The sequence below is a fragment of the Halomarina oriensis genome (genome assembly GCF_009791395.1).
GTDB lineage: Archaea > Halobacteriota > Halobacteria > Halobacteriales > Haloarculaceae > Halomarina > Halomarina oriensis.
This window is the reverse complement of sequence record NZ_WSZK01000015.1, coordinates 499,969-553,642: the sequence shown is the minus strand read 5'-3', so window position 1 is coordinate 553,642 and position 53,674 is coordinate 499,969. Positions and strand designations below refer to the sequence as shown.

Here is a 53,674-nt window from a genome sequence, read left to right as displayed (position 1 = left end):
GCCCGCGTGCTCGCCACCGTCACGCGGTCGACGCCCGACCGAGACCGCACCACGGCGGACCTACCGGGCCGAGCGCGCCACGGAATTTAAGCCGGTCGTCGCCCTAACACGACTGTGAGTACCCGCACGAGTGCGCTCGACGCGGTCGTGTTCGGCGTCGACGTCCAGAGCGGCGATGTCCGGGGTGACGCCCCCCAGTACGCCGTCGTCGCGTTCGACGTTCGCGGAGTCCGAGGGACGCCGCGAGCCAGCCAGAACTCGAAGCGTTCTGGCGACGGGGAGCACCTCGACCGCGACGTGGTCTCCCATCGGAAGCTCCGTCGACTCATCGACCGCGAACGACCGGCCATCGTGGCGACGGACAACGTGTACGAACTCGCGGCCGACAAGGACGCGCTCGTCCACCTCCTGCGTTCGTTGCCCCCCGAGACGAAGCTGGTCCAGGTGACCGGCGCGAACCGCCCGGAACCGCTCTCGCGGGTCGCGGCCCGCCACGGCGTCCCCTACGGCAAGAAGCCGATGAAGGAAGCGGAGGCCTCCGCGCGTCTCGCCGCGGCCAACGTCGGCTACGAGGTGACGGCGTTCTCCGACACGACGTCGGTGAAGGTCGCTCGGGGCCGCTCGACCGGCAAGGGCGGGTGGAGCGAGGACCGCTACACGCGCCGCATCCACGGCCACGTCAAGAACAAGGCCCGCGACGTCGAACGGGCGCTCGACGAGGCCGGACTGGACTACGAGGTCGACCGCGTCGAGAAGTACGGCGGCCTCTCCCGCGCGGTGTTCGAGGTCGACGCCCGCCCACAGGACCTCCCCGTCTCCCGGTCGCGGGCCGGGGACGTTCGGGTCGAAATCGAACGCGAACGGCGCGACGGCATCGAGTTCGAACCGCTCGCCAAGCGCCGCGACCACGTCTTCGTCGGCATCGACCCCGGCACGACCACCGCCGTCGCCATCGTCGGCCTGGGCGGCGAGGTGCTCGACACCCTCTCGACGCGCACCGCCGACACCGCCGCCATCACGGAGTGGATCATCGAACGCGGCCGACCGCTGCTCGTCGCGGCCGACGTCACGCCGATGCCGGACACCGTCGAGAAGTACCGACGCAGTTTCGACGCCGCCGGGTGGGAACCCGACCGTGACCTCCTGGTCGACGCGAAGCAACACCGGACCCGCGAGGTGGGCTACGACGACGACCACCAGCGCGACGCGATAGCCGCCGCGCTGTTCGCGTTCGACGCCCACGAGGACCAGCTCGACCGTATCGCCGACAAGACGCCCGCCTCCCTCGACCTGGGGGCGGTCGCCGCACGCGTCGTCGGCGCGGAGACGAGCGTCGAGGCGGCCATCGACGCCCTGACCGACGACGACGGGGGCGACGACGAGGAGCACGAACACGTCGAGCGCGAACTCACCGCCGAGGAGAAGCGCATCAAGCGCCTCGAAGCCCGCGCCGGTCGCCTCGAATCACAGGTCGAGGACCTCCGGGAGACCATCTCGACGAAGGACGAGCGCATCGCGGAGTACGAGGAGGAGCTCAGCGAGGCCCGCCGCGAGGAACGCCGGGAGGCCCGCGAGCGCCGCGAGGTCACCCGACTGGAGCGCGAGACCGACCGACTCGAACGCGAACTCGCCGAGGAACGCGACGAGCGGGAGGCTATCGAGGGGAAACTCGACCGACTGAAAGAGCTGTGGAAACTCGACCACTCGAACTTCGCGGACGTCGCGGCGAGTCGCCAGGGCCTCGTCCCCGTCAAGGTGGTCGACCAGTTCACCAAGGGTGCCATCGAGGCCGCCGACGAGGCGTACGGCCTCGCCTCGGGCGACGTGGTCTTCCTCCGGGACGCCTCCGGTGCGGGCCGCTCGACGGCCGAACGCCTCGCGGAGACCGACCCCAGGGTGGTCCTCCGACGGGGCGGCCTCTCCGACGTGGCCGACGAGGTGCTGTTCGACCACGCTATCCCGGTCGCGCCCGCCGAGATGGTCGAGATTCAGGAGGTCGACGAACTCGCCATCGCCGAGGAGGCGGCCGTCGAGGACGCCGTCGCCGACTGGGAGGACCGCGCCGAGGACCGCCGCAAGGCACGGCGCGGGGAGATGGTCGACCGTCTCATCAGCGAGCACCGCGCCGGCGAGTCACGGAGTGACAGTTAGCACTCGCACGACTGACACGACTGTCACGTGGTTTCATATATCGGTTCCTCCCTATTGGTTGATATGGTCCCACTCCAAGCGGACATCGGTGCGATATTCCTGGTCGTCATCCTCGTCTACCTCGCCATCGCGGCGGCGGGGACGTACTGGGTGTACAACGATGCCACCAAACGCAACGCCGACAACGTCGGCGTCTGGACGGGCGTGACGTTCGTCGCGTTCCTCCTCGGCGGGTTCATCATCGGCGGCGGTGCGATGGTGCTGTACTACTTCGTCGGCCGGCCGGACACGACGACGTCCCCGCAGCACGGCAGCGTCGAAGAGGACTGGAACTGAGCTACAGCATCCCGTCCATCCCGAACGCCTTCATCATCGTTCCGAGGAGTCCGCGGGCGACGAGCAACAGCCCCGCGAGCACCAGCGCCATCCCGCCCGCGACGACGTAGCTCTCCAGCGCGATGAGCGCGATACCGCCGAGGAGCAGGAGAACCCCTGCGAACCCCGTCCTGCCGAGTTTGCCGAACATACCCGCCGGTCGGGGAGTGAGTTGATAAAAGGCCGCGATTGTGTGTCTCGACCGTCGCTTCAGCCCCCGTTACACACCGGGCCGTCGACCGGTGCGTACTCGTCCACGCCGACTCCTCGTCGACGGGGCGTCAGCCGAGCGACGGCAGGTCCGGGTGACGCCGAGGCCGTCGGTGACGTGGACCGCGACGGCACACGTGACGACCGACCGCACGCGCGGGTGTGACAGCCGTGGCGTGGACCCCGAACCGCGGTCGCTGCAAACTTTAACCGTCCGCTCTGCGAAACGCCCCCCATGAGCGACAGCGACAGCAGGAAGGACCTGCGCATGCCCGAGGGCGACGAGGTGTTCGCCGTCGTCACGGACATGCTCGGGGCCAACCGGGTGAAGGTCCGGTGCATGGACGGGGAGGAGCGTACCGCCCGCATCCCCGGCCGGATGCAGAAACGCATCTGGATACGCGAGGACGACGTCGTCCTCGTCGAGCCCTGGGACTGGCAGGAGGAGAAGGGCGACATCGCCTGGCGCTACGAGAAGCAGGACGCCGACCAGCTCCGCCGCGAGGGCCACATCCAGTGATGCGATGACTGCCCCGGTTCCCCACCGCGAGGCGCTGTTCGCGCTCTGTGACCGTCTCCCCGCCGACCTCCCGTGGGCGGTGACGGCCAGCGAGAACCTCGCGCTGCGTGGGTTCGACGTGTCGCCGGGCGACATCGACGTCGTCTCCGACGCCGAGGGCGTCTACCGCATCGAGGAACTGTGCTCCGAGTCGGTCGTCCGGGCGGTGGTCCCGCCCGAGGAGGCCGAAGCCGACCACATCCGCTCGCACTTCGGCGCGCTCTCGCTGTCGGGCACCGAAGTGGAACTGATGGGCGACGTCGAACACAGGGTCGGCGAGACGACGGAGTCGCCTCCGAAAGCCGGTGAGACCGGCGGTGGCGAGTGGGTCGCGGACCCACCCGTGGCCGAGGCCCGCGAGTTCCTCACCGTCGCGGACCGCGAGGTGCCCGTGATGCCCCTCGACGTGGAGGCCGCCGGCTACCGTGCTCGCGGCGAGACGGACCGCGCCCGGCGAATCGAGGCCCGAATCGCCGAGACACCGGTCGACGACGGCGACGCCGTGGGGGCCCGGCGATGACCGACGCCGAGGAGTTCGGCCTGCTCGACGTGGACAACGTCGAGGGGTTCGGCGACGAGTGGGAGGAGGTCGACGTGAGCGACACCGAGGCCGACCGTATCGCTCGCAAGCGTGACCGAGAGTTCTTGGAGTTCCGCAAGCGCATCAAGAACTCCGAGCGCCTGAAGGTCGACGACTCGGTGTTCGACGACGCCACCTACGCCGCCATCTACAAACTCGTCCAGGACGGCTACATCGAGGCCTTCGGCGGACCAATCTCGACGGGCAAGGAGGCGGCCGTCTACAACGCCCTCGGGGCCGACGAGACCACCGTCGCCGTCAAGGTGTACGCCATCTCCGCGAGCGACTTCAAGCAGATGCGCGACTACCTCGACGGCGACCCCCGCTTCGAGGGCATCGGCAACGACAAACGGAAGGTCGTGATGGCGTGGGTCCGCAAGGAGTTCGCCAACCTCAAGCGCGCGAAGGAGGCCGGCGTCCGCGTCCCCGACCCCATCGCCGTCGAGCGCAACGTCCTCGTCATGGAGTTCGTCGGGAGCGAGGAGGGTCAGCGTGGCCACCGCCTCGCCGAAGTCGACATCGAGAACCCACAGACCGCCTACGAGGTGGTCCGGGAGTACACCCGTCGCCTCTACGACGCCGGCCTCGTCCACGGCGACCTGAGCGAGTACAACATCGTCGTCCACGACGGCGAACTCGTCGTCATCGACCTCGGGCAGGCCGTGACGGTCCACCACCCCAACTCGCGGGACTTCCTCGAACGCGACTGCCGGAACGTGGCGAACTTCTTCGCCCGCCAGGGTGTCGACACCTCCGGCGAGCAGTTGCTGGCGTACGTCACGAGCGAGGCCGACCCCGACCCGTAGTCCGACGGCTCCCGTCCCCTCTCGTTGCATCTCGTCTCGCCACTCTCCGACCCACTCCGGTCGCCCGGACAGCGACACGCTTTTTCGACTCCGCGGTCTCCGTTCGACCATGCACGGTGTCCGCTGGCACTGGCACGCCCCCTCGCCAGCGGACAGTCCCGTCGTCGTCCCCGCCGCGGCCTAACCCGGTCGGACGCACGCCGGGCGCTCACTCGCTGTTCTCCGACGCTCGCTCGCCCACGACCGACCGGTACTCTCAGCATCCAGATGCACGACGACACCAACACGACCGACGCACGGCCGACCGACCAGTCCGCGGACCCTTCGACCACCGAGCCCCCCGACGAGTACGACCGTCTCGTCGGTGAGTTCGGGGCCGACCCGCTGACCGACGACCAGCGCGACCGGTTCCCGGACGCGCCGCCGCTGATTCGTCGCGGGCGCGCCTACGCGGGGCGTGACCTCGACCGGTTTCTCGCCGCCGCCGAGGCGGGGGAGCGCGTCTCCGTCGTCACCGGCGTCGGTCCCTCCGGCCCGATGCATCTCGGCCACGTCGTCGCGTTCTCGCTGGCACGGTACCTGCAGGCGTCGTTCGACGCGCACGTCCTCGTCCCGCTGAGCGACGACGAGAAGTACTGCACCCGCGAGCAGACGCTCGCCGAGACACGCGCGTACACCCGCGAGAACCTCCGGGACGTGCTCGGGTTCGGCTTCGACCCCGACCTGACGACCGTCGTCGTCGACACCGCCGACGCCGACGTGCTCTACCCGCTGGCGACGGCGCTGGCGAAGGACGTGACCCCCGCGACCTACGAGGCCGTCTACGGCGCGGCCGAGAACGTCGGCGCGTCGTTCTACCCGGCGATGCAGGCCGCCCACCTCCTGCTCCCGCAGTTCGTCGACGGCCCCCACCCGACCACCGTCCCCATCGCCGTCGACCAGGACCCGCACGTCCGCCTCGCTCGCGATTTAGCCGCCAAAGAGCGCTTCCCGGTCACCAAGCCCGGTGCGCTGCTGGCGAAGTTCCTCCCCGCGCTGTCGGGGCCGGGGAAGATGAACTCCTCCGACGACGCGCCCCGAATCGACCTCACGGCCGACCGCGAGACGGTCCGCGAGGTACTGATGGAACACGCCTACTCCGGCGGCCGGGACAGCCTCGACGCCCACCGCGAACACGGCGGCGACCCCGCGGTGGACGTCGCCTTCCAGTACCTCCGGGCGGTCTTCGAACCGGACGACAGTGTGTTGGGACGACTGGACCGAGAGTACCGCTCGGGCGAGTTGCTGACGGGCGAACTCAAAGACCACGCCGTCGACCGTATCGCCACGTTTCTGGAGGCCCACCAGTCACGCCGCCCGAGCGACGACGCACTCGACGACGCGCTCGAACCGTACCGACTGACCGACGCCGAACGCGAACGAGCGCTCGCGGCGGTCGGACTCGGCCCCGGCGTGCGACCGGTCTGAAGCGACTCCGACTCAGGCCGTCTGCCCCGTCCGCGCTCGGAACAGGAACGCCGAGGAGAAGACGAGGACGCCCGCGAGGACCGGATACGTCAGCGTCGGTGGGTCGAGCGTGTACCGCAACGTCGCCGCGGTGACGAAGTAGGCGACGCCGCAGGCGATTCCTCGGAGGGCGATTTCGGAGACCATACCGTAGCCGACACGACACGCACGGATAGCTGTTGACCGGTCGACGACCCCGACCGGAAACGCTGAAACCGCTACTCCGAGAACGACCGCCATGACCGACTGGTCCACGACCGAACCGCGTCCCCTGCCCGCCGACGTCACCGTCCGCGAGGCCACGGTCGACGACGTCACGGCCATCCGTCGCATCGCCAGCGCCGGGTGGCACGCCGCCTACGACGACTTCCTCGACGAGGCGACCGTCGAGCGCGTCCTCGACCGGTGGTACGCCCCCGAGTCCGTCGCCCGAGCGGTCCGGAGCGACGACGTGGTCTACTTCGTCGCCGAGTCGGGAGGCGAGGTGGTCGGTTACGTCTCCGGGACGGTCCGCTCCGAGCGCTACGGAAGCGGGTCGTCGTTCTACGTCACGCCCGAGCGGTGGAGCGAGGGCATCGGGAGCGCGCTGTTCGAGCGCCTGCTCGACGCGTTGCGCGAGGCTGGTGTCGAGCGCGTCGAGTTCGAAGTGCTCGCGGCCAACGAGCACGCACGTGCGTTCTACGAGTCACGTGGGTTCGAGGTGGTCGGGGAGTCGGAAGACGACCTGTTCGGCGAGGTCCACCCCGTCGTGGTCTACGCCCGCGACGTGTGACCGAGCGGCCGCCGCCGCCTCGGCTCGGCCGTCTCCGGGTGTGACGCGTCCACGTGCCGAGGAACGCTTAAACCGCTCCACGAGTTAGCACGCCCATGCAACACGTGACGATTCCGCAGGACCGCATCGGCGTCCTCATCGGCGAGGGCGGGGAGACGATGCGTGAGATCGAGTCCCGTGCGGAGGTCCGTCTCGACATCGACTCCGAGACGGGGTCGGTCGCCGTCGAGAAGGTCGGCGACCCGCTGACGGGTCTCAAAGCGCCCGACATCGTCCGGGCCATCGGTCGCGGCTTCCGCCCCGAAGACGCTCTCTCGCTGCTTGAGGACGACATGCGGATGCTCGAACTGGTCGACCTGGACGCCGCCACGCGCAACAAGAACGACCTCCGTCGACAGAAGGGGCGGATCATCGGCGAGGACGGCCGGACCCGTCAGCTGATGGAGGAACTGTCGGGCGCGAGCGTCGTCGTCTACGGGTCGACGGTGGGACTCATCGGCGGTCCCGAGCAGGTCCGGACCGCTCGCTCGGCCATCGAGATGATACTCGACGGCGCACCCCACGGTGCGGTGTACTCGTTCCTCGAACGCCGCCGCTCGGAGCTGAACGAGGGCGACCTGAACTACCACGAGTTCCCCGGCTGAGACCGCCGGCCCCAGTCGGGCGCGCTCCGCGCGTCGGCCGCCGGATGACAGCTTCCCGCACACTTTTCGCACGGCGCGACGACGGGCCGCCATGGTCTGGAACGACATCGAGACGACCAACCGAGACGCGCTGACCGACCTCCAGGACCAGCGCCTTCGCAAGCAGGTCTCGTCCGTCTACGAGAACGTCCCGTTCTACCGCGAGCAGTTCGACGAGGCGGGCATCTCGCCGAGTGACGTCGACGGCGTCGAGGACCTCTCGCGGCTACCGTTCACGACGAAAGAGGACCTGCGGGACCACTACCCGGAGGGCCTGTTCGCCGTCGGCGACGACGAACTGCGCTGTCTGCACGCCTCCTCGGGGACGACGGGGAAACCGAAGGTGGTCGGCTACACGCGCAAGGACCTCGACACGTGGCGTGAGGTGATGGCTCGCTCGCTCACCGCCGCGGGCGTCACCGAGGGGAGTCGTGTCCAGAACGCCTACGGCTACGGCCTGTTCACGGGCGGTCTCGGCGTCCACCACGGCTGTGACGAACTCGGCGCGACGGTCATCCCCATCGGCGGCGGCCAGACGAAACGTCAACTGGAGTTCCTCGCGGACCTCGGCAGCGAGACGCTGACCTGCACGCCCTCCTACGCGCTCTACCTCGCCGAGCAGGCCGACGAGATGGGTATCGACCTCAGGTCGCTCCCGCTCTCGACGGTCATCTTCGGGGCCGAACCCTGCACGGACCCGATGCGCGAGGCCATCGAGGAACGACTGGACGTGACCGGGGTCGACATCTACGGCCTCTCGGAGGTCATCGGCCCCGGCGTCTCCATCGAGTGTGCGGAGGCACAGGACGGCCTGCACGTCTGGGAGGACCACTTCTACCCCGAGGTCATCGACCCCGAGACGGGTGACGTGCTCCCCGACGGCGAGGAGGGCGAACTCGTCTTCACGACGCTCACGAAACAGGGGATGCCCGTCGTCAGGTATCGAACCGGCGACATGACGACGCTCACACGCGGGGAGTGTGACTGCGGGCGAACGACGGTCAGGATGGACAACGTCACCGGCCGGACCGACGACCTACTCATCGTGAGGGGCGTCAACCTCTACCCGTCAGAAATCGAGGCGACGGTCCTCGAAATCGAGGGGCTCGCGCCCCAGTACCGCATCGACCTCTACCGCGAGAACGAACTCGACGAGATTCACATCACGCTGGAGGAGTCGCCGACCTACGGCGGGGACGCCACCGACCTGCGCGAGGAGGCCCGCTCGCGGCTGGACGCACAGCTCTCGTTTTCACCGGACGAGGTCGACGTCCGCGAACCGGGCGGCATCGAACGCCAGGAGACGGGGAAGGTCCAGCGCGTCTGGGACCATCGGTAGACTTCGCTTCGCTCGTCTACCTCGGTCCCCCTCGCTCACTGGGTTCGCTCGCGGGACCATCGCTGCACTCCCTTCAGTCGCTTCGACCCGAGAACTCAGACCGTCCCGAACAGCCCGCCTCGTGCGAACGCCATTCCCCACAGGACGCCAAGCACCGCGGCGAGAACGTTGAGTCCGATGACGCCGTACCCGATGCGCTCGTGGCGTACTCGCACCGCACCGTAGCCGACTCCGACGCCAACGAGGCCGACGACGAGCGGCGCGAGCAGCCCCAGGAGGACTCCGGGACTGAACCCGAGGTTGACCACCGTCCAGAGAACGTGGTCGACGAACAGCGCCACCCCGGCCGTGACGACGCCCGTCACGGCGTAGAAGGTGGCCGACGCCGAGTCCGATTCGCTGCTAGTCATGTTCGACGGCTGGACGGTAGTGTAATAAATGCACTCACCCAGCGGCGGACCAGTCGTTCCGCCCGCTCGTTACGTCTCGGGACGCCGCGATTCGGTTGTCACTCTCTCCCACGATAGCTTCTTGCCGTCGCCTTCGGAGTGAGAGGTATGCCGTACAGCTACGAGCCACACTACTTCGAGGAGATCGAGGAGGGGATGACGTTCACGAGTGCCGGTCGGACCATCACGGAATCGGACTTCGTGATGCACTCGATGTTCACGGGCGACTGGACGGAACTCCACACGAACAAGGAGTACTCCGACGACGGCCCCTACGGTGCCCGTATCTCACAGGGACCGATGACGTTCATCGTTGCGACGGGCCTGTTCCAGCGAACGGGCATCGTCGAGCGCACCGTCTTCGCGTTCCTCGGGATGAACTACATGGACCTGAAGAACCCCGTCTTCATCGGCGACACGCTGCAGGCGGAGTTCGAGTGTACGGGCAAGAAAGAACCCTCCTCGCGTGACGACGCCGGTATCGTCACCATCGACACCCACGTCCACAACCAGGACGACGAGGAGGTGTTCGCGGGTGACATGAAGTTCATGTGGCGGAAACGGAGTCACTACGGCGAGGACGCGTAACCGTCCTCGCGTGGACGGACGACCGCTCTCCCCGTCGGTCCGTCGCTTCCTTCGACCTCCCGTTCTCGTGATAGTCCCGACAGCGAGGCACTCACGCCCCGCTTTCGCATTGCTGGGCAAGCCGTGTACATATCAATCGCCGCCGAGTCCGCGACACTGTTATCATGGATGAGACGGCCGTGTTGCTAGCAGACGGCGGGTCGAGCGACGAGAACGAGGAACAGGACGAAGAGACTGCCGAGGAGTCCGAGGGGGGCGACGAGAACCAGCGGCTGGAGGACATGTCCGCCGACGGTGTCGCAAACGAAGACGAGGGGACCGAGGTGCTGTTCCTCGACCTGAAGGGACTCGACCTCAACCTGCTGGGCCTCGACGTCACGCTCAGTGAACTGGTTCTGGACGTCTCCGCAGTCGAGGGCGACGGGAACCTCCTCGGTAACCTCCTGTCGGCGGTCACGGGGCTGCTCGACGGCGGTCTGGGATCGCTGCTCGACGGTCTCGCGCTGGACTTCGACATCGGCGAGAGGGTCAGGTCGGCGTTCGAGAGCGTCAAGGAGAACCTCGGCGACGCTATCGACGACATGCCCATCGGCGAGATTCTCACGCAGGTGCTCACGGGCGTCATCACGCAGCTGCTCGGTCTCGACGACCTGATGGACGACAGCGACGAGGAGTCCGGGGACAGTGACGAGGACGACGAGGGTGACAGTGACGAGGGAAACGAGGAGAGCGAGGAGTAGGGATGAGTGACCAGTCGCTCACCGACCGTATCGACGTCGTCGAACTCCTCCAGGGACTCGACTACGGGGAACTGTTCGAGGGGACGTCGCTCGAGTCGTTCGCCACCGGCGAGGGCGACGACGACCTCGACGGCGGTGTCGGCGAGACCGTCGGTGCACGGCTCGGCGAACTGCTCGGTGGGTTGCTCGGTGCGCTCCTCGGTCGGACCATCGGGACGACGGTGTTGAAGCAACTGCTGAACGTCGGAGGCAGTGATGACGGGGAGTAGTTCGAGTTCGCTGGGCGACGCCATCGCGGGCAAGGTCGAAGAGCGACTGACCGACGCCGACGTCGCCGCGCAGGTCGGCCGGACCATCGGTTCCCGTGCCGGACGGCGTATCGGCGCACAGGTCGGGGCCGCCGCCGAAGGAGCGCTCCGCGACGGCGTCGACGAGGGCCTCTCCCTCCGCGACCTCCTCCAGTCGGTCGTCGCCGCCATCAGGTCGGCCATCACGGACCTGCTCTCCGACACGGAGGCGCTCAGTTCACTGGCACAGGACCTCAAGAAGGTCGGCACCGAGGAAGCCGTCCAGCAGGTCCTCGGCGACGGGTCGAGCACCGCGGACGACGCGTCCGAGGCCGCTTCGGACGCCGCAGACGGGGCGTCGGACGCTGCCGAAGCCGCCTCGGACGCTGCCGAAGAGACTGCTTCGGAGGCGGCCGACGAGGCCGAGGACACCGCGTCCGACGCCTCCGAGGCCGCTTCGAGCGTGACCGACGACGACGCGTCGGCAGCGGACGACGCCGAGGCCGAGGGTGAGGAGGAGACGCCCGACGAGGACGCCGAGACGGAGGCCGACGAAGCCGACAGCGGTGGGAGTCTGCCCGAGGGGGCCGGCGACCTGCGCGAGGAGACGCTCCGTGAACTCCTCGACGTGATGTCCTACCGCGAACTCCAGTCGGTCGCCAAGGAGACCGACGTGAAGGCGAACCTCTCGCGCGAGGAGATGACCGACGAGATCGTCGAATCGCTGGGCGAGGAGGGCGACGAGTCCGACGAATCCACGGACGACGAGGAGTGAGATGAGCGAAGAGCGGGACGTCGAGACGCGTCTCGACGCGGTGCTCGCGGACGCGAGAGACGCACTCGAAGCGGCGGCCGACGACGGCGAGGTGAGCGCGACGCCGACGCTCCGTGCGGTCGCCAGTGCCGCGTCCACCATCGTCGAGGACGCCGACTCCGAGACGCTGTTGGACGCGGTCGACCTCGGCGGCGAGGACGGCTACGACACCATCGTGACGGCGCTCTCGGAGGGCGACGAGGAGCACGTCCGCGAGCTCAGACAGCTCCTCCGACTCTCGAAACTCGCCGACTCGTGGGACGACCCGGACGCCGACGAGCGCCGCCGTGAACTCCCGGCGCTCTTCGGTCTCGACGCCACGACCGACGACGAGGCCGACGAGACGGGATCCGACGAGGCGACGGCCGACGACGAGTCGGACACGGACGACGCCGAGAGCGGTGTGGCCGACGACATCGTCGAGACGGTCGTCGAGCGGTTCACAGCCGAGGGAGACGGTGCGGACACCGGCGACGACGCCCCGGACGCGGACGAGGAGACCACCGCGGGGACGGACGACGCCGAGGGAGCGAGCGCCGGCACCTCGCTCCGTTCGCAGGTCGAAGACGCCGTCGACCGACTCCGTGAGGGGGTCGGGGAGGAGGCCGACGAGGCCGACGAGGACGACGAACGAAAGACCGACGAGGACGAGACGACGGACAGCGGCGGGTCGTCGGGTCGTCTCTCGACGATACCGAAGCGAGGTCGGAACCCGTCACATCTCTCGACGATACCGGAGGGAGAGTCCGCGACGCGGTTCTCGACGATGCCGAAGCGCCGCTGAACCGGCCTCGTCTCCCGTCACCCGAACAGTTGAGCGTAGAGCGAGCGCTGGCCTCGGCGCAGGCGTTCGAGGAACGCCGACTTCCCGATACCCAACTCGCGGGCCACCTCGCTCGCGTCCGCACCGCGCGGTACGTCGAAGTACCCCATCCGCTGGGCGGCCCGGAGCGCCTCCTCCTGCCGTGAGGTGAGGTTCCACCGCTGGGCGACCGGCCGGTCCTCCTCGGCTCCGAGCGGATGGACCCGTTCGAGTCGGACACCGACCGTCTCGCCGGCGCGGTTCATCACGCCCTCTAACACGTCGTAGCCGACCACCGCGCCGGTGAACCGGGCGTCGCCGCCGCGGTAGGAGAGCGACTCGACGACGAATCCCTCGCTGACGAGTTCGTGGACGACACAGGGGTGTTTCGAGAGACAGCGGTAGGTCGCCCGGCCGTCGGTGCGCGCGCGATGGAGGTAGCGAATCCGGTCGTCCTCGTCCAGTGCCCGCGCGAGTCGCTCGTCGTCGGGCGCACCGAAGTGGAGGAGGGTGTTGCCGTCCGCACGGAGCTGTGGCGGGTTCGCGTCGATAGTGACGCCCACGCGCGAGGCCTCGGCCAGCGGGCAGTCGTCGCCCGAGACGGCGAACTCGACGACGAGGCACTCCGCTATCATCCGTTCGCGCCTCCACGCGTCACGTCCGAATCACGAGTCGCCGTAGCACGCTGTACATATAAAACCCGTCTATGTGCGGGTAACAGTCTATGCAGGACCGTTACAAACACTGCTACATGGACATCGAGGAGGTCAAACAGCGCGCCGGCCCGCGGGAGTTCGGGCCGACCGACGACATGCCCGAGGAGTACCGCAAGGCGGCCACGCGGATGATTCAGTTCCACGCCAACTCCGAGATCATGGGTGCGTACATCGAGCGCCCGTTCATCCGGCAGGCCCCCTCGCTCGACCGAAAGCTGGCGGTGTCGGCACAGGTCCAAGACGAGATCGGTCACGGCCAGTTGCTCTACCGGGCCGCGGAGAACCTCGGCATCAAGACCCGCGAGCAGATGCTCGACGAACTCGCCAACGGGGAGGGGAAGTTCCTCAACTGCTTTCACTACCCGCTGGACGACTGGTACGAACTGCCGATGATCATGTTCTTCGTCGACGGCGCGGCGATGCGCCGACAGGCGACCCTCAAGCGCACCTCGTGGGAGCCGTACGCCCACGCCATCGACAAGATCTGCTTCGAGGAGGGCTTTCACATCAAACACGGCGAGTCCATCCTCGCCGAACTCGCCAGCGGGACCCGCCGGGACCAGGAGCGCCTCCAGGAGGCGTTCGACAAGTGGTGGCCGCGTATCCTCCAGTTCTTCGGACCGACCGACGATCAGTCGACGCACAGCGACTTCTCCTCGGCGGTGGGGCTGAAGACGATGGGCAACGACGCGCTCCGCACCGCGTTCCTCAACGTCTACCTCCCGAAGGCCGAGAAGTACGGCCTGGAGATTCCCGACACGCCCGCGGTGACGTTCAACGAGGACACCCAGCGCTACGAGGTCGAAGAGGACGACCTCGACTGGGACGAGTTCATGCAGATCGCTCGGAACCAGTACCCGCAGGGCAAGGGCCAGATAGACAAGCGCCACCGGACCCAGGAGGCCGTCGAGTGGGTGCGTGACGCCATCGAGAACCCCGGCGCGGGTAGCGCCGCCGCGGACTGACCATGATATTCGAAGTCTTCCGACAGGAACAGCGCAAGGACTACCACGTCCACGTGGGCAACGTCCACGCTCCGGACCGCGAGATGGCCCGGATGTACGCGCAGGTGATGCACGCCCGACGCAAGCCCGCCCACTCGCTGTGGGTCGTCCCGAAAGAGGAGATCGCGGAGGTCGACTCCGACGACGAGGGCGTCTCGATGGGCGGCCTCACCCAGAAGGAGTACCGCTGGGCGACGAACTACAACACCGACGAGACGTTCGCCGAGGAGATCGAGGCGTCCCAGCGCGAACAGGAGGAGGCCGAGCGCGGCCGCGAGGAAGCGGAGGCCAACGACTGATGGCGTCCGCACGACTCGGTGCGCCCGGTGACCTCTCCGAGCGCGAACGTGAGGCGGTCGAGGCGCTGCTCTACCAGCTCGCCGACGACGAGTTCGTGGTGGCCGACCGCTACACCGACTGGCAGTGCCAGGGACCCACTCTCGAAGCCGACATCGCTATCGCCAACATCGCACAGGACGAACTCGGGCACGCCCGCCTCTGGTACGACCTGCTCCAGGACTTCGGCTACGAGGAGACCGAACTCATCTGGGAGCGTGAGGCCGAGGAGTTCCGCCACGCCACGCTCTGTGAGCAGTCGTTCGAGTCGGGCGACTGGGCGGACGCCGTCGTCCGGTCGTACTTCTACGACGTCGCGGAGTTCCTCCAGGTGGAGGCGCTCGCGGAGACGTCCTACCCCCGCATCGCCGACCGCATCGAGAAGGTGAACGGTGAGGAGCACTACCACCGCGAGCACGCCCAGAACTGGCTCGAACGGCTCTGTGAGGACGCCGAGGGGACACGCCGCGTGCAGGCGGCCGTCGACGACCTCTACCCGTACGCGCTGACGCTGTTCGAACCCACGGCGAAGGAGGACGACATCGTCGAGTTGGGCATCCGCCCGACGCCGCTCGCGCAGTTGCGCGAGGAGTGGTACGACCTGACCGGCGCGTTCCTCGACGGTCTCGGCGTCTCCGTGCCCGACCGCGAGGCGCTCGACGACCTGGTCGCCGAGGAGACCGGCCGCGACGGGAGCCACACCGACGACTGGCAGCGTCAGTACAACGAACTCACCTACACGTACCGGATGCTCGACCGCACCGAGGCCCGCCGCCTGATGGCGGACCCCGACGAGGTCTAACTCATGTCCGACACCCCCGAACCACCGACGGACGCCCAATCGATTCCGGACCCGACCGACGGGCCGCAGTACTGCGCGTACACGGACTACCGCTCGGGTGAGGTGCCCGAGGACGCCGTGGTCCCGAAGAACGGCGCGGACAGCGAGGGCCACGAACGCGCGGTGTGGGACGCGCTGTTCGAGGTCGAGGACCCCGAGATGCCCGTCTCGGTGGTCGACCTGGGGCTCATCTACGATGTGGCGGTGACCGAGGACGACGCCGGAACGCACGCCGAGGTGACGATGACGCTCACTTACACTGGCTGTCCGGCCCGCGACATGCTCCTCGACGACGTCCGGGAGGCGGCCGCCTCACCCGACGGTGTCGACGACGCGTCGGTCGAACTCGTCTGGTCGCCGGTCTGGTCCGTCGAGTTCGTCTCGGAGGCCGGCCGCGAGGACCTGCGGGAGTTCGGGGTGTCGATATGAGACGCCTCGACCCATCGGTGTCGGCCGGCGACGACGACGACCCCGCTGCCTGTCCGTACTGCGACGGGACGAACACCGAGCGCGAACACCCGAAGGGCCCCTCGCTCTGTCGGTCCATCCACTTCTGTAACGACTGCCAGGAGCCGTTCGAGGCCGTCGGCTGACCGAACCGACTACCTTCCTCTCCCGTCCGGCCGTTCCTCCTCACCGCACTCCACGCCGAATCGTCCGGCCGCCCTCGATGCCTACTTAAACTCGACTGTGCCAACAGTTCACAGTGGCGACACGCGCCTCGAGTGCCACGGTTTCTCTCGCACGGTGCGTCAGTTTTATATAGAATCGCAAACAACGCCTGGATGACTATGGCTCAGCAGATGGGTAACCAGCCCCTCATCGTACTCAGCGAGGACAGTCAGCGCACCTCCGGGCGTGACGCCCAGTCGATGAACATCACCGCCGGGAAGGCCGTCGCCGAGGCCGTCCGGACCACACTCGGGCCGAAAGGGATGGACAAGATGCTCGTCGACAACTCGGGCAACGTCGTCGTCACGAACGACGGCGTCACCATCCTGAAGGAGATGGACATCGAGCACCCGGCGGCGAACATGATCGTCGAGGTCGCCGAGACCCAGGAGGACGAGGTCGGTGACGGGACGACGACCTCGGTCGTCATCGCCGGCGAACTGCTCGCCAAGGCGGAGGACCTGCTCGAACAGGACATCCACGCGACCATCCTCGCACAGGGCTACCGCCAGGCCGCCGCGAAGGCCAAGGAGGTCCTCGAGGACATGGCCATCGAGGTCACCGCCGAGGACACCGAACAGCTCGAACAGATCGCCGCGACGGCGATGACGGGCAAGGGTGCGGAGAACGCGAAGGACACCCTCTCGACGCTCGTCGTCAAGGCCGTCCAGACGGTCGCCGACGACGACGGCATCGACACGGACAACGTCAAGGTCGAGACCGCAGTCGGCGGCAGCGTCGCCGAGTCCGAACTCGTCGAGGGCGTCATCGTCAACAAGGAGCGCGTCCACGACAACATGCCGTACTTCGCCGAAGACGCCAACGTCGCGCTCCTCGACACCGCACTCGAGGTCAAGGAGACCGAAATCGACGCGGAGATCAACGTCACCGACCCCGACCAGCTCCAGCAGTTCCTCGACCAGGAGGAGAAACAGCTGAAGGAGATGGTCGACCACCTCAAGGACGTCGGCGCCGACGTCGTCTTCTGCCAGAAGGGCATCGACGACATGGCCCAGCACTACCTCGCACAGGAGGGCATCATCGCCGTCCGCCGTGCGAAGAAGTCCGACATGAAGCGCCTCGCCCGAGCGACGGGCGGTCGCGTCGTCTCCAACGTCGACGACATCACCGAGGACGACCTCGGCTTCGCCGGCAGCGTCGCCGAGAAGGACATCGGCGGTGACACCCGCATCTTCGTCGAAGACGTCGAGGAGGCGAAGTCCGTCACGCTCATCCTGCGCGGCGGCACCGAGCACGTCGTCGACGAAGTCGAGCGTGCCATCGAGGACTCGCTCGGCGTCGTCCGCGTCACGCTCGAAGACGGGCAGGTGCTGCCCGGCGGCGGTGCCCCCGAGACGGAACTCGCCCTCGAACTGCGCGACTACGCCGACACCGTCGGCGGCCGCGAACAGCTGGCCATCGAGGCGTTCGCCGACGCCATCGACGTCATTCCGCGCACCCTCGCCGAGAACGCCGGCCTCGACCCGATCGACTCGCTCGTCGAACTCCGTAGCGAGCACTCCAACGGCAACCAGCCCTACGGGCTGGACGCCTACACGGGCGACGTCGTGGACATGGAGGCCGACGGCGTCGTCGAACCGCTCCGCGTGAAGACGCAGGCCGTCGAGAGCGCCACCGAGGCCGCCGTGATGATCCTCCGCATCGACGACGTCATCGCTGCGGGCGACCTCAAGGGCGGCGGCACCGACGACGGCGACGACGACGAGATGCCACCCGGCGGCGGTATGGGCGGTGGCATGGGCGGCATGGGCGGTATGGGCGGCATGGGCGGCGCGATGTGAAAATCGGGAACGATTTTCACGTAGACAGCCGGGCTCCGCTCGGTACGCCGATGTAACCCACGTTTTGCTGCGCTGACGAGAGCGAAGTTCTCGTCCGTCAGCCAGAACCGCACTGCGGTTCTGGCTGACACTCTCTCTCGGCCTGACGGCCGTTCGTTCCCTGGCAAAACCTGGACCAAAATCGCCGTTCGCTCCCGTCGAACTGCCTCCGGCAGTTCGGTGGTCGCTCACGGCGGACCCTCGCACCTCCGGCGTTCGGGGTCCGCCAACTGCCTATCGTTCGCACCGTCTCACGGACGCTTCTTCGTGTCTCACCTCGACAGCCACGGCGACGCTGACCCGGTCGGCGACCGCGGTGAAACCTCGCCATTACGACCGACGACGGCCGGTTTCCTCCGCGACCCGTCTCGCCGATAATCGTCGCCGTACGAGCACCGGTTGCCTCGAAACATTCGTTTCGCTGTCAGTTACTAAACGCTCGGTCCCCCAACCGTCGGGGCATGCCCACTCCGGTCGGGTTCTTACTCTATGGGACGAGAGGTAGCGTGGAGCGCAGGGCCCTGCTGTCGGCGCTCGCCGACGGTTCGTCCGGGGTCGACCGCCTCGTCTCGGCTACCGACCTCTCACCGGCGACCGTCGAGCGTCATCTCGTGACGCTCCGCGCCAACGGGTTCGTCGAACCGCTCGCCGGTATCGCCGGCGGGCAGTACGGCCTCACAGACGGCGTCGACCGCGAGCGCTGGTGACCCCCTACCGGTCGCCCGACAACTCCGCCTCGAACTGCTCGACGAACTCCTCCACGACGGCGTGGCGTTCGGCGGCGAGTTCTCGCCCGGGGTCGGTGTACATCCGGTCGCGCAACGACGAAATCTTCCCACGGAGGTGGGCCAACTGCCCGCCCGAGCGTGGGTCGTCGCTGCCGTGCATCGGTTCGCCGAGCGCTCCGCCGTGGGCGAACGTGCGGCCGATGCCGACCGCCCCCATCGCGTCGAGGTTGTCGGCGTCACAGAGCAGTTCGGCTTCGACGGTCTCCGGTTCGACGCTCGCCGAGTAGCGGTGAGCGCGGACGCAGTGGACGACGCGCTCGACGGTCGCCCCGTCGGCGAGGTCCGCCAGCAGGTCGGGGACCTGCTCGGCGGCCCACACGGCGTGGTCGTCGACGTCACCCCGTGCTTCGCGTTCGCGGCCGACGTCGTGGCAGTAGACGCTCGCGTGGAGGACGTCGCGGTCCACCGTTTCTGTGTGGTCGTCGGCCAGTCGGGTGGCGAGTCGGTCGACGCGTTCGACGTGGTGCCAGTCGTGGGCGGGCGCGGCGTCGGCGAAGAACGGCTGGGCCCGTTCACGGAGGGTCGAGAGCATACTCTCAGCGGTGCGGTGAGAGAGAAAGCCGTTCCGTTCTCGGCAGGGGGCGGCCCGTGTGTGGGTCGTGGTCGGACCCGTCGCGCTGGACGTGATGCTCGTCGTCGTCGGCGTCGTGGGGCTGTGACTGGGGGCGACGCTGTTCGTCGACCACGCCGCTCGCCTCGCCCGACGGGTCGACCAGCGACCTCGTCGTCGGCCTGGTCGTCCTCTCGAGGGCCGCCGCTCGCGCTCTGGTCGGGGCGACAGTCGACACGGGGAGAAGGGGCGGTCGTCGTGCTCGCGGTTGCGGTCCGCTGGGTGCTGGACGCGCTGTGAGACGGTCGGCCGCAGGCGTGGAGACGACGACGGGCGACTACTCGATGTCGAGCGGGAACTGCTCGTGTTCGGAGACGGTGTTGAGCACGACGCTCGTGTTCGACTCCTTGACGTTGGCGTCGTGGAGCAGTTCCTTGATCTGGCGGTTCATGTCGTCGGTGTCGCGGAACTTGCCGATGGCGACGATGTCGTGGTCACCGGTGACCTCGTACACCGAGACCATCTGCTTGGCGTCGCGGAGAACCTCGGTGACTTCGGTGATGGCGTTGCCCTCCACCTTCAACTGGACCACCGCCGTCACGTCGTAGCCCAGTGCGTCGTAGTCGACGATGGGGGCGTACCCCTCGATGACGCCGCTCGACTCGAGGTCCTTGAGGTGATTGGACACCGTCGTCACGGAGACGCCGAGCTCTTCGGCCAGACTACGCAGGCTCGCACGTCCGTCGGTGAGCAACGCGTTGACGAGCTTCTCGTCTAGGTTTTCGTACGTCATTACAATGAGGGTGCGCGTGGGGGGACTATAATTTTACGAATATCCATTTATCCAGCAGAGGTGGGAGAGTTGCATTGAACGGTACGACTTTATACGACAATAGTGTTGTAGGAGACGACTGACGAAGATGACGAATCCAAACGTTTCAGCAGATGGAGGATTGACGGCCGCGGCACAGGAAGTCGTCGACGAAATCGAAGCGAAGAACGTCGACTTCCTCAGGCTCCAGTTCACCGACATCCTCGGCACCGTGAAGAACGTCTCCGTCCCGGCGACACAGGCCGAGAAGGCGTTCACCGAGGGCATCTACTTCGACGGCTCGTCCATCGAGGGGTTCGTTCGCATCCAGGAGTCGGACATGCGCCTGACGCCCGACCCCGACACGTTCGCCATCCTCCCGTGGCGCGACCACGAGGACGGCACCGCGAGCGCCCGACTCATCTGTGACGTCGTCGACACCTCGACGGGCGAACCGTTCGCCGGCGACCCGCGTGGGGTCCTGAAACGCGCCCTCGACCGCGCCGCCGAACACGGCTTCACGGTCAACGCCGCGCCCGAACCGGAGTTCTTCCTGTTCGAACACGACGAGGACGGCCGCGCGACGACGAAGACCAACGACGCCGGCGGCTACTTCGACCTCGCCCCGAAGGACCTCGCCAGCGACGTCCGCCGTGACATCATCTACGGCCTCCAGCAGATGGACTTCGAGATCGAGGCCTCCCACCACGAGGTCGCCGAGGGCCAACACGAGATCAACTTCACGTACGACGACGCCCTCGCCACTGCCGACAACGTCGCCACCTTCCGGTCGGTCGTCCGCGCCATCGCGGCCCAGCACGACCTGCACGCGACGTTCATGCCCAAGCCCATCGCCAAGATCAACGGCTCGGGGATGCACACCCACATCTCGCTGTTCACCGAGGACGGCCAGAACGCGTTCCACGACGACGACGACGAGTTCAACCTGAGCGAGACGGCCAAGCAGTTCACCGCCGGCATGCTCGAACACGCCCCTGCGCTCGCCGCCGTCGCCAACCCGACGGTCAACAGCTACAAGCGCCTCGTCCCCGGCTACGAAGCCCCGGTCTACATCGCGTGGTCCGACCGCAACCGCTCGGCGCTCATCCGCAAACCGGCGGCCCGCGTCCCGGCCGCCTCCCGCGTCGAAGCCCGGTTCCCCGACCCGTCGTGTAACCCGTATCTCGCGTTCGCCGCACTCATCCACGCCGGTCTCGACGGCATCGAGAACGGACTGGAGTGTCCGGACCCCGTCCGCGAGAACATCTACGAGTTCGACGAACAGAAACGCGAGGAGTACGGCATCGAGACGCTCCCGACGAACCTCGGCGCGGCCATCGACGCCCTCGAAGCCGACGACGTCGTGATGGACGCCCTCGGCGAACACGTCGCCGGGAACTTCATCAAGGCCAAACGCCAGGAGTACGACGAGTTCCGCATCGACGTCTCCCAGTGGGAACTGGATCGGTACCTCGAGACGTTCTAAACGACCGTTTTCCGCCTCGGGTGCGCCTCCGGCGCACCACTCGGCGCAAACCCCTCGACGAAAAAGTGCCGCTCGCTCTCTTCGTTCGCTCGCGGAGAACCGCGCCTCCGGCGCGGACGTTCGCGTCACGAGTCTAACGGTCTCCGTCATCTGCTCCGGGAGCCACTGCCGAGGTTCAAATACCGACACGCGACCAGCCCCGCCATCGTCTGAACCGAGATCCGATGCGTCAAGGCGGTTGTGCGGCGTTACGCGTCGGGAACAGTGCCCACGACGCCGCCTGTTCGCCATCCGGGAGCCATCGCTCCGGCCGAGCGACCGATGCCCGTCGCGTCGATAGCGGCGCGTCGATGCTGAAGGGACTGACCGACGGGACCCTCGCGCTGTTGGGCCAGTACGGCTACCTCGTGCTGTTCCCGTTCGTCGTGCTGGAGTTCGCTCTCGCCCGTGCGGAGTCCTCACCGCTACCGGTCGCGCTTGCGGTCGTCGCCGTCGCTGGCGGGGTGGTCGTCTGGAAGACACGCGAGATGCGACTCGCTCAGTTCCGGAACGAGCGAACGCGGTCGAGGAGTTTTCCGGGCAGACCCAGCGCCCCGAACGTGACCCCGAGGACGACGAAGACGACGTAGAGGCCGAGCGTCGACAGCCAGACGACTATCATCGCGAGGACGGCCGCCCACGCGGCGTCCTGGAGGAAGAAGAACGCGCCGAGGGTCATCACCGTCCCGTAGAGCAACACGAGGTACGGTCCCCAGCCACGGGCCTTCCCGCGGCGGACGCGCTGGCGGACGTACTTCCGGAGGTCGGACTCCAGTTCGTCGCGGTGGACCGTCCGCTCCTCGATGCGCTCCTCGAACGAGCGGACCTCGCGGCGGAGGCGACGGACCTCGGCTTCGAGGTCGTCTTCGGCCATCTCGCTGGGTCGGCCGTACTCGTCGTCCGATGCGGTCGTGTCGTAGCTCGTCGTGTCTGATGTGTCTGCCATGAGGGAACGGTTGGTCTGGGTCCGCTGCGATGGGTCGGTGTCGAAGTCCTCGTCGGCGCTCACCCGGCCGGCGAGGACGGCGTTCAGTACGACGCCGGTGAGCACCACGAGTGCGCCGAAGTAGAGGAACGTCAGCAACAGCAGTGCGCCGGCGAGGACGCCGTACGCTTCGTAGCCCGTCGAGAACTCGGTGTAGAGTCGGAACCCCGTCTGGAGGGCGGTCCAGCCGACTGCGGCGAACGCGGCACCGGGGAGCGCCTCACGGACCGTGATGTCGGCGTTGGGGAGCACGTAGTAGAGCGGCAGGAACGTCACGGTCAGTCCGGCCAGCAGTGCGAGCGTCCCCAGCAGGCCGATGGCGCTGTAGCCGGCGACGACGAGGTCGAACGGCGACAGCGCGATGACTGTCCCGACGGCGACGGTGAAGACGACGCCGCCGCCGACGGCGAGCAGCGTGATGAACCCCCGTTTCAACTGCCCGACGATACCGTCGGGGAGCGCCGAGCGGTAGGCGATGGAGAACCCCACGTCCATCCCACGAAACAGCTTCAGCCCGCTCCACGTCAGCGTGATGAGTGCCACGATAGAGGCCCCCGTCTGTCCCTGGTCGTTGGTGAGGACGTCCGCGATACCGGTGCTGGCGGAGTCGTCACCGCCCGACGGCAGGTTCGACTCCGCCAGCTCGACGATGGCGTCCTCGAACCCCGCCCCGCCGACGACGTTTGCGACGACGAGCGCGAGCAACAGCAGCGGAATCAGCGAGATGAACGCGTAGTACGAGAGGCTCGCGGCGATGAAGGTGATGTTGTCGGACTGGATGCCACGAATCACCCCCTTCAGAATGTCGACGGAGCGGCGTGCGCTTCGACTCACGGCGACAGGGTTCGCGTGATGATTACATATAATGAGGGGGAACTACCGGTTCTGCTCGGACGACTCCTCGACCGCCGCCGCCCGTATCTCGGTCACGTCGGCGTCCGTCTTCACCGTCGTCCCGCCGTAGTGACTGCGGGAGGCCTCGAACCCCGCCTCTCGGAGACGCTCGACGAACTCGTCCATCCCGACGGCGCTCACCCCCCACTGCTTCGAGAGGCGGTGCTGGTCGTAGTGGGTCGGTTCGTCGAGTTCGCCCGCGAGTCGCTCACACAGTCGTTCGGCCCGTTTGCGCTCGCCCATCTCGTCGGCGACGTGCCCGGCGACTCGCTCGACGAACGCCGGGTCGTGGGTCCGGCCGAGCCACAGCGGTCCGACAGTCCGTGTCGCGGTGCCACAGTGGGGACAGTCGCCGATGGGGTCGGGGAGGTAGCCGTACTCGTGTTCGCGGTAGCGACACTCGAAACAGTGGTAGACGTAGCCCAGTTCGTCGATAGCGGCGTTCGCGTCGGTGGCGCGTTCGCTCACCCGGAGATACGTCCGGACGTAGTGGCGCGTCGCGTGACTGAACACGGGCGTCACGCCCACGTCGTAACGCGCGGCGGTGCGGGCGAGCGCCGAGAGCAGAACGCGCATCCCGACCTCGGGGTGGTAGTCGGTGTTGACCGGGACGGCACCGTACTTCCGGACGCCGCTCTCGAAGTGTGCGCCACAGAGCGGTGCGGTGTCGGTGGCGGTGACACAGACCAACTCGCGGGCGCTGTTGAACGCCGCGTCGGCGAACGGGACGGGCGTCCCGAACGGGTCCAGGTCGACCACGTCGTGCCACGTCTCGTGCATCAGGGCGTTGGCGTTGCGGTGCAGCACCTCGCCCGTGAGGTCGTTGCGTTCGAAGTTCTCGCGGGCCAACTCGACGGCCTCGGGGTCGGTGTCGCTACAGGTGACGTCCCAGCCCTCGCTGGCCGCACGGACGCCTCGAATCCCGCTGGCAGCGGTCGCGTCGAGGTACGACCCGACGTCGTGCTCCTCGGCGTGCGCACGCAACACGGCGACCGTGAGGTCGCGGTTCAACTCCTGATCGGGGTTGAAGAACACGCCCTCGCCACGCCCCGCCTCCGCCTGCTCGGGCACCTCGACCGAGACGTCCCCTTCCCGAATGTCCATACAGTAGCGTCGCGTAGCCGACGCGAAAAGCCACCCGCATCGTCGTCGAGTCGGTTCGCACACCGTTCGGACGGGCGAAGATGCCAACGCGTATCCTCGCCGACGGCGTATCACGGTCATGAGCGACCCCGTCCTCGTCCTCGTCGACATGCAACAGGGGTTCGACGACCCGGTCTGGGGGGAGCGCACCACTCCCGACCTCGAATCGACGGTTTCCGACCTGCTCGACCGCTGGCGCGGGGCCGACTGGCCCGTCGTCCACCTCCAGCACGCCTCGACGGAGTCCGAATCGCCGCTTCGCTCGGACCGGCCGGGCTTCGAGTTCAAGCCCGAGACGGCTCCCGTAGACGACGAACCGGTCTTCGTGAAGTCGGTCAACGGCCCGTTCGTCGACACCGAACTCAACGACTGGCTCCGCGAACGCGGCTACGAACGTCTCGTCCTCGCGGGCCTGACCACCGAGCACTGCGTCTCGACGACCGCACGCATGGCCGAGAACCGCGGCTACGACGTGACCGTGCTCGCCGACGCGACGGCGACGTTCGACCGCTCCGCACACGACGGTACGCCGCTCTCCGCCGCGGCGAACCACCGCTTCGCGCTCGCGCACCTCTCCGGGGAGTTCGCCACGGTTCTCGACAGCGACGAGTTGGACGTCCCCGAACCACAACCGTCGGCGTAGGCGTGTGAATCGCTTCTGGAGTCGAGACGGCGGGGGCTTTCGAGGGGCCGACGTCGTCGTTCTGCGCTGTCCCTCCGAACTAACCGCTGACTCCCGGGACCGAACCTGTTTTGCGAGATGAGCGTCAAGCGGGGGCCGTGACTGCGGTCGACGACTGGCAGACCGCCCTCGACGAGGCGGGAGAACTCGACGCGACGACCACCCAGCAGTTGCTCCGGGCACACGGGTCGCGGGCCAGTCGCGCCATCGAAGCCGTCGCCGAGAGCCGGGTCAAACAGTACAACGACTTCACCGTCGTGGTCGGCCACCGCGAGGAGTACGTCGTCGAGGGGCGGGGCTGTGCCTGCGAGGACGCCCGGTACAACCTCGACCCCGAGGACCCCACACAGCTCTGTTGGCACGTCCTCGCCGCAGAGATCGCCACCCGAATCGGCGCGGTGGACCACCACGACATGTGGTACTCGGAGGTCCGGGAGTTCATCTAGCACCGTTTTCCGCCTCGGGTGCGCCTCCGGCGCACCACTCGGCGCAAAACCCTCTCCCAGTAAGCGCGCGGGACTACGTCCCGCTGGCAACCGGCGGCTTCGCCGCCGGTGACGAAGCTTCTGGGAGCCTGTGAGACGCTTCGCGTCTCACGATGGCACGAAAAAGAACCATCTCGAACGAGCAACGCGAGTGAGAGATGGTGAACCGCGCTCGTTCGCGTTGCTCCCTCGCGCGGACGCTGTCGGCGACCGTCCCTCCCGATGCCTCGGCTGTCTACAGCCAACATTCAAGCCTGTCGAGCGCTACCACACGGCTATGTGCCATCACGAACTAGACGCCGACCTCACGGAACTGAGCGCCAGTGAGCGAGCCGAAATCGCCGAGGAACACACCGACGAGGAGCTCGCGGACCTCGGTGTCAGTCGCGAGCAGTTGTTGGCGTAAGTCGGCGCGCGGTTCCACACCTCCTCGATTTCTCGACCGCGGAGCGGCGGCGCTGGACGGCTACTCCTCGCAGAGTTCGACGAAGTTCTGCAGGATGCGCAGTCCGGTCTCGCCGGACTTCTCGGGGTGGAACTGCGTGCCGAAGACGGTGCCCGTCTCGTCGGCGACGATAGACGGGAACGGCTGGCCGTAGTCGGTCGTGGCGACCGTCGCGCCGTCGTCGTCGGGGACGGCGTAGTACGAGTGGACGAAGTAGGCGTGTTCGCCATCCACGCCCTCGACCAGCGGGTGCTCGCGGACGACGTCGAGTTCGTTCCAGCCCATGTGTGGCACCTTCAGGTCGCCGGTGAACCGACGGTTCGTGCCCGGAATCAGGTCGAGTCCCTCGACGTCGCCCTCCCCGGCGTGTTCGGCCTCCTCGCTGGAGGTGAGGAGCATCTGCATCCCGAGACAGATGCCGAACAGCGGTGTCCCCTCGGCGGCGGCGTCGGTCAGGGCGTCGCGGAACGGCCCGGCGTTCTCCATCCCCTCGCTGAACGCGCCGACGCCGGGGAGGACGACGCCGTCCGCTCGGTCGATGGCTCCGACCTCGTCGGTCACCTCGACGCCAGCACCGGCGCGTTCGAGGCCGCGCGTGACGCTCCGGAGGTTCCCGAGGCCGTAGTCGACGACGACGACGCCCGCCCCTACCTGCATGCTCATACGTCCAGTCGGAGACGTCGACGCAAGGGGTTTTCGACCGAGGACCCCGTTATGTGTATATATTTCTATGGAGTCGAGTCGGCAATCAGGGTGAAATAGAAACATTTAGAGGCATCCTCCAAAAGATGCACATGTTCACGCAATGTCCAAGCGACGTGAGTTTCTGAAATCGGCAGGTGCGGTCGGCACAGTGGGTCTCCTCGCGGGCTGTCTCGGTGGCGACGAGGGGGACGGAACGACCGATGGGGAGTCTTCGCCGTCCGAGAGTGGCGGGTCGGGCGGGACCACCGACGAGTCGACCTCGGCGATGACCGAGGAACAGACCGAAGGGGGTGAGATGTACATCGACGGGACGCTGAACTTCATCATGTCCCCCTCCGAGCCACAGGAGCAGATGATGAACCAGTACGCTCCCGTCCGTGACTACCTCTCGGAGGAGATCGGTGTCGAGACCGAACTCCGCTACGGGAACAACTACAGCGCCGTCATGTCCGCGCTCGGGTCGGGCACGGCCGACGTCGCCGAGATGGGGCCGTTTGCGGCTGCTCTCGGTGTCCGTGCCGAGAACGTCAACATCGTCCTCCAGCGCAAGGGGTACGGCTCGTACACCTACGTCAGCACGCTGACGACGACGGCCGACTCCGACATCGAGTCGACCGAGGACCTCTCGGGCAAGACCATCGCCTTCGCGGACCGACTCTCCGCGAGCGGTGCGCTGTTCCCGCTGTTCATGCTCTCGCAGGCGGGCGTCGAGATCGGCGAACTGCCACAGTCCGACGTCGGTGCGGACTTCACCGCCCAGTTCGCGGGCGGCCACGACCAGGCACTCGCCGCCGTCGAGAACGGCCAGGCGGACGTCGCCGGCGTCGGCCAGTTCATCACGCTCAACGACAACCGCGAACTGAGTGAGGGCCTCAAGTACGTCGAGACGTACGAGGGCATCCCGCGCGCGCCCATCTGTGTCAGCCCCGAACTCCCACAGGACCAGCAGGACGCCGTCACGCAGGCGCTCCTCGACGCGCCCGAGTCGATGTACCAGGGTGCGGACGGCGAGGCCGACACCGACGACGACCTCTGGTTCTCCGCGGTCCGCGAGGCGAGCCAGGAGACCTACCAGCCGGTCATCGACGTGGCGAACGACCTCGGCATCGACATCGGCTTCCTCGAAGGCTAACCCGGTCGCCTTCGGCCGCCGCTATTCGTCACGCCTATCAAACACCATTCGTTACGACACTCAATGCCAGCAGTATCACTAGAGAACGTTACAAAAGTCTACGGGGAGGAGACCGTAGCTCTCGACGACATCTCGGTTCACATCCCCGAGGGGGAGTTCGTCGTGGTGCTCGGGCCGTCCGGAGCGGGGAAGTCCACCCTGCTTCGCGTCCTCAACGGACTCACCGCACCGACGGAGGGGGAGGTCAGAATCGGGAAGGACCCGGTCGGAGGAGCCAACAGTGCGGTCGGGATGGTCTTCCAGATGCACTACCTCATCGAGAGCATGAGCGCGTATCGCAACGCGCTGACCGGTGCGCTCGGCCGGACCGGCTACGTCCGGAGTCTCTTCTCGGCGTACGCTACCGAGGACAAGACCGCCGCCCTCGAAGCGCTCGACACCGTCGGCCTGCTCTCGGAGGCCCAGCAACGCGCCGGGTCGATGTCCGGCGGGCAGAAACAGCGCGTCGGCATCGCCCGTGCGCTCGTCCAGAACCCCGACCTGTTGCTCGCGGACGAACCGGTCGCCAGTCTCGACCCGAAGGCCGCCAGCGACGTCATGGGCTACATGAAGAGCGCCGCCAAGGAGCGTGAACTGACCACCATCGCCAGCCTGCACCAGGTGAACCTCGCCCGCGAGTTCGGCGACCGGTTCATCGGCGTCCGTGACGGGAGCGTCGTCTTCGACGGTGACCGCGACGCGCTCACGATGGACGCCGTCGACGACATCTACTACGGCGACGGCGGTGACGAACCGCCAGAGGCGCTCGCCGAGAACTTCGAAGACGAGAGCGACGAGGAGGAGATTCCGCAATGAGCAGCCAGAACCGGACGATACAGGAGGCACTGTCGGCCATCGAACGGAGTCAGCGACTCAAACGTATCTCCTGGCTGCTCGGACTGGCGGTCGTCGTCGCGCTGACGTACGGTGGGTTGCAGGTGCTGAACTTCTCGCTGGAGATGCTCGCCCGGCAGCAGGACAACTTCTTCGCGGCTATCGCCGACTTCGTCCCGCCGAACTTCGTCGAACTCTCGCTGTACTCGAAGACCAACGAGGTCGAGGGGCTGGGTGGCGTCCTCCAGACGCTCACCCACCCCGGCACGTTCGCCGAGACGTTCACGACCGAGGCCGGCCGCAACGGCACCATCCTCGGCCTGAGCTTCATCACCATCGTCATCGGGTTCACCGGGACCGTCCTGGGGTTCCCGCTCGCGCTCGTCTTCGGTATCCTCGGGAGCGAACGTGTCGTCCCGTTCCCGTTCAACTTCGTCTTCCGGGGCACGATGTCGACGATTCGCGCGATTCCCGCGCTCGTCTGGATTCTCATCTACATCCCGCTGGCGGGTATCACGCCGCTGTCGGCGATGCTCGCGGTCGCGACCGACACCATCGGCAACCTCGGTCGCCTGTTCACCGACGAACTCGAAGAGATAGACGAGGGGCCCATCGAGGCCATCAGTTCGACCGGTGCCGACCGCCCGCAGATCATCTCGTTCGGGATGCTGAGTCAGGTGTCGACGTCGTTCGTCGCCTGGACGCTCTACATCCTCGAGATCAACACCCGCATCGCCATCAGCCTCGGTGTCTACGGGGCGGGCGGTATCGGGCAGTACATCGACACGCGCATCGCACTCGGCGCGTACGACCGCGGCGCTGCTGGCATCGCGATGGTCATCTTCATCGTCCTCACCGTCGAGTTGCTCTCCTCGCGCATCCGCGCACGCCTGCGCCCCGGCGAGCACGAGGGCAAGGGCTTCGTCGACTCCCTGCGTGACCTCGGCAACCCCAAGAAGTGGCTCGGCGTGGGCGACACGACGAAGGACTCGAAGAACTGATCGCCACACCCGTTCTCTCTGGACTTTCTCTCTACCGTTCTCTCGCTCGGTGTCGAGCGGCGTCTCCTCAGTAGTCTCCGAGCCGTGACTGGTCGCCCGCGCCCGCACCGACCAGCGCGACGGCCTCGTCGAGCGCCTCGTCGAACGTCGAACGCTGACTGCGGTCGTACAGCGTCGCCGCGGGATGGACACACACCAGCAGGCGGTGGGTCGTCTCCCCGAGACGAACGTCGTGGACGCTCCCGGCCTCCTTCGTCACCGCTACCGACCGCTCCAGCAGGTGTTCCGTCGGAACCTTCCCGAGCGTGACGACCAGGTCGGGGTCGACGCGGGCGAGTTCGGTCTCCAGGTAGCCCCGGCAGTTCGCCAGTTCTTCCGTGTGCGGGTCGCGGTTGTCCGGTGGGCGACAGCGCACGCAGTTGGTGATGCGGACGTCAGAGCGCGAGAGACCGCGGTCGCGGAGTGCGTCGTTCAGCACGTCGCCCGACCGGCCGACGAACGGTCTCCCCTCCGAATCCTCCTGTGCCCCGGGTGCTTCCCCGACGAACAGCAACGACGCGTCCTCGGGACCGTCGCCGTTGACGATGCGCGACCGTGACTCACAGAGCGCCGGACAGCGCTCGCAGTCGGTGACGGTCACCCCGTCCATCTCTGCCATACCCATCGTGTGCGGGCCACCGTCCTACTGGTTGTGGTTGCTCACGAGCGACGGGCCGCGGCCTCGGTTCGGAACGCGTCGGCCGCACGGGCGGCCAGTCGCGCGACCCGGAGCGGTTCGGGACGGCCCCCCTCGGGCGTGTGACGGCGGACGAGGTCCGCGGCCGCCGACTCCTCACAGCCGACCGCTCGGACGAACAGCGTCTCGTCGTTCACCGCGACCGGGTGACGCTCGGGGAGCGCCTCGTAGACGGCGAGGCGGTCGGCGAGCGCGTCACCCGAGAACTGCTCGCGGAGCGCGGGTTCGAGACCCTCGCTCTCCTCGAAGGAGACGGCGACGACCGGGCGGTCGACCCGTTCGGCGAGCGTGGTGAGGTCGACGAGGTTGAACCACGCGGGGGCGACGCCGGCGAGCACGACCGACTGCACGTCCTCGCGGCCCAGGTCCTCGAACAGGGTGGCGATGCGGACGGTGGCGTCGCTCCCACCGTGAGAAATCGTCGAGAATGCGAGACCGTCGAGTGCGCGGTCGGAACGGACGACCGCGCCCGCTATCGTGCTCTGCGAGCCGTCGCCGTGAGACTCGGCGACGCCGAGGACGTGTCCGCCGAGCGTCACTCCTCCTCGGCTTTCATCTCGCCGAGACGGTCGAGGAGTTCGTCGTTCGAGGCCCCGAACTCGAACGTGACGGCCCCGTCGTGGGCCTCTCCGGCAGCTACGTCTTCGTCACCGTCGAGGTCGGTGTCGATCTGTTGGTTCTCCTGCTCGGATTCGTCGTAGCTCCCAAAGCCCATTGTGCTCTGCGCTAGGGAACTGCTACTGAAAAGTATTTGGCCGACGGGTAGGCTGAAGTGACCGTCACCCGTTTAGCGGGTTATGGAGGTCTACAACGTCACGGCAGACGCCGAGACGTTCACCTGCAACGCGTATCTCGCCGTCGGTGACACGACCACGCTCGTCGACGTCGGGGCGTGGGAAGGTGTCGTCGACGCCGTCCGCGACCACGTCGAGTCGGTCGACCGGGTCGTGCTCACCCACCAGCACCCCGACCACGTCGCCCAACTCGACGCCGTCTGCGAGGCGTTCTCCCCCCGACGTGTACGCTTACGGTGAACACGACCACCGCACCCACGCCGTCGAGGCCGGCGACCACGTCGACATCGGCGACGAGTCCTTCGTGGTGGTCTACACGCCGGGCCACGCCGGCGACCACGTCTCGTTCGTCTCCGAGACGACGCTGTTCAGTGGCGACGTCGTCGTCCACGACGACGGCGCGTTCGACTACGGCAGTTTCGGCCGCACCGACCGCCCCGGTCAGTCCCGCGAACGCCTCGTCCAGTCCATCGAGGACCTCCTGGAGCGGATGCCCGACGGCGTCGAACACATGTACTCGGGCCACGGCGAGGAGTTCCACGGCGACGTCCGGGACGTCGTCGAGACGTCGCTGAGTCGCGCCCAGAAACGCGAACCGAAGTACCCCGACGAGCAGTAGCCGGACGCACGGCGCTCGACCCCTCGACTTCGTCATTCGTTCGCACGCCTCCAGTAACGGCTTTACCGACCACACCGACTGACGGGTATGCCCGGTCCAGCGTTCGTCCGTGGGGAGCGTATCACGCTCCGAACCGTCGAGGAAGAGGACCTCGCCTTCCTCCAGGAACAGGTCAACGACCCCGAAGTCCGTCGGTTCCTCGGCGCGACCTCGCCCGTCAACGCACACCAGGAACGCGAGTGGTTCGAGGAGCGAGGCTCCAGCGACGAGACGACGAGTCTGCTCGTCTGCCGCGACGAGGAGGTGATGGGGAGCGTCGGCCTCCACCCCAGGGACGGTGACCGCGGGGTGACGGGCGAGATCGGCATCTTCCTCGCCGAACCGTACTGGGGCGAGGGCTACGGCACCGAGGCCGGACGGCTCATCACGGACTACGCGTTCGACGAGCGTCGGCACCACCGCGTCGTCGCCCGGGTGTTCGACGGCAACGTCGGCTCACAGCGGGTCTGGGAGAAACTCGGCTTCCGCCACGAGGCCGTCCACCGCGAGGCGATGTACCTCCACGGCGAGTACCTCGACGAACACCTCTACGCCGTCCTCGAAGACGAGTGGCGCGCTGAGTGAGCCGGCGTCGACCGAGCGGACCTCGTCGCCCACCGCCTCGACGATACCCATCGGTTCGTGGCCGACACCCGTCTCGCCTCGCGGTCGCTCTGACCGCGGTAGAACCAGAGGTCCGACCCGCAGATGGGGGGTGTGGGTGACACGGACGATGGCGTCCGTCGGCACTTCGATCTCGGGTTTCGACACTTCCTCGACGGCTATCTCTCCCGGTGCCCGAAACTGGGCGGCACGCAGACACCGACTGCGAGCGCGAGCGGGGAGTACTCCAGGCCACCGGCAACCACTTCCACCCGAGGGGTGAGTGAAAGTGAACGGTCCGCGAGGAGATAGCTCACGACCCCCGAAACCAGCCTCGAGAGGGACTTTCGAGGCGAAACTGGGGGGTTGCGGAGTGCGGTGCCGTGCGTTACACCGCGAGCGACTGTAGGGAGCGAGCGGGCCGACCGAACCCCCGGAGGGGGTGTCGCCAGAAATCTCCGATTTCTGGCTGCTAACCGGAACGGCAGAGCCGTTCTGGTGATGAGGGAGTGCTTTTAGTGACGGTTTTACCAGCGAACCGAGCGCGGAGCGGGACCGAAGGCCCCGCAGGGAACCGGCGGCTCCGACGCCGGTGACGACCGCGAAGCGTGTCGCGCTCATGTGAGCGCAGTAAAACGTCCTACATGAAATCCGCGATGCCGCTCTGTTTGTTCTTGTCGTTCTCGAACACCGACTCCAGGGCCTGTTCGAGCACTTCGAGGCGCTGTTTGGTGTAGTCGCGGCAGTCGTACTCGTCGGCGACGTGGATGGCGGTGTCCATGTACTTGTTCACCGACCCCTGGTGGACCGTGAGGTTCACGCGCCCGCCACACTCCCGGCACTCGCCGGTCAGGGGCATCCGGCGGTACTTCTCGCCGCAGTCGAGACAGCGCGTCTCCTGGCGGGAGAACGCCCGGAGGTTTCCGATGAGGTCCGGCAGGAAGTGGCCCTCGATGACCCGCTCGGCGACGTCCGTCTCGTCGACGGCGTGGAGCTTCCGCGCGAGTTCGAGCTGGGCGTCCATCTTGTCCATCATGCTCCCGAGCGTCTTGTACGCCGAGAGGTCCGGCCCGAGCGCGATGTTCGAGGTGTCGTGGGTGTGTCTGAAGCCGGTGTACTCCTCGTCGGTCCCCAGCGTCTCCTCGGCGATGCGGATGGGCACCTCCTCGGGGTCGGCCAACTCGCGCGAGGCCTCGTAGAACGCCCGTGGGTACCGGTCGACGATGTCCATGTTGTGTGCCTCGTCGTCGATCTCGGAGGGGTCGATGCGCGAGGACATCACGAGCGGGGCGTCCATCTGCCCGCCGCGCTTGTCCGGCAGGAACGACTTCGAGAAGTTGAGCAGGCCGTCCATGAGGAGCATGACGCAGTCCTCGTCGCCGTCGCAGTTCTTCGCTAGCAGTCCCTCTACTGCGACGTTGTGAGTGTCTGCGACGGTGAGGCAGTACGTGTGGTCAACGTCGGAACGGACTATTTCGACGTGAGTCACTGCCGAGCGGGTGGTTCCACCGTCCGCGGCCAGTAGGTCTTCGGTCGACGGTTCCGTCACCGACTGTCGAGCGAGTAGTTCGTCCCCCTCGGCGAGTTCACTGGCCCGAATCGGCGCTGCGCCGTCCCTCCAGACGAGCATCTCGTGGTCCGGTGTGACAGTAATGGACCGACCGTTTGCGGTTTCGATTTCGACCAGATGGTCCGGCGCGACGTGCTTCGAGACCGCTTCGACCGGCTTCAACACCGGTTCGCCGTCCGCCGTCACCGACGAGACGCGGACCTCACTGTCGAGTTCGGATACCAGCGTCCCGAAGTCGTCGGTATCGGCCGTCGACTCATCGAGATACGTCTCGACGAACCGCTCGATGGTCCCGTGTCTCCACCCGTCCTCGTCCTCGTACCAGAGCTTCGTCTCCCGGTGGAAGCAGTTGCGACGCTTCGCCGCGTGGAAGTACGGGTGGGCGTAGCCGACCGCCGCCGACGTGAACCCCACCACGCGCCCGACGACGGCGGCGGAGGTGTGGGGGGCCATCCCGAACACCAGTTCGCCGACGAGGTCCTCCCGGTCGTCGACGTCGTAGAACGGTTCGAGGCCGTAGTACTGCTCCAGCAGCGCGTCGACGAAGTTCGCGGTCTTCAGCATGTGCTCGGCCGCGCCGTCCGAGAGGACGATGTCCTGTACGCGCAGTTCGACCAGTTGGTCGTCGTGGCGCAACGGGTCGCCGTCCATGTCGGTGTGGTAGCCCAGTCCCCGCAACTGATCGACCGTGACGTCGAGTTCGCTCGCCCGGACCGCCGTCACGGGCAGGTCGGTCATGTCGTAGCGGACGGTGCCGTCCTTGAACGAGGAGACGCCGTGTTTCGCTCTGAGGATGCCCTTCTCGATGGGTTCGGGGAGTTTGTGCTCGCTCGTCAGTCCCTTGACTCCCTTCAGGATGTCGTAGACGCCGGGGCGTTCGCCGACGTTGGCGAGGGCGTCGTCGAGTTCCGACCGGAGGTCTATCTCGGCGAACTGGACGGGTTCGGCCTCGCCCTCACAGCGCGGACAGAGCGCCCGCCCGGACTCGTCGAGTTCCGCGCGGACCTCACAGTTGTGGCACTCGTAGACGGCCTCGGTGTGGGTCCGACAGTCCGGACAGCGGGCTTTGAACGTCCGTGACTCGCAGTCCGGACACTCCCGCCGGGCGACCTGCACGGAGATCTGGCCGGCCTTCCCGCGCATCGAGGCGGTGTGGCTGGCGGCCTGGCTCACGTCGCGCTGGCTCCCGCCGGCCTCGCCGATGGGAAACAGCGTGTGGACGGCGGGGCTCATCTCCCGTTTCTCGGACTTCTCCGGGCGGCCCATCCGGTTCCCGATGCGGGTGGGGGCGCGCTCTTGGACCGCGAACGGGGCGACCTCGTCGACCGCCTCGATGGCGTTGCCGCCCTCGGTCCCGTCGTCGCCCGGCCAGGTGCGGGCACGTTCGGAGAGGTCCTCGAGCGTCCAGGTGCGTTCCAGGTCGTCGGTGAGGCCGAGCGTGGCGACCAGCGGACGGGCGTCGGGAACCGTCACCGTCTCCTCGCCCTGCGTGTGCTCGACGAGCAGCGTCTCCAGTGTCGAACAGAGCGTGTCCGTCCGTTCGAGCACGAGCGTGTCACCCTCGTCGACCGTCGGCGCGTCCGGTGAGAGCGCCGCACCGTCGGCCTCGACGAACCGGCCGTCGCTGGCCGCACTCGCCAGCGCGTCGAACTGTTCGACGGAGACGTCGTGCCACAGCGGCGTGTACGTCGGGTGGAGTGGGGCGTCGAACTCCTCGGCCCACGCGAGCGCCTCCTCGGCGCTCGGGTCCGCGAGGTCGACGTGCGGGTCGTCACGCAGCGCCTGGAGGTCCGCGCCCGCGTGGGCGAGGTCCTGTTCCCACCACTCGACGACGTACGACGACGGCGCGAGTTCGTGGTTGTTCTCGATGAACTCACCGTAGTTGACGAGGTACTCGCCGACGTCCAGTATCTCGACGATGCCGTTGCGCAGTTCGAGTGCCGTCTCGGGGTCGTCGATACGCCTGACGTCGCCGTTGGCGAGTTTGACGGTCGGTCCCTCGATGGAGTCGACGGGGATGACCCCGCCCGCCTTCCCCGGCCGTTCGGTCTTTATCTGCGTGCCCGTCGCCAGGAAGTCGTCGAGGACGTGCATCGTCGCGGGGTGGACCCCCGCCGTCGCGAACCCGTGGTTGCGCGCTCGTCCGTACCGCAGTCGAAAGCCTCCCGGCCGCGACGGGTGGCCGAACACCGGTCGCCCGGCGATGAGGTCCCGGAGGTACTTATCGGCCGGCGCGATGCGTGGCGGTCCCGCGGCTTCGTCGGCCGTGTCCTCGGCGGCTTCGGCCTCGGCCTCGTCGGCAGCGTCAGCCTCGGCGTCGGCCTCGGCCTCGTCGGTGTCGCCGTCGTCTCCGATGGTGCCGTCGATGAGGTCCTGGAGCCACGGCCAGTCGACCTCCTCTAAGTTCCGGGTGTAGCGTTGGATCTTCGGCGCTTTCAGCGCGATACCCTCCGCGAGGACGAGACACATCCCGCCACGCGGGGAGTTGGTGTCGACGCGTTCGAGGTCACGGAACCCCGAGACCTCCTCCTGACCGGTCGCCTCGCCGTCGAGACAGATGGGGCTGTGCTCGGCGATGAACTTCGTCTCCTTGTCCTTGGGAGTGTACTGGAGGCCCGTCTCGGAGTCGTAGAGCGCCACCTCCTCGGCGTAGCGCTCGACCTCGATGTCTCGTGCTTTGTACTCGTCGATGCCCAGCAGCGCCCGAGCGTAGTCCGCGACGAGCACGGAGAGCGCCTGCGCAGTGCCCCCCGCAGAGCGGATGGGGCCGGCGTAGTAGACGGAGACGAACTGCGTGCCGTCGTCGTTGTCGTTGACCTCGACGCGGTCGATGCCCTCGATAGGGGCGGCGACGACCCCCTCCGTCAGCAACGCGACGGCCGTCCGGACCGCCCCCTCTATCTTCCCGGCGTCGGTGTCGTAGTCACCGACGGTGCCCTCGACGAAGTCGTCGACGAGCGCGAGGGCGGCCTCCTCGCGGGACATCTGCCCTTCGAGTTCGCGGACGCGTTCGGCGACGCCGTCGATACCGAGGATGTTCTCGACGCGGTCGGCCATGTCCTTGGCGACCGGAATCTCGACTTCGGGTTCGGGGTCACCGCCCCGTCGCTTCGCCTCCCGCGCGACGTCGAACGCCTCGTCGAGTCGCGACTCCAGTCGCTCGAAGTAGCGTTCGTCCTCCGGTCTCACGCTCTCACCCCCCGAAGAGCGGGTGGTCGCTCGCGTGCCGCCGTCCGGCGAGCGCCCGGTACGTACATGTGCTGTCGGTTGGCGGACGAGCGGAAAAAGGTTGAGTTTCAGGCGTTAGTGGTGGTCCGGTCGCCTGCCACCACGCACACTTTTGGCCGCGTGCCGCGCGGGTCTCGCCATGGCACCACACAGTGATTCGGCCCCCGTCGACCCCAGCACCACGACCGTCGGCTTCGTCGGTCTCGGCATCATGGGCCTCCCGATGGCCACGAACCTGCTCGACGCCGGCTATCGCGTCGTCGGCTACAACCGCTCTCCCGACCCCGTCGAGACGCTCGTCGACCGCGGCGGCGAGGCTGGGGAGTCGCCCGCCGACACCGCCGAACGTGCGGACGTCGTGATTACCTGCCTGCCGGATTCGCCGGACGTGACGACGGTGGTGCTCGGCGAGGGCGACGAGGACGCTCCCGTCGTCGACGGTCTCTCGGCGGGCACGACGCTCGTCGACACCTCGACCATCTCGCCGACCGTCACCGAACGCGTCGCGGCGGAACTCGACGAGATGGGTGTCTCGATGCTCGACGCACCCATCTCCGGCGGCGAGGAGGGCGCTATCGAGGGGAGTCTGTCGATAATGGTCGGCGGTGACGCCGACACGCTCGACGCGACCCGCCCCGTCCTCGACGTGATGGGCGCGACGGTCACCCACTGTGGTCCCTCGGGGGCCGGGCAGGTCACCAAGGCCTGCAACCAGATCGTCGTCGCCTGCACCAACGTCGCGGTGAGCGAGGCGCTCGTCTTCGCGGAGAAGGCGGGTGCGGACCTCGACGCCGTCGTCTCGGCCATCAGCGGCGGTGCGGCGGGCTGTTGGACGCTCGACAACCGTGCCTCACGGATGATTCGTGGCAACTTCGAGGCCGGCTTCTTCGCGGACTACCAGTACAAGGACCTGCGCATCGCCACCGACGCGGGCGAGGCGTTCGGCGCGCCGATGCCCGCGACCGAACTCAGCCACGAACTCTACAAGTCGATGGTCGAGAACGGGATGGGCCGGGACGACAACTCCGGCGTGATGCAGGTCGTGGAACTGCTCGCCGGGACGGAAGCGCGAGTCGAGAGCGACGACTGAGGACCGTCGCTGCCCGTCAGTCGCGCGTCGTCTCGTCCAGTCCGTCCAGCGCTGCCTCGATGGGTTCGTCGCCCGAGAGCAGTTCGAACGTCCGGCCGTGGGTGTGTTCCATCGGCAGGGCCGCGACGAGCGTCCGGGCGACGTCGACGCGTGGAATCTCGCCGTCGCCCCGGTCGAGGTCCGCGCCGACCCTGACCTCGCCGGTGCCGTCCTCGTTCGTCAGCGCACCGGGGCGGACGACGGTGCCGTCGAGCGGGCTCTCCCGGAGGTGCTGGTCGGCCTCGGCCTTCGCCCGCAGATACTCCCGGAGTTCGTCGGGACTCTCCTCGGGTGCGTCGGCGTTCATCGCGCTCAGCATCACGAACCGCTCGGCGTCGTTGGCTTCGGCCGCACCCATCAGGTTGATAGCGCCGTCGCGGTCGACGCCCCAGACGTCCTCGCCGCTCGACCCGGCGGCGAAGACGACGGCGTCACAGCCCTGGACGGCGTGGGTGACGTCCGCGGTGAGGTCCGCGACGACGGCCTCCGCACCGAGGTCCTCGATGTCTTCGACCTGCTCCTCGTCGCGGACCATCCCCCGCGTGTCGTGTTCGCTGTTGCTCAGCAGTTCAGTGACGTGCTGTCCGACCTGGCCGTGAGCACCGGCGACGAGTACTTGCATAGCTCGAAGTTCGGGGGGCCGTCGGAAGACGGTGACGCCCTCTCAGGCCCGCGACGCACGACCGCTCCCCGGAAGTGGGACGTTCACGAGGACCGTGACTGTCCGCGGACGTCTACCGCTCGCGGACGACGACGAACTCCGCGAGTTCCCGGAGGTACTCCATCGCCTGCCCGTCGCGGCGGTTCTCGGAGGTTCTGGTTGGTCAGAGCGTTCCGGTCGTCCTCACGGTCTCTCCGAGACGACCTCAAAAACTGACCTGTACAGCTATCGTGGCCGGAACGGACTACGTCGAGGTGTCCCGCTGGCGAGCGATTTCTCCCCAGTCGCTCACCAGCCTGTATCCACTGTAGGCCCCGACGAGTGCGAGGGGGATGCCGACTGTTAGTTGTGAGGTGACGATACCGACGACTGCTCCGACGAAACCACCCGCACTGAACGTAACCCAGCTCAACACCGGTTGCCGTCCGACCAAGACGAAACTACCACTACTCACGATGAGAAACGACCCGAACGCTGCCTGACGCTGTGATACTAACGTCACACCTGCGAGCAAGAACACTGCGAAGAGACCTAACCGAACCCAGCTACTGCTTCGTACTTCGAGCCCATTGCTCCCGAGAACAATCGCTAGTACACAGATACCAGCGGCGGTGGCCGACAGGAGATACTGCTCGATGAGCACTCCTACGACGAGTACCAACGCGGCTGACGCGGCCAGGGCAATGTTCGTTCTGTCTACGTCGGCGTTCATGATAGTCAAGATTGCTACTGTGGATGTTTAGGAACTCCGGCCTACTCTACGTGATTCGTAGTCCGTCTGAACGCCTCGAAGGCTGCACCCCCACCTGCCCCTGCGATGGCGGTGACTCCTGCTGCTATAGCCACATCTCCTGCTCGTCCGAGTGCGTCTACCGTGGTGTCGGCTATTGGCTTGAGAACGTCCCTGTCGTTGTACATGTTTTCACCACCGCCCGTGTCACATTCTGCTTGGTAGCAGAAGGAGTTACCAGCAGGGTCGTCCCCACCGACGAACACGCATCCGTCGTCTCTCACACCGACCCACACCTCAATACTCCAGACGAGTTCGACCTGTCCTTTGTAGTTGATTCGTTTCTTGTCAACGACGTAACTGAACTTCTGCACGTAGCCGTTAGCGCAGGATTCGTACGACTCGGTAACGCTCCCTGGTTGACTCACACAGACGGGTGTCCCGTCTTCGAGCGTCCCGCAGACGTCGAACCCGAACACCTCCGGGTTGGGGAGACTGGCCCTGCCTGCCGTCGGGATTCGGTCCGGCTGAAGGGTCACATTGCTACTCGTCCCACCGGTCGTCTCCTCGTAGTACCAGCTCTCGAAGTCACCCCACTCGGAATCGGAAATCGTGCTGCTGGCACTGGCAACCCCGCTGTACGCACCAACGGAGAGACCACCGAGCACGCAACTGCCGACTGTTCGAAGAACGCTCCGTCGCGTCGGAACATCGTTATCATCTGGCATGATGCCGTTCGTTTCTTCTCTCTCTTGTCTGTAATAAAACTTGTCCACTGTTCTGGATTTATTGGAGAGAGGTGACTCAACTGCGACCGATGTCGAACACTACCGCTCGCGGACGACGACGAACTCCGCTAACTCTCGGAGATACTCCATCGCCTCGCCGTCGCGGCGGCCCTCCGGAATCCGCGCCCGTGAGAGCGCGTCGAGGGCGGCTTTCGCCTCCGCCTTCGCTCGTTCGTCGGCCGTCTCGGGGCTCATGCCGGTGACCTGCACGATGGAGGGGCGGTCCATCGCCTCGTCGTGACCGGTGGGTTTCCCGAGGTCCTCGGCGTCCGCGATTTCGTCGAGCACGTCGTCACGAATCTGGAAGGCGATGCCGACGCCCTCGGCGTAGTCGCCGAACGCCTCGACGGTGTAGCCGTCGGCGTCCGCCGCGATAGCGCCCAACTCGGCGGCGGCCCGGAACAGCGCGCCCGTCTTCCGGCGGGCGAGCGTCATGTACTCCGCCTCGTTCGAGGGCTGTTCGACCAGTTCGGTGGCCTCGCCCTCGCCGAGTTCGACCATCGCCTCGCTCACCACCTGCATCGCCTCGGGGTCGCTGGAGAACAGCGCGAACGCCTCGCCGAGCAGGCCGTCGCTGGCGACGATGGCCGGGCCGTAGCCGTACTCGGCCCACGCCGCCGGGACGCCCCGTCGGAGGTCGGAGTCGTCGATGATGTCGTCGATGACCAGCGAGGCGTTGTGGACGAGTTCGATGCCCACCGCGAAGTCGACGGCGTCGGCCGTCGTCCCGCCCGCCGCCTCGCAGGCGAGGACGGTGACCGTCGGTCGGACCCGCTTGCCCCCCGACAGCGAGACGTGTCGCACCTGGTCGGCGAGTTCCGACGGTTCGACGGCGTCGAGGACCGCCTCCAACCGCTCCTCGACGCGCTCACGCCGGGACTCCAGATACTCCATTCGTTTAAAAAGAGGGACGCACGTGGTTTGTAGGTGACGAAAGCAGGGGGCGAAGGCCGGCGTGAACGAGTCGAACCAGCTTTCTCACCCGCGACGAACGCTCCCGCTATGGTCCAGTCGGTCTCAGGGTTCACGCTCGACCCCACCGTGTTGCTCGTCGCATCGCTCGCGACGGCCGCCGTCTACTTCCTCCTGGGGCTGGTCGTCGCCGCCACAACAGACGGTCGGACGCGGGCGGTCGCCCAGCGACTCACGCGGACCGCCGCGCTCCCGGCCATCGTCGGGTTCGGCACGTTCGCGTTCGTCGCCACGCTCCCGCCCGAGACGGGGGACCTCTTCTTCCTCCTCGGGACGGTCGCGGTCGTCCTCAGCGTGCTCGCCGCGCCGGTGCTCGCCGTCACGCTCGCGCTTGACCCCGACGCCGTCGAGTGAGCGGCAGCGACCGACTCGGTCGCCCGCGACTCACCCGTCCAGTCGCCCCCGAACCGCGAGGAACGTCGGTTCTCGCGAGACACGCTCGTACGTCTCGGGAGATGCCTCCCGGAACTGCTCGGTCGGTTCCGTCTCGTCGAACGCCTCGAACCGAAACCCAGCGCCGAGGAGACCGTTCAGCAGGTCGTCGAGCGGTCGGCGGAAGAACGGCACGTCGACGGGGCCGCCAAAGCCGTCCCACGTCTCCTCGATTCGTTCGGCGGCGAAGTAGTCCTCGCCGACCCGCTCGAAGTCCGCGTAGGGGTGCTGGACCGAACAGACCAGCCACCCACCCGGCACGAGGACCCGCGCGAGTTCGCCGAACAGCGCCGGCCAGTCCGACACGTAGTGGAGGGCGAGCGAACTGTGGACGCCGTCGAACGAGTCGTCCGAGAACGGCAGCGGCGACCCGAGGTCCGCACGAACCACTCGGTCGCCCGCTCGCGCCCGCGCGTGGCCGAGCATCTTCGGACTCACGTCGAGACCGACCACGTCCGCGCCTGCCTCCCGGAGTTCCCGCGTCGTCACGCCCGGTCCACAGCCGGCGTCGAGGACGCGCTGGCCGTCCGGTTCCGGAAGGAGCGCGCGGGTCGCCGGCCGTTCGAGGAACGCGTTGAACGGCTTCTCGCCGACCCGCTCGCTGTAGGCGTCGGCCATCGTCTCGTAGGCGTCGAGCGCGACGGGGTCGTCGTCGGTCATCGCCGATGTGAGCCGGACCGTGGGCAAAAACGACGCGATATCGGTGTGCAGCGGCTGTGGCGTTCCTGGCGGATGAAGGGCAAGCGGTCTCGTCGGTTCCCGGACGAAGCAAGCACCGGAGCGAGCATCGCGAGCGAGGAGCGCAGCGAGTCCCGGAGCCACGAGAGCGTGAGGGCCTCGGCGGCGCTCGCTATCGCTCAGTTGGCAGGCGTCGAAAGAACGAGAGTGTCGTCGACCGCTGCGGGTTCCTCGGGTTCAGAGCGGTGACTCGCCGCCGAACTCCTCGATGAGTGCGGGCACCACGTCGAACAGGTCGTCGTGGATGGCGTAGTCGGCGAGGTCGTTGATGGGTGCGTTCGGGTCGGTGTTGATGGCGACGATGGTCTCGCTGCCCTTCATCCCGGCGACGTGCTGCACCGCGCCGGAGATGCCGATGGCGATGTAGACCTTCGGCGTGACGACCTTCCCGCTTTGCCCGACCTGGCGGTTCTTCGGCAGCCAGCCGTTGTCGACGATGGGACGGGACGACGAGAGCGTCGCGTCCAGTGCCTCGGCGAGTTTCTCGACGAGCACGATGTTCTCCTCCTCGTCGATGCCACGGCCGACCGAGACGAGCACGTCGGCGTCGGCGATGTCGACGTCGCCGCCGCCGGCCTCCTCGAAGCCGGTGACGGTCGAGCGGACCTGCGACTCGTCGACGTCCGCCTCGAACGACTGGACGTCGGCGCTGCCCTCGCCCTCCGCGCCGTCCCACTCCGTCGAGCGGATGGTGACGACGAGTTCGGGGGCGTCGACCTCGATGGTCGTCTCGACCTTCGAGCCGTACATCTCGCGGGTGACCTCCAACGGGTCGTCGCCCGCGACCCCGATGGCGTCGGTGACGATGGGGACGCCGAGACGCTCGGCGACGGCGGGCGCGTAGTCCAGCCCGTTGACCGAGTTCGGCAGGAGGAGCGTCGACGGTTCGACCTCCTCGATGAGTTGCTGGGCGACCTGCACGTAGACGTCGTGGTTGAACTCCTCGCCCTCGTCGACGGTGTAGATGGTGTCGACACCCTCGACGTTCAGCTCCTCGGCGAACGCGTCGACGTCGCCACCGACGACGGCGAGGTGGAGGTCGCCGCCGCGCGCGTCGGCGAGTTCACGGCCGGCCGTGACGAGTTCGAACGAGACGTCACGCAGACTCCCGCGGCGGTGTTCGGCGATCGCGAGGACATCCGTCATCCCTCGACCACCCCCTTGTCCCGCAGCAGGTCGGCCAGTTGCCCGGCCGTCTCCTCGGCGTCGCCCTCGAAGACGGTGGCGTCACTCTCGGTCTCCGGGACGTACATCGCGGTCCGGGAGACGGGCGTCTCCAGCACGCTGGAGTCGAGGCCGTAGTCACCGAGTTCCTTCACGTCGAGGGGCTTGCGCTGTGCCTGTCGAATCCCTCGGAGACTGGCGTAGCGCGGTTCGTTGATACCGGTCTGGATGGTGAGGACGGCGGGCGTCTCGACGTCGGTCAGTTCGTCGACGCCACCCTCCAGTTCGCGGTGGACGGAGGCGACGCCCCCCTCGACGTCGAGGTCGAGTCTGTTGACGACGGCGGCCCACTCGAAGCCGATGGTCTCGGCGAGGGCGACGCCGGTCGCGCCGAACGCGTCGTCGTTGGCCTGTACGCCCGTGAACACGAGGTCGGGGTCCTCTTCTTCGACGACCGCCGCGAGGATGTCGGCTTTCGCCCCGACGTCGAGCATCTCGGCGGTAGCGAGGTCGTCGTCCCAGACGCGGATGGCGCGGTCGACGCCCTTCGCCAGCGCCATACGGACGGTCTCCTCGGCGCGTTCCGGGCCGACGGTGACCGAGACGACTTCGACGTCATCGCCCTCCTCGGCGATGGAGACTGCCTCCTCGACGGCGTAGTCGTCCCACTCGTTGAGGTCGTATTCGAGGTACCGTTCGTCGATGTCGAGGCCGTCGATTTCGAAATCGTCCTCGGCCTCGGCCACCTCCTTGACGGTGACCAGTATCTTCATGCACCCGTGTGTCCCCGCCGCGGGTGGTTAAACGTTTAGGAACCGCCGTTCTCGCCCGTCCCGTTGTCGACGTCCGGCAGGCTGATGAGGTTCTCTCGGCCGATACGGAGCTTGTCGATTCGGTCGTTCTCGTCCATCGCCGAGAGCAACTGCGAGACCTTCGCGTTCGACCAGCCCGTCTCGGTGACGATGTTCGCCTGCTTCATCCGGCCGCCGTTGTACTCCAGCAGTCGTTCGACGCGCTCCTCGTCGCTCAACAGGTCCTCGTCGACGCCGGCGAACGGGCCCTCCTCGACGACCGGCCCCTCCGTCTCGTCGGCGTCCGGCTCGACGACCGCGTCGGCCGTCGGGGTGTCTTCGAGGCTCCCCGTCGCCGCTCGGTCGGGCGACGACGAGTCGGCCGCCCCGCCGTCGCCAACCGCCTTCCCCGTCGTGCCGGCCGTCGGCTCCTCGTCGCGCCGAGCGGCGAACGCGTACAGGCCGACCAGACCGAGTGCGAGGACGACGAGCGGCCCGCCGACCATCGGCGAGGCTAGCTGTTCGATGACGCCGTTCCCGTCGGGGCCGTCCGGTCCCGACCCGTTGGGCGTCTCGGACCCGTTCGGACCGACCGGCCGGTCGGGTGGTGTCGGTGTCTCGCCCCCGGCGAGCACGACCTGCCGGTCGCCGGACTGGAACGTCGTCGGTCCCTCCCAGACGAGTGCGCCACCCTCGACCCGGCCGTCGCCGCTGTCGGCGTACCGGTAGCCTTCCGGCCCGACGACGCGCAGTTGCTGGTCGCCACGGAGTGACGGGAGCCACGTCCCGTCGGTCGTCCGGTAGGCGTCTCCGACACGGAGGGTGCCGCCGTCCACCGTCGAGAAGTTGCCCCACTGGAAGGAGAGTTCGAGGACGCCGACGCTCCCGCTGCTCTCGTTGCGAATCGAGCCGGCCCGCTCCACGTCCGAGAGGGGCATCGCCCTCCCGGTCGCCTCGCTGGCCGCGCTGGCGGCCCGCTCGAAGACGTCGACGTTCGGGCCGCCGACGCCGCGTTCGAAGTCCGACTCGACGTCGCGGAACGCCTCGGTCTCGTTGGCCGAATCGAGGGGGTACTCGACGGTGACCGAGACGTTCGCGTCGCCGTCCTCTTCGAGCGCGAACGTGAACGTCGTCGTCGGGTCGGCGAGCGGAGCGCCCCCGCTCGAGGCCGCCCCGAGAGGTGCGGCGAGGAGGGCGACGATGAGGAGGGCGACGAGCAAGCCGGACCGCATGCGCGCCACTCGTCACCCTGACAGGAAAACGCTTTCTATCGCTCAACCGACGGCCGAATCACACCGGATGGTCGAACTTTTGTGTCTCCGGTTACACCACTCGCACGATGTCCCGTGCGCTCTCGGTCGTCCTCGCGGTCTGCTGTGTCCTCTCGATGGGCATCGTGGGCCTCCCAGCGACCGACTCGCCCTCCCCACCGACGGCCGTCGACCCCACACAGGCGGAGTCCTGTGTCGACGACCCGAACGTCGGCTGCGTCGACAACTCCTCGAACTACCTCTCGCTGAACGCCAGCGACGTCGTCACCATCTCACAGAACGACACGACGCTCGACGTGTCGACTGCGGTGGCGACCGACGTGGAGGCGACGACACGGTCGTTCTCGGTCGAGGCGTTCACGAACGCCTACCGCGCCACACCGCGCGAGGACCGCCGTGCCGTCGTCGAACGCTACGGGAACGAACTGGAGAACCGGACCGCCGACCTCCGCGAACGCGAACGTGATGCGCTCCGTGCGTACAACGACGGCGACATCACCGCCGAGGAGTACCTCCGGACGCTCGCCGAGATCGACGCCAAGGCCGACGTGCTGTGGGAGCTGAGTTTCGACGTGCGAAACCGCTGGCAGGCGGCGACCGGCCAGCGCAATCGGGACCCGTACGCCGGCGTCCGTGCGGACCTCTTCGCCCTCCGCAGTCCCGTCCGCGACGAGATTCAGGCGGCGTACTCGGGGGACCGAGAACGCCTCCAGGTCCACCTGACGACGACCGACACGGGGTTCTCGCTGGCTACGTACCTCGCCGACGGTACACAGCAGGTGTACGTCCGTGAGACGTATCTCGGGTCGGTCCGTCGGGTCTCGACCGGGGACGACCGCTACGGGGACGACATCTACGACGCACTCGACCGTGTCAGGACGCTGTACCCGTGGACGCTCTCCTCTACCAACGAGCTTCCCGACCTGAACGGCTACGGCGGTGCCTACCGGGCCGACAAGACCCACCCGCAGGGACGGACGACCGTCTTCCTCGACGGGCAGAGCGGACGTGTGTTCGCCGACCACCAGCGGTCGATACTCGACCGACTCCCGGTTCGATACACGGCCGAGACCAACGCCTCCAACGGCCTCACGGTCGGGTTGGGCCAGACCCACCGTGGCGGGCCGCTCAACGTCACCGTGACCGACGAGACGGGCGAGCGCGTCCCGGCGAACGTCACCATCGACGGCCGACCCGTCGGCGAGACGGGTGACGACGGAGAGCTCTGGACGGTCACGCCGTACGGTAACAGCTTCGTCGTCCGCGCCGAACACGACGGCGAGACGGTGACCATCGTCCGGTTCGCCCGGAACTGACCGCGTCGTCGACCGCTCACGTTCTCCTCGTCCGTCTCCCGCCGGCGAACGTTGAAGTGCTATCGAGCGACCAGCGTCTCGTGTGCGCTCCGTTCGCTCCCGCCGACCGACCGTCGACCGCCGAGCGCTCACACCGGTCGTCGGCGTCCTCCTCCTCGTCGCCATCACCGTCGTCCTCGTCGGCGTTCTGAGCGCGACGCTCGTCGCCGGCGTCGGGACGACGGACCTCTCGCCACCGGCGACGGCGTCGATGGACTGCTCGGCCGACGCCGAGGCCGACCGACTGACACTCACGCATCGCGGTGGCGAGACGCTCACCCCGGCCACGCTCCGCGTACGCGTATCCGTGAACGGCGTCCCGCTCGCCCGTCAGCCACCGGTCCCCTTCTTCGCCAGCGAGGGCTTCGAGAGCGGCCCCACCGGTCCGTTCAACAGCGCGTGGTCCCGGCGGTGGACGGCGGGAACGAGCGCGTCGCTCGCGCTCGCGGGGACGAACCCACGACTCGACGCGGGCGACGTGGTCCGCGTCCGACTGTGGCACGACGCGTCGCTCGTCGCGGACTGTCCGGCGACGGCGTGACGCCGGGGACGGCGTCGTACCACGGAGAAAGGGTCCTCGGCGGCTCAGTCGTCGGCCGCGAGCGGCTCTTCGGCCTTCGCTTCCGGTACTTTCGCCACCGTCGTGATGGCGATTTCGGGGTTGTAGCTCGGCCCCTGGAGGTGGTGTTCGAACTCCTCGTAGCCGGCCTCCTCGAACATGCGGTCGGCCTCGGCCTCGTCGTAGAACAGCATGATGGCGTCGGCGAGTTTCTGGAACACCGTCGAGTGGGGGTAGTTCGGCCCGACGACGAGGACGGCTCCGCCGGGTTCGACGACGCGGCGGAACTCCTCTAAGGCGGCGACGGGGTTCGGCCAGTACTCGATAGAGCCCGAGGACCAGAGCGCGTCGAAGGTGTCGTCGGCGAACGGGAGGCGTTCGGCGTCGCCGCGGTAGAACTTCACCTGCTCGTTCTTGCCGAACTTCGCCCACGCCTTCTCCAGTTGGTGGATGGACTGGTCGAGGCCGTGGACGTGCTCGGTGCGTTCGAGCAGGCCCTCGGTGGCGAAGCCGGTGCCACAGCCGACGTCGAGCACCACGTCGCCCGCCTCGATGCCGAACAGGTCCAGCGCCTCGGTGCGCATCTCCTCGTTCCAGATGAACGGGTTGATCTCGTCGTACACCTTCGAGAGGTACTTGTAGAACAGCCGCGCCCGGGCCTTGTTTTCGAGCACTCCCATTTTCCCGTGAGTAGGGGGGTCGTGCGCTTAGTTCTGCGGATTCGCGGCTAGCAGCGATATCTCCGGCTTCGTTCGACGGGACCGCTCGAATCGGTTGAACGTCTCTGAAGCCCTCGCGCTCTCGTGGGCCGCGGCTCGCTGTGCGTGGTTCGAAAGGCGCGCCGCGCCTTTCGTCATCACGAGAGAGCTTTGCTCTCTCGAACGACTTCGTTCGCTACCGCTCACTGCAGTGCTTGCGTCGCCGAGGCACACACGAGACCGCTCGTCTTTCACCCGCTAAGGCCGCCACGGCACGGCAGCCCTGCCCTTCCCCGAGTCGCGCGACTTCGCTATCGCTCAGTCCACGCTCCCGGCCGTACGGTTGCGGAGACACCGGTACGCCGTACCGTGAACGAGCGAAGCGAGCGAGCGGGCCGACCGAACCGTCGAACGAGTGCCGGAGGCACGAGAGAGGCGGTGACCGAGGCTTTTGGTCCAGCTTTTACACTGCCGGGGTCGCCCCGCGACCCCGGCGCGTGGTGAAAAGGTGGGATGGCAAGATGCAAATAGGCCCTTGACCAACCTCCGCCTGACATAATTATGGCGAGACCCGAGGTCCTGGACCGCATCAAGCAGGCCGAGCGCGAGGCCGACGAGATCGTCGAGGAGGCGGAAGCCGACCGCGACGAGCGCATCTCGGAGGCTCGTGACCGCGCCGACGAGATCCGTGAACAGGCGCGTGCCGAGGCCGACGAGATGGAGACCGAACGCCTCGCAGAGGCCCGTGCACAGATCGAGGAGGAGCGCGAGACCATCCTCGAACGTGGCCGTGCCGAGCGCGAAGAGCTCGAGAACCGTGCGTCGAGCCGCGAGGAAGAGGTCGTCGAGGAGGTGTTAGACCGCTTCACGGAGGCTGTCCATGCTCAGACCTGAGCGGATGAGCCGGGTCTCGGTGACCGGCTCGAAAGCCGTGATGGACGACGTCATCGAGACCGTCCACGACCTCCGACTGCTCCACGTCACCGACTACGACGGTGCGTGGGCGGGGTTCGACTCCGGATCGCCCGCCGAGGGCGCGGACGCCGCCTCCGAGAAACTCGTGACCGTGCGCTCGCTCCAGAGCATCCTCGGCGTCGAAGACGAGGACGCGGGACCGGCCCGCATCGTCACCGAAGACGCCCTGGAGAACGAACTCGAAGAGATCCGAACGACGGTCAACGACCTGGACGACCAGCGCAGTGACCTGCGCGACGAACTCCGTGCCGTCGAGGACCGCATCTCGACGATGGAGCCGTTCGCCCGACTCGGCATCGACCTCGACCTGCTACAGGGCTACGACAGCCTGTCGGTCGCGGTCGGTGAGGGCGACGAGGAGCGCGTCCGCCGTGCGCTCGCCGACGCCGACGTCGACGATTATCGCATCGACAGCGCGGACGGCGTGCTCGCCGTCTTCGCCCGCACCGACGACCTCGACGACATCCTCGTCAGTGCGGACTTCACGGGCTACGCGATTCCCGACGCACAGGGGAGTCCCGACGAGTACCTCTCGGAACTCGAACACGAGCGCGAACAGCTCCAGTCGAAGCTCCGGACGGTCGACGACCGACTCGAAGAACAGCGTCTCGACGTCGGCGGGTTCCTGCTCGCCGCCGAGGAGACGCTCGCCATCGACGTCGAGCGTCGCGAGGCACCGCTCTCGTTCGCCACGACGGAGAACGCCTTCGTCGCGGAGGGCTGGATTCCGACGACCCGGTTCGTGGACCTCGCCGAGGGCCTCTACGAGGAGGTCGGCGACCACGTCGAAGTCGACGAACTCGAACGCGCCCAGTACGACGGTGAGGGCAAGGTCATCAGCCGCGAGGAGGTCGGCGGTCGGGACGCCCCCGGCACGCCCGACCCGACGGCGGCGGACGGCGGGCAGGTCCGGGCCGACGGCGGGTCGGACGTGAGCGCCGAACGCGGCGTCCACGGCCGGACCGACACCAACCCGCCGGTCGTCCAGAAGAACCCGTCGGGCGTCAGCCCCTACGAGGCGCTGGTGCAGGTCATCAACCGCCCGAAGTACTCCGAGATCGACCCGACCATCTTCGTCTTCCTGACGTTCCCCATCTTCTTCGGGCTGATGATCGGTGATCTCGGCTACGGTCTGCTCTACATCGCGCTGGGCTGGTTCCTGGCGACGCGCTTCGACAGCGACGTCGTCAAGAGTCTCGGCGGTGTCGGCATCTTCGCCGGTGTGTTCACCGCCATCTTCGGCATCCTGTACGGGGAGATATTCGGACTGCACGTGCTCGGTGAAGTCATGTTCAACGGCCACCCACCGTTCCACAAGGGGCTCCAACCCGCCTACGAGGAGTACGCCCTGCTGTGGCTGACGGTGAGCGTGCTGTTCGGCATCATCCACCTCGCTATCGGCTGGATCGTCGACTTCTACCAGCACCTCGACCACGGCCTCGGTGAGGCGGTGCTCGAATCCGGGTCGTGGCTCGTCATGATGTTCGGTCTGTGGGGCTGGATCTTCAGCTACGCGCTGGAAGGCACCTCGCCCGGCTTCATGGTCGGTGAGGACAGCGTCTTCAACGGCAACCCCGTGGACCTCGGGTTCACTGGACTGCCGGCGTTCGACCTGTTCACGATTCCGGGAGCACTCCCGTTCGTCGGTGGCACTGCCATCTCGGCGTGGATAATCGTGTTCCTCGTGGGGATCGTCATGCTCTACATGGCCTCGCCCATCGAGGTCGTCGAGTTCCTCAACGTGCTGGTGAACGTGCTGTCGTACACGCGACTCGCGGCGGTGTTGCTCGCCAAGGCGGGGATGGCGTTCGTCGTCAACCTGCTCGTGTTCGGTGCCTACGAACACGACGGCGAGTGGCACTTCATCTTCACGGAGGGCTACAGCGTCGCGGAGGTCACCGCCGAGTACGGTCAGGAGGCGCTCATCTTCCCCGGTCTGGTCAACGGTGAGGGGGCCGTCGCGGTGCTCCTCGGGGCCATCGGGGGCATCCTCCTGCTCGTCGTCGGCCACGCGCTGGTGCTCGTCCTCGGTATCACGAGCGCCGGCCTGCAGGCCGTGCGACTGGAGTACGTCGAGTTCTTCGGCAAGTTCTTCGAGGGTGGCGGCGAGGAGTACTCGCCGTTCGGCTACGAACGCCACTACACCACCGAGGACTGACTCGGCTCGACTTCCTCTCCGTCCTCCTCGTTCGGGAGCGACGGCTATCACTCGTGGTAGCGCGACACATCCGGAGTACGGGCCGATATCCGTAGACGAACTTGGGAAGCTTTATGGATGCGCTGAGGTGATTCTGAACCGTTCGGTTACGAGCGAACCATACACGGAACCATGCTAGAGCAATTCGTCATGTTCGTCACGTCGTTTGCACCGCTTCTTCAGGAAGGGGCCGCCTCCTCTCCCGCAATCCCACCGCAGGCCGCCGCGGCACTCGCCGTCGGTCTCGCAGCGTTCGGTGCGGGGTACTCCCAGCGCGGTATCGGTGCGGCCGCCGTTGGCGCCGTCGCCGAGGACGACAGCCTGTTCGGTCGGGGCCTGATTCTGACGGTCCTTCCCGAGACGCTGGTCATCCTCGCGCTGGTCACCCTCTTCGTGGCTGGGTAAACACCACACCGTTTTCTCCACGTCATGAGCCTTGATACGGTCGTAGAGGACATCCGAGACGAAGCCCGCGCGCGTGCGGAACAGATCCGTTCGGACGCCGATGAGCGTGCCGAGGGGATCGTCGCCGACGCCGAGGCCGACGCCGAGGATATCCTCGAAGAGCGACGCCAGGCGGTGCAACGACAGATCGAACAGGAACGCGAGCAGACGCTCTCCAGCGCGAAACTCGAGGCCAAGCAGATGCGCCTCGAAGCGCGCCGTGACGTCCTCGAAGACGTCCGGGAGACCGCAGAACAGCGCACCGCGTCGATGGAGGAGGGCCGCGAGGAGCTCACCCGTGCGCTGCTCGAGGACGCTGCCACGGAGTTCGCCGACGACGCGACGGTTCGCGTCTACGGCCGTGCGGACGACGAGGCGCTCATCACGGACATCCTCGCCGACTACGACGACTACGAGTTCGCCGGGGAGCGCGACTGCCTCGGGGGCGTCGTCGTCGAGAGCGACCGGTCGCGTGTTCGTGTGAACAACACCTTCGACTCCGTCCTCGACGACGTCTGGGAGGACAACCTCCGGGAGGTCAGTTCGGAGCTGTTCGACGAACGATGAGTGCCAGCAACGAGGCATCGAACTACGAGTACGTCACTACTCGCGCGAAGTCCCGTCGGGCCGCGCTGTTCGACGCGGACGACTACCGCAAACTCGTTCGCATGGGGCCGGGAGAGATCGCCCGCTTCATGGAGGAGAGCGAGTACGAAGCCGAGATGAACGCGCTCGGCGCGCGCTACTCGGGGGTCGACCTCATCGAGTACGCGCTGAACCGGAACCTCGCGAAGCACTTCAACGACCTGCTCCGGTTCGCCGAGGGCAAACTGTACGACTACATCGCCCGCTACCTGCGGAAGTTCGACGCGTGGAACATCAAGACGGTCATCCGCGGCGTCTACGCCGACTCCGAGCGCCAGGAGATAGAGGACGACCTCATCCGGGCGGGCGAACTCCCGCCACGGACCATCGACCGTCTGCTGGAGGCCGACTCCATCGAGGGGATCGTCGAGCGACTCGACGGGACCATCTACGAGGACCCGCTGGTCGCCGCCTACGAGGACTACGAGGCGGCCGGCGTGCTCGTC

Annotated in this window: 61 protein-coding genes and 2 pseudogenes (1 of these 63 cut by a window edge); 40 read left to right on the top strand and 23 right to left on the bottom strand. The window is 67.3% G+C overall.

Going from position 1 to position 53,674, the window contains the following annotated elements:
* Nucleotides 1-114 precede the first annotated feature (114 nt).
* Both GQS65_RS09385 and GQS65_RS09380 read left to right on the top strand, forming a co-directional pair.
* Nucleotides 115-2,151 (top strand): DUF460 domain-containing protein, encoded by a 2,037-nt coding sequence (locus GQS65_RS09385; protein ID WP_368280013.1) that lies wholly within the window; start codon nt 115-117, stop codon nt 2,149-2,151.
* Between the two features lie 63 nt (nt 2,152-2,214).
* Entirely contained in the window at nt 2,215-2,487 is a 273-nt protein-coding gene (locus tag GQS65_RS09380; RefSeq protein ID WP_158204347.1) for a hypothetical protein, read from the top strand.
* Nucleotide 2,488: 1 nt separating this feature from the next.
* Here GQS65_RS09380 and GQS65_RS09375 read toward each other — a convergent pair whose 3' ends face one another.
* Nucleotides 2,489-2,677, bottom strand: coding sequence for a DUF7470 family protein (locus tag GQS65_RS09375; RefSeq protein ID WP_158204346.1), 189 nt, complete (start codon nt 2,675-2,677; stop codon nt 2,489-2,491).
* Between the two features lie 294 nt (nt 2,678-2,971).
* Between GQS65_RS09375 and eif1A the strand changes: the two genes are divergently transcribed.
* The 4 genes from eif1A (at nt 2,972) to trpS (ending at nt 6,148) form a co-directional block, all read left to right on the top strand.
* Nucleotides 2,972-3,256, top strand: a complete 285-nt coding sequence (eif1A, locus tag GQS65_RS09370) for a translation initiation factor eIF-1A (protein WP_158204345.1) — start codon at nt 2,972-2,974, stop codon at nt 3,254-3,256.
* 4 nt (nt 3,257-3,260) lie between these two features.
* A complete protein-coding gene (locus GQS65_RS09365; RefSeq protein ID WP_158204344.1) occupies nt 3,261-3,815 on the top strand; it encodes a nucleotidyltransferase domain-containing protein in 555 nt (184 codons plus the stop codon).
* Nucleotides 3,812-4,681, top strand: coding sequence for a serine/threonine-protein kinase Rio1 (gene rio1 / locus GQS65_RS09360; RefSeq protein ID WP_158204343.1), 870 nt, complete (start codon nt 3,812-3,814; stop codon nt 4,679-4,681). Before GQS65_RS09365 ends, rio1 begins: the two co-directional genes overlap by 4 nt.
* Nucleotides 4,682-4,948: 267 nt before the next feature.
* Nucleotides 4,949-6,148, top strand: a complete 1,200-nt coding sequence (gene trpS / locus GQS65_RS09355) for a tryptophan--tRNA ligase (RefSeq protein WP_158204342.1) — start codon at nt 4,949-4,951, stop codon at nt 6,146-6,148.
* A 12-nt stretch (nt 6,149-6,160) separates the two neighbouring features.
* Here trpS and GQS65_RS09350 read toward each other — a convergent pair whose 3' ends face one another.
* Nucleotides 6,161-6,334: a hypothetical protein gene (locus tag GQS65_RS09350; protein ID WP_158204341.1), complete on the bottom strand. Its 174-nt coding sequence runs from the start codon at nt 6,332-6,334 to the stop codon at nt 6,161-6,163.
* Nucleotides 6,335-6,425: 91 nt separating this feature from the next.
* Between GQS65_RS09350 and GQS65_RS09345 the strand changes: the two genes are divergently transcribed.
* The 3 genes from GQS65_RS09345 (at nt 6,426) to paaK (ending at nt 8,981) form a co-directional block, all read left to right on the top strand.
* Entirely contained in the window at nt 6,426-6,959 is a 534-nt protein-coding gene (locus tag GQS65_RS09345; protein WP_158204340.1) for a GNAT family N-acetyltransferase, read from the top strand.
* Between the two features lie 95 nt (nt 6,960-7,054).
* Complete coding sequence (locus GQS65_RS09340; RefSeq protein WP_158204339.1) at nt 7,055-7,603, top strand: KH domain-containing protein; 549 nt, start codon at nt 7,055-7,057, stop codon at nt 7,601-7,603.
* 91 nt (nt 7,604-7,694) lie between these two features.
* Nucleotides 7,695-8,981, top strand: coding sequence for a phenylacetate--CoA ligase PaaK (gene paaK, locus GQS65_RS09335; protein ID WP_158204338.1), 1,287 nt, complete (start codon nt 7,695-7,697; stop codon nt 8,979-8,981).
* A gap of 95 nt (nt 8,982-9,076) precedes the next feature.
* Here the strand turns inward: paaK and GQS65_RS09330 are convergent, their stop codons facing one another.
* The gene (locus GQS65_RS09330) at nt 9,077-9,391 is read right to left on the bottom strand and encodes a hypothetical protein (RefSeq protein WP_158204337.1); all 315 of its coding nucleotides are present in this window, start codon (nt 9,389-9,391) and stop codon (nt 9,077-9,079) included.
* Between the two features lie 147 nt (nt 9,392-9,538).
* Between GQS65_RS09330 and GQS65_RS09325 the strand changes: the two genes are divergently transcribed.
* From GQS65_RS09325 to GQS65_RS09305, 5 genes are all read left to right on the top strand, one after another.
* Nucleotides 9,539-10,018 carry a MaoC/PaaZ C-terminal domain-containing protein gene (locus tag GQS65_RS09325; protein ID WP_158204336.1) on the top strand — a complete coding sequence of 160 codons (480 nt, stop codon included), beginning with the start codon at nt 9,539-9,541 and terminating at the stop codon, nt 10,016-10,018.
* Between the two features lie 164 nt (nt 10,019-10,182).
* Nucleotides 10,183-10,758 carry a hypothetical protein gene (locus GQS65_RS09320; RefSeq protein ID WP_158204335.1) on the top strand — a complete coding sequence of 192 codons (576 nt, stop codon included), beginning with the start codon at nt 10,183-10,185 and terminating at the stop codon, nt 10,756-10,758.
* Nucleotides 10,759-10,760: 2 nt separating this feature from the next.
* Nucleotides 10,761-11,027, top strand: coding sequence for a hypothetical protein (locus GQS65_RS09315; RefSeq protein ID WP_158204334.1), 267 nt, complete (start codon nt 10,761-10,763; stop codon nt 11,025-11,027).
* Nucleotides 11,014-11,820 (top strand): hypothetical protein, encoded by an 807-nt coding sequence (locus GQS65_RS09310; protein ID WP_158204333.1) that lies wholly within the window; start codon nt 11,014-11,016, stop codon nt 11,818-11,820. The genes GQS65_RS09315 and GQS65_RS09310 overlap by 14 nt, the downstream gene beginning before the upstream one ends.
* 1 nt (nt 11,821) lies before the next feature.
* Nucleotides 11,822-12,643, top strand: coding sequence for a hypothetical protein (locus GQS65_RS09305; RefSeq protein WP_158204332.1), 822 nt, complete (start codon nt 11,822-11,824; stop codon nt 12,641-12,643).
* A gap of 17 nt (nt 12,644-12,660) precedes the next feature.
* Here GQS65_RS09305 and GQS65_RS09300 read toward each other — a convergent pair whose 3' ends face one another.
* A complete protein-coding gene (locus GQS65_RS09300) occupies nt 12,661-13,296 on the bottom strand; it encodes a helix-turn-helix domain-containing protein (RefSeq protein ID WP_158204331.1) in 636 nt (211 codons plus the stop codon).
* 116 nt (nt 13,297-13,412) lie between these two features.
* Between GQS65_RS09300 and paaA the strand changes: the two genes are divergently transcribed.
* The 7 genes from paaA (at nt 13,413) to GQS65_RS09270 (ending at nt 18,778) form a co-directional block, all read left to right on the top strand.
* Nucleotides 13,413-14,342 carry a 1,2-phenylacetyl-CoA epoxidase subunit PaaA gene (gene paaA, locus GQS65_RS09295; protein WP_158204656.1) on the top strand — a complete coding sequence of 310 codons (930 nt, stop codon included), beginning with the start codon at nt 13,413-13,415 and terminating at the stop codon, nt 14,340-14,342.
* Between the two features lie 2 nt (nt 14,343-14,344).
* A complete protein-coding gene (gene paaB / locus GQS65_RS09290) occupies nt 14,345-14,680 on the top strand; it encodes a 1,2-phenylacetyl-CoA epoxidase subunit PaaB (RefSeq protein ID WP_158204330.1) in 336 nt (111 codons plus the stop codon).
* Nucleotides 14,680-15,519 carry a 1,2-phenylacetyl-CoA epoxidase subunit PaaC gene (gene paaC / locus GQS65_RS09285; RefSeq protein WP_158204329.1) on the top strand — a complete coding sequence of 280 codons (840 nt, stop codon included), beginning with the start codon at nt 14,680-14,682 and terminating at the stop codon, nt 15,517-15,519. Before paaB ends, paaC begins: the two co-directional genes overlap by 1 nt.
* A 3-nt stretch (nt 15,520-15,522) precedes the next feature.
* Nucleotides 15,523-15,987 (top strand): 1,2-phenylacetyl-CoA epoxidase subunit PaaD, encoded by a 465-nt coding sequence (gene paaD / locus GQS65_RS09280; RefSeq protein ID WP_158204328.1) that lies wholly within the window; start codon nt 15,523-15,525, stop codon nt 15,985-15,987.
* Nucleotides 15,984-16,151 carry a 1,2-phenylacetyl-CoA epoxidase subunit PaaE gene (gene paaE, locus GQS65_RS21375; protein ID WP_199268432.1) on the top strand — a complete coding sequence of 56 codons (168 nt, stop codon included), beginning with the start codon at nt 15,984-15,986 and terminating at the stop codon, nt 16,149-16,151. The genes paaD and paaE overlap by 4 nt, the downstream gene beginning before the upstream one ends.
* Nucleotides 16,152-16,361: 210 nt before the next feature.
* Nucleotides 16,362-18,032: a thermosome subunit alpha gene (gene thsA, locus GQS65_RS09275; protein WP_158204655.1), complete on the top strand. Its 1,671-nt coding sequence runs from the start codon at nt 16,362-16,364 to the stop codon at nt 18,030-18,032.
* A 545-nt stretch (nt 18,033-18,577) separates the two neighbouring features.
* A complete protein-coding gene (locus GQS65_RS09270) occupies nt 18,578-18,778 on the top strand; it encodes an ArsR family transcriptional regulator (RefSeq protein ID WP_158204327.1) in 201 nt (66 codons plus the stop codon).
* Nucleotides 18,779-18,782: 4 nt separating this feature from the next.
* On the opposite strand, the gene GQS65_RS09265 is transcribed toward GQS65_RS09270, so the two are convergent.
* Together GQS65_RS09265 and lrp are read right to left on the bottom strand one after the other, a co-directional pair.
* On the bottom strand, nt 18,783-19,391 hold the full coding sequence (locus GQS65_RS09265; protein ID WP_158204326.1) for an HD domain-containing protein: 609 nt from the start codon (nt 19,389-19,391) through the stop codon (nt 18,783-18,785).
* Nucleotides 19,392-19,746: 355 nt separating this feature from the next.
* Nucleotides 19,747-20,202: an HTH-type transcriptional regulator Lrp gene (gene lrp, locus GQS65_RS09260; RefSeq protein ID WP_158204325.1), complete on the bottom strand. Its 456-nt coding sequence runs from the start codon at nt 20,200-20,202 to the stop codon at nt 19,747-19,749.
* A 127-nt stretch (nt 20,203-20,329) separates the two neighbouring features.
* Between lrp and glnA the strand changes: the two genes are divergently transcribed.
* Together glnA and GQS65_RS09250 are read left to right on the top strand one after the other, a co-directional pair.
* The gene (glnA, locus tag GQS65_RS09255; RefSeq protein WP_158204324.1) at nt 20,330-21,706 is read left to right on the top strand and encodes a type I glutamate--ammonia ligase; all 1,377 of its coding nucleotides are present in this window, start codon (nt 20,330-20,332) and stop codon (nt 21,704-21,706) included.
* A 224-nt stretch (nt 21,707-21,930) separates the two neighbouring features.
* Nucleotides 21,931-22,335, top strand: coding sequence for a hypothetical protein (locus GQS65_RS09250; protein WP_158204323.1), 405 nt, complete (start codon nt 21,931-21,933; stop codon nt 22,333-22,335).
* Here the strand turns inward: GQS65_RS09250 and GQS65_RS09245 are convergent.
* Nucleotides 22,245-23,564, bottom strand: a complete 1,320-nt coding sequence (locus tag GQS65_RS09245) for a YhjD/YihY/BrkB family envelope integrity protein (protein ID WP_368280009.1) — start codon at nt 23,562-23,564, stop codon at nt 22,245-22,247. The genes GQS65_RS09250 and GQS65_RS09245 overlap by 91 nt on opposite strands.
* 42 nt (nt 23,565-23,606) lie before the next feature.
* On the bottom strand, nt 23,607-24,728 hold the full coding sequence (locus GQS65_RS09240; RefSeq protein ID WP_158204322.1) for a tRNA (guanine(26)-N(2))-dimethyltransferase: 1,122 nt from the start codon (nt 24,726-24,728) through the stop codon (nt 23,607-23,609).
* Between the two features lie 118 nt (nt 24,729-24,846).
* On the opposite strand from GQS65_RS09240, the gene GQS65_RS09235 reads away from it, so the two are divergent.
* From GQS65_RS09235 to GQS65_RS21895, 3 genes are all read left to right on the top strand, one after another.
* A complete protein-coding gene (locus GQS65_RS09235; RefSeq protein ID WP_158204321.1) occupies nt 24,847-25,410 on the top strand; it encodes a cysteine hydrolase family protein in 564 nt (187 codons plus the stop codon).
* 137 nt (nt 25,411-25,547) lie between these two features.
* Nucleotides 25,548-25,895 (top strand): hypothetical protein, encoded by a 348-nt coding sequence (locus GQS65_RS09230; protein ID WP_368280008.1) that lies wholly within the window; start codon nt 25,548-25,550, stop codon nt 25,893-25,895.
* Between the two features lie 316 nt (nt 25,896-26,211).
* Nucleotides 26,212-26,340 (top strand): hypothetical protein, encoded by a 129-nt coding sequence (locus GQS65_RS21895; protein WP_267902899.1) that lies wholly within the window; start codon nt 26,212-26,214, stop codon nt 26,338-26,340.
* A 60-nt stretch (nt 26,341-26,400) separates the two neighbouring features.
* Here GQS65_RS21895 and hisH read toward each other — a convergent pair whose 3' ends face one another.
* Entirely contained in the window at nt 26,401-27,042 is a 642-nt protein-coding gene (hisH, locus tag GQS65_RS09225) for an imidazole glycerol phosphate synthase subunit HisH (RefSeq protein WP_158204319.1), read from the bottom strand.
* 142 nt (nt 27,043-27,184) lie between these two features.
* Here hisH and phnD point away from each other — a divergent pair, with 142 nt between their 5' ends.
* The 3 genes from phnD to GQS65_RS09210 all read left to right on the top strand — a co-directional run bounded on the left by phnD (nt 27,185) and on the right by GQS65_RS09210 (nt 30,090).
* Nucleotides 27,185-28,216 carry a phosphate/phosphite/phosphonate ABC transporter substrate-binding protein gene (gene phnD / locus GQS65_RS09220; protein ID WP_158204318.1) on the top strand — a complete coding sequence of 344 codons (1,032 nt, stop codon included), beginning with the start codon at nt 27,185-27,187 and terminating at the stop codon, nt 28,214-28,216.
* Nucleotides 28,217-28,279: 63 nt separating this feature from the next.
* Complete coding sequence (locus GQS65_RS09215; RefSeq protein ID WP_158204317.1) at nt 28,280-29,071, top strand: phosphonate ABC transporter ATP-binding protein; 792 nt, start codon at nt 28,280-28,282, stop codon at nt 29,069-29,071.
* A complete protein-coding gene (locus tag GQS65_RS09210) occupies nt 29,068-30,090 on the top strand; it encodes a PhnE/PtxC family ABC transporter permease (RefSeq protein WP_158204316.1) in 1,023 nt (340 codons plus the stop codon). Before GQS65_RS09215 ends, GQS65_RS09210 begins: the two co-directional genes overlap by 4 nt.
* Before the next feature lie 67 nt (nt 30,091-30,157).
* On the opposite strand, the gene GQS65_RS09205 is transcribed toward GQS65_RS09210, so the two are convergent.
* From GQS65_RS09205 to GQS65_RS09195, 3 genes are read right to left on the bottom strand one after another with little or no spacing between them, the layout of a single operon-like run.
* Nucleotides 30,158-30,748 carry a uracil-DNA glycosylase gene (locus tag GQS65_RS09205; RefSeq protein WP_199268431.1) on the bottom strand — a complete coding sequence of 197 codons (591 nt, stop codon included), beginning with the start codon at nt 30,746-30,748 and terminating at the stop codon, nt 30,158-30,160.
* 41 nt (nt 30,749-30,789) lie between these two features.
* Nucleotides 30,790-31,365, bottom strand: coding sequence for an endonuclease dU (locus GQS65_RS09200; protein WP_368280007.1), 576 nt, complete (start codon nt 31,363-31,365; stop codon nt 30,790-30,792).
* Nucleotides 31,362-31,541: a DUF5786 family protein gene (locus tag GQS65_RS09195; protein ID WP_158204314.1), complete on the bottom strand. Its 180-nt coding sequence runs from the start codon at nt 31,539-31,541 to the stop codon at nt 31,362-31,364. Before GQS65_RS09195 ends, GQS65_RS09200 begins: the two co-directional genes overlap by 4 nt.
* Before the next feature lie 82 nt (nt 31,542-31,623).
* On the opposite strand from GQS65_RS09195, the pseudogene GQS65_RS09190 reads away from it, so the two are divergent.
* Both GQS65_RS09190 and GQS65_RS09185 read left to right on the top strand, forming a co-directional pair.
* A pseudogene (locus GQS65_RS09190) lies at nt 31,624-32,239 on the top strand (MBL fold metallo-hydrolase).
* A gap of 87 nt (nt 32,240-32,326) precedes the next feature.
* Nucleotides 32,327-32,863, top strand: a complete 537-nt coding sequence (locus GQS65_RS09185; RefSeq protein WP_158204313.1) for a GNAT family N-acetyltransferase — start codon at nt 32,327-32,329, stop codon at nt 32,861-32,863.
* On the opposite strand, the pseudogene GQS65_RS21635 reads toward GQS65_RS09185, so the two are convergent.
* Nucleotides 32,831-33,097 (bottom strand): annotated as a pseudogene (locus GQS65_RS21635) (alcohol dehydrogenase catalytic domain-containing protein); the annotation flags it as partial. The gene GQS65_RS09185 and the pseudogene GQS65_RS21635 sit on opposite strands and share 33 nt — an antisense overlap.
* 424 nt (nt 33,098-33,521) lie before the next feature.
* Entirely contained in the window at nt 33,522-37,640 is a 4,119-nt protein-coding gene (locus GQS65_RS09175) for a DNA-directed DNA polymerase II large subunit (protein ID WP_368280005.1), read from the bottom strand.
* 178 nt (nt 37,641-37,818) lie between these two features.
* On the opposite strand from GQS65_RS09175, the gene GQS65_RS09170 reads away from it, so the two are divergent.
* A complete protein-coding gene (locus GQS65_RS09170; protein WP_158204312.1) occupies nt 37,819-38,769 on the top strand; it encodes an NAD(P)-dependent oxidoreductase in 951 nt (316 codons plus the stop codon).
* A 16-nt stretch (nt 38,770-38,785) separates the two neighbouring features.
* Here GQS65_RS09170 and GQS65_RS09165 read toward each other — a convergent pair whose 3' ends face one another.
* From GQS65_RS09165 to GQS65_RS09150, 4 genes are all read right to left on the bottom strand, one after another.
* Nucleotides 38,786-39,430, bottom strand: a complete 645-nt coding sequence (locus GQS65_RS09165; protein WP_158204311.1) for an SDR family oxidoreductase — start codon at nt 39,428-39,430, stop codon at nt 38,786-38,788.
* A 283-nt stretch (nt 39,431-39,713) separates the two neighbouring features.
* Nucleotides 39,714-40,181 (bottom strand): hypothetical protein, encoded by a 468-nt coding sequence (locus GQS65_RS09160; RefSeq protein ID WP_158204310.1) that lies wholly within the window; start codon nt 40,179-40,181, stop codon nt 39,714-39,716.
* A gap of 41 nt (nt 40,182-40,222) precedes the next feature.
* Nucleotides 40,223-40,927, bottom strand: a complete 705-nt coding sequence (locus GQS65_RS09155; protein WP_158204309.1) for a hypothetical protein — start codon at nt 40,925-40,927, stop codon at nt 40,223-40,225.
* A 99-nt stretch (nt 40,928-41,026) separates the two neighbouring features.
* Nucleotides 41,027-41,881 carry a polyprenyl synthetase family protein gene (locus GQS65_RS09150; protein WP_158204308.1) on the bottom strand — a complete coding sequence of 285 codons (855 nt, stop codon included), beginning with the start codon at nt 41,879-41,881 and terminating at the stop codon, nt 41,027-41,029.
* 108 nt (nt 41,882-41,989) lie between these two features.
* Here GQS65_RS09150 and GQS65_RS09145 point away from each other — a divergent pair, with 108 nt between their 5' ends.
* Complete coding sequence (locus tag GQS65_RS09145) at nt 41,990-42,313, top strand: hypothetical protein (RefSeq protein WP_158204307.1); 324 nt, start codon at nt 41,990-41,992, stop codon at nt 42,311-42,313.
* 30 nt (nt 42,314-42,343) lie between these two features.
* Here GQS65_RS09145 and GQS65_RS09140 read toward each other — a convergent pair whose 3' ends face one another.
* From GQS65_RS09140 to GQS65_RS09125, 4 genes are all read right to left on the bottom strand, one after another.
* Nucleotides 42,344-43,051, bottom strand: coding sequence for a class I SAM-dependent methyltransferase (locus GQS65_RS09140; RefSeq protein ID WP_158204306.1), 708 nt, complete (start codon nt 43,049-43,051; stop codon nt 42,344-42,346).
* 255 nt (nt 43,052-43,306) lie between these two features.
* Nucleotides 43,307-44,275, bottom strand: a complete 969-nt coding sequence (locus GQS65_RS09135) for an electron transfer flavoprotein subunit alpha/FixB family protein (RefSeq protein ID WP_158204305.1) — start codon at nt 44,273-44,275, stop codon at nt 43,307-43,309.
* Nucleotides 44,272-45,066: an electron transfer flavoprotein subunit beta/FixA family protein gene (locus GQS65_RS09130; protein ID WP_158204304.1), complete on the bottom strand. Its 795-nt coding sequence runs from the start codon at nt 45,064-45,066 to the stop codon at nt 44,272-44,274. Before GQS65_RS09130 ends, GQS65_RS09135 begins: the two co-directional genes overlap by 4 nt.
* A 35-nt stretch (nt 45,067-45,101) precedes the next feature.
* Nucleotides 45,102-46,316, bottom strand: a complete 1,215-nt coding sequence (locus GQS65_RS09125) for a helix-turn-helix transcriptional regulator (RefSeq protein ID WP_158204303.1) — start codon at nt 46,314-46,316, stop codon at nt 45,102-45,104.
* A gap of 107 nt (nt 46,317-46,423) precedes the next feature.
* On the opposite strand from GQS65_RS09125, the gene GQS65_RS09120 reads away from it, so the two are divergent.
* Nucleotides 46,424-47,671 carry a DUF7096 domain-containing protein gene (locus GQS65_RS09120; protein ID WP_158204302.1) on the top strand — a complete coding sequence of 416 codons (1,248 nt, stop codon included), beginning with the start codon at nt 46,424-46,426 and terminating at the stop codon, nt 47,669-47,671.
* Nucleotides 47,672-47,753: 82 nt separating this feature from the next.
* A complete protein-coding gene (locus tag GQS65_RS09115) occupies nt 47,754-48,251 on the top strand; it encodes a type IV pilin (protein ID WP_368280003.1) in 498 nt (165 codons plus the stop codon).
* A gap of 44 nt (nt 48,252-48,295) precedes the next feature.
* Here the strand turns inward: GQS65_RS09115 and GQS65_RS09110 are convergent, their stop codons facing one another.
* Entirely contained in the window at nt 48,296-48,949 is a 654-nt protein-coding gene (locus GQS65_RS09110; RefSeq protein ID WP_158204301.1) for a methyltransferase domain-containing protein, read from the bottom strand.
* 579 nt (nt 48,950-49,528) lie between these two features.
* Here GQS65_RS09110 and ahaH point away from each other — a divergent pair.
* The 5 genes from ahaH to GQS65_RS09085 form a co-directional block, all read left to right on the top strand.
* Nucleotides 49,529-49,861, top strand: coding sequence for an ATP synthase archaeal subunit H (ahaH, locus tag GQS65_RS09105; protein ID WP_158204300.1), 333 nt, complete (start codon nt 49,529-49,531; stop codon nt 49,859-49,861).
* Nucleotides 49,848-52,100: a V-type ATP synthase subunit I gene (locus GQS65_RS09100; protein WP_158204299.1), complete on the top strand. Its 2,253-nt coding sequence runs from the start codon at nt 49,848-49,850 to the stop codon at nt 52,098-52,100. The genes ahaH and GQS65_RS09100 overlap by 14 nt, the downstream gene beginning before the upstream one ends.
* A gap of 171 nt (nt 52,101-52,271) precedes the next feature.
* Entirely contained in the window at nt 52,272-52,544 is a 273-nt protein-coding gene (locus GQS65_RS09095; protein WP_158204298.1) for a F0F1 ATP synthase subunit C, read from the top strand.
* Nucleotides 52,545-52,568: 24 nt separating this feature from the next.
* Nucleotides 52,569-53,150 (top strand): V-type ATP synthase subunit E, encoded by a 582-nt coding sequence (locus GQS65_RS09090; RefSeq protein WP_158204297.1) that lies wholly within the window; start codon nt 52,569-52,571, stop codon nt 53,148-53,150.
* Nucleotides 53,147-53,674 carry the 5' end (the start) of a V-type ATP synthase subunit C gene (locus GQS65_RS09085; protein WP_158204296.1) on the top strand. It continues 528 nt past the right edge of the window, so only the first 528 of its 1,056 coding nucleotides appear in the window; its start codon is at nt 53,147-53,149; its stop codon lies beyond the right edge, outside the window. Before GQS65_RS09090 ends, GQS65_RS09085 begins: the two co-directional genes overlap by 4 nt.

Bases quoted from the DNA above. Each gene is read 5' to 3' on its own strand.
- GQS65_RS09380 (WP_158204347.1), top strand. From the start codon at position 2,215: ATGGTCCCACTCCAAGCGGACATCGGTGCGATATTCCTGGTCGTCATC.
- GQS65_RS09375 (WP_158204346.1), bottom strand. From the start codon at position 2,677: ATGTTCGGCAAACTCGGCAGGACGGGGTTCGCAGGGGTTCTCCTGCTC.
- eif1A (WP_158204345.1), top strand. From the start codon at position 2,972: ATGAGCGACAGCGACAGCAGGAAGGACCTGCGCATGCCCGAGGGCGAC.
- GQS65_RS09365 (WP_158204344.1), top strand. From the start codon at position 3,261: ATGACTGCCCCGGTTCCCCACCGCGAGGCGCTGTTCGCGCTCTGTGAC.
- rio1 (WP_158204343.1), top strand. From the start codon at position 3,812: ATGACCGACGCCGAGGAGTTCGGCCTGCTCGACGTGGACAACGTCGAG.
- trpS (WP_158204342.1), top strand. From the start codon at position 4,949: ATGCACGACGACACCAACACGACCGACGCACGGCCGACCGACCAGTCC.
- GQS65_RS09350 (WP_158204341.1), bottom strand. From the start codon at position 6,334: ATGGTCTCCGAAATCGCCCTCCGAGGAATCGCCTGCGGCGTCGCCTAC.
- GQS65_RS09345 (WP_158204340.1), top strand. From the start codon at position 6,426: ATGACCGACTGGTCCACGACCGAACCGCGTCCCCTGCCCGCCGACGTC.
- GQS65_RS09340 (WP_158204339.1), top strand. From the start codon at position 7,055: ATGCAACACGTGACGATTCCGCAGGACCGCATCGGCGTCCTCATCGGC.
- paaK (WP_158204338.1), top strand. From the start codon at position 7,695: ATGGTCTGGAACGACATCGAGACGACCAACCGAGACGCGCTGACCGAC.
- GQS65_RS09330 (WP_158204337.1), bottom strand. From the start codon at position 9,391: ATGACTAGCAGCGAATCGGACTCGGCGTCGGCCACCTTCTACGCCGTG.
- GQS65_RS09325 (WP_158204336.1), top strand. From the start codon at position 9,539: ATGCCGTACAGCTACGAGCCACACTACTTCGAGGAGATCGAGGAGGGG.
- GQS65_RS09320 (WP_158204335.1), top strand. From the start codon at position 10,183: ATGGATGAGACGGCCGTGTTGCTAGCAGACGGCGGGTCGAGCGACGAG.
- GQS65_RS09315 (WP_158204334.1), top strand. From the start codon at position 10,761: ATGAGTGACCAGTCGCTCACCGACCGTATCGACGTCGTCGAACTCCTC.
- GQS65_RS09310 (WP_158204333.1), top strand. From the start codon at position 11,014: ATGACGGGGAGTAGTTCGAGTTCGCTGGGCGACGCCATCGCGGGCAAG.
- GQS65_RS09305 (WP_158204332.1), top strand. From the start codon at position 11,822: ATGAGCGAAGAGCGGGACGTCGAGACGCGTCTCGACGCGGTGCTCGCG.
- GQS65_RS09300 (WP_158204331.1), bottom strand. From the start codon at position 13,296: ATGATAGCGGAGTGCCTCGTCGTCGAGTTCGCCGTCTCGGGCGACGAC.
- paaA (WP_158204656.1), top strand. From the start codon at position 13,413: ATGGACATCGAGGAGGTCAAACAGCGCGCCGGCCCGCGGGAGTTCGGG.
- paaB (WP_158204330.1), top strand. From the start codon at position 14,345: ATGATATTCGAAGTCTTCCGACAGGAACAGCGCAAGGACTACCACGTC.
- paaC (WP_158204329.1), top strand. From the start codon at position 14,680: ATGGCGTCCGCACGACTCGGTGCGCCCGGTGACCTCTCCGAGCGCGAA.
- paaD (WP_158204328.1), top strand. From the start codon at position 15,523: ATGTCCGACACCCCCGAACCACCGACGGACGCCCAATCGATTCCGGAC.
- paaE (WP_199268432.1), top strand. From the start codon at position 15,984: ATGAGACGCCTCGACCCATCGGTGTCGGCCGGCGACGACGACGACCCC.
- thsA (WP_158204655.1), top strand. From the start codon at position 16,362: ATGGGTAACCAGCCCCTCATCGTACTCAGCGAGGACAGTCAGCGCACC.
- GQS65_RS09265 (WP_158204326.1), bottom strand. From the start codon at position 19,391: ATGCTCTCGACCCTCCGTGAACGGGCCCAGCCGTTCTTCGCCGACGCC.
- lrp (WP_158204325.1), bottom strand. From the start codon at position 20,202: ATGACGTACGAAAACCTAGACGAGAAGCTCGTCAACGCGTTGCTCACC.
- glnA (WP_158204324.1), top strand. From the start codon at position 20,330: ATGACGAATCCAAACGTTTCAGCAGATGGAGGATTGACGGCCGCGGCA.
- GQS65_RS09250 (WP_158204323.1), top strand. From the start codon at position 21,931: ATGCGTCAAGGCGGTTGTGCGGCGTTACGCGTCGGGAACAGTGCCCAC.
- GQS65_RS09240 (WP_158204322.1), bottom strand. From the start codon at position 24,728: ATGGACATTCGGGAAGGGGACGTCTCGGTCGAGGTGCCCGAGCAGGCG.
- GQS65_RS09235 (WP_158204321.1), top strand. From the start codon at position 24,847: ATGAGCGACCCCGTCCTCGTCCTCGTCGACATGCAACAGGGGTTCGAC.
- GQS65_RS21895 (WP_267902899.1), top strand. From the start codon at position 26,212: ATGTGCCATCACGAACTAGACGCCGACCTCACGGAACTGAGCGCCAGT.
- hisH (WP_158204319.1), bottom strand. From the start codon at position 27,042: ATGAGCATGCAGGTAGGGGCGGGCGTCGTCGTCGTCGACTACGGCCTC.
- phnD (WP_158204318.1), top strand. From the start codon at position 27,185: ATGTCCAAGCGACGTGAGTTTCTGAAATCGGCAGGTGCGGTCGGCACA.
- GQS65_RS09215 (WP_158204317.1), top strand. From the start codon at position 28,280: ATGCCAGCAGTATCACTAGAGAACGTTACAAAAGTCTACGGGGAGGAG.
- GQS65_RS09210 (WP_158204316.1), top strand. From the start codon at position 29,068: ATGAGCAGCCAGAACCGGACGATACAGGAGGCACTGTCGGCCATCGAA.
- GQS65_RS09205 (WP_199268431.1), bottom strand. From the start codon at position 30,748: ATGGCAGAGATGGACGGGGTGACCGTCACCGACTGCGAGCGCTGTCCG.
- GQS65_RS09195 (WP_158204314.1), bottom strand. From the start codon at position 31,541: ATGGGCTTTGGGAGCTACGACGAATCCGAGCAGGAGAACCAACAGATC.
- GQS65_RS09185 (WP_158204313.1), top strand. From the start codon at position 32,327: ATGCCCGGTCCAGCGTTCGTCCGTGGGGAGCGTATCACGCTCCGAACC.
- GQS65_RS09170 (WP_158204312.1), top strand. From the start codon at position 37,819: ATGGCACCACACAGTGATTCGGCCCCCGTCGACCCCAGCACCACGACC.
- GQS65_RS09165 (WP_158204311.1), bottom strand. From the start codon at position 39,430: ATGCAAGTACTCGTCGCCGGTGCTCACGGCCAGGTCGGACAGCACGTC.
- GQS65_RS09160 (WP_158204310.1), bottom strand. From the start codon at position 40,181: ATGAACGCCGACGTAGACAGAACGAACATTGCCCTGGCCGCGTCAGCC.
- GQS65_RS09155 (WP_158204309.1), bottom strand. From the start codon at position 40,927: ATGCCAGATGATAACGATGTTCCGACGCGACGGAGCGTTCTTCGAACA.
- GQS65_RS09150 (WP_158204308.1), bottom strand. From the start codon at position 41,881: ATGGAGTATCTGGAGTCCCGGCGTGAGCGCGTCGAGGAGCGGTTGGAG.
- GQS65_RS09145 (WP_158204307.1), top strand. From the start codon at position 41,990: ATGGTCCAGTCGGTCTCAGGGTTCACGCTCGACCCCACCGTGTTGCTC.
- GQS65_RS09140 (WP_158204306.1), bottom strand. From the start codon at position 43,051: ATGACCGACGACGACCCCGTCGCGCTCGACGCCTACGAGACGATGGCC.
- GQS65_RS09135 (WP_158204305.1), bottom strand. From the start codon at position 44,275: ATGACGGATGTCCTCGCGATCGCCGAACACCGCCGCGGGAGTCTGCGT.
- GQS65_RS09130 (WP_158204304.1), bottom strand. From the start codon at position 45,066: ATGAAGATACTGGTCACCGTCAAGGAGGTGGCCGAGGCCGAGGACGAT.
- GQS65_RS09125 (WP_158204303.1), bottom strand. From the start codon at position 46,316: ATGCGGTCCGGCTTGCTCGTCGCCCTCCTCATCGTCGCCCTCCTCGCC.
- GQS65_RS09120 (WP_158204302.1), top strand. From the start codon at position 46,424: ATGTCCCGTGCGCTCTCGGTCGTCCTCGCGGTCTGCTGTGTCCTCTCG.
- GQS65_RS09110 (WP_158204301.1), bottom strand. From the start codon at position 48,949: ATGGGAGTGCTCGAAAACAAGGCCCGGGCGCGGCTGTTCTACAAGTAC.
- ahaH (WP_158204300.1), top strand. From the start codon at position 49,529: ATGGCGAGACCCGAGGTCCTGGACCGCATCAAGCAGGCCGAGCGCGAG.
- GQS65_RS09100 (WP_158204299.1), top strand. From the start codon at position 49,848: ATGCTCAGACCTGAGCGGATGAGCCGGGTCTCGGTGACCGGCTCGAAA.
- GQS65_RS09095 (WP_158204298.1), top strand. From the start codon at position 52,272: ATGCTAGAGCAATTCGTCATGTTCGTCACGTCGTTTGCACCGCTTCTT.
- GQS65_RS09090 (WP_158204297.1), top strand. From the start codon at position 52,569: ATGAGCCTTGATACGGTCGTAGAGGACATCCGAGACGAAGCCCGCGCG.